Genomic DNA, 49,191 nt, shown 5'->3' with positions numbered 1-49,191 from the left:
GCGCCAGCGGCTTCGTTCAATCCCCAACCGCAATTTGCAAGAAAATCGGCACCCAGGTCCCAATTTCTGGCAAATCCAATTGCACGAATTCCAGCAATTTCTATTGCCAGCCAGTCGCTTCGGGATTTTTCACGGACGACTCAATAAACTCAAGCATTTTCGAGCCATCGCCACACGCTACGACAAGCTCGCCAAAATATTCTTGGCCGGAGTTCAACTCGCTTCTGCTATGATCTTGCTCAACTGAAGACAGGCCCTAGTCAGTCGCGTTCGAGAAAATTCGAGCCAATGCTCGCCTTCTTCTTGATCGGATCGAAATCGCAAAAAACGCCATCGGCAACTAGCGTATAGCTTGCGACAACGTTGTACTTGTCGAGTTTCACCGAGTTCAGACCGATCACGCGGGTGCTGGTGCCGCCGTTCCATTTGAACGGCGTGGAGCTGGACGCTCGCTCGCAAGCTGCGACCGCGTCCGCGAACACATAGCCCTCAACAAAGCTTCTCAGCGTTTGGAGCTGGGTGTTGATCTTCCAGTCGATGTACGAGGTGGTCGCAAGACCTGCGACGGTGAGCAACAACAATGCGACAACGGTTCGCTGAAACCACATCTTCGCCCCCCAATTAAAAAAGCTCGCCGCGTAAAAAACGTCAGAACGTCATGCCCATCAATTTCGACAATCGATCGATGTTGAGAAAACCCTCGTAGTAAGCCGCCATGCCCGCCGCATAGATCACTGCCGACAACACTGTGGTCCAGATCAGCTTGCTCCCCATGCGGGCGGCAATCGGCGCCCCCGGATCGGTGCCCGGACTTCCACCGCCGTCTTCGTGCAGGCTGCGAACGCCAAACGGCAGTGTGAGAAACAGCGTGACCCACCATACGACGAAGTAGATCGCGAAGGCGGTTGAGATGGTATAGGCCATGGCTAATGGTCCAATTCTAACATTCGCATCCCTTCTCAGCGGCCAACGAACTCGCGGCTAGGTGGCTGGCGAATGTCAAATCCACTCCACCAGGCTCAGGCCTGCTCGATTTCGACAAGCGCGCCCGAAAAATCCTTCGGGTGCAGGAAAAGCACCGGCTTGCCGTGGGCGCCAATCTTGGGAACGCCATCGCCAAGCACGCGAGCGCCCTCCTTGATCAGCCGGTCACGCGCGGCAATGATATCGGGTACGTCGTAACAGATGTGATGAATGCCGCCGTCCGCGTTCCGCTCCAGGAATTTGGCGATCGGCGACGTCTTGCCCAGCGGCTGAATGAACTCGATCTTGGTATTCGGCAAGGTGACAAACACGGTGATGACGCCGTGCTCCGGCAAGGGCACCGCCGCGGAAATCTCAGCACCGAGCGCGCCATAGATCCTGGCGGCCCTTTCGGCGTCGTAGACTGCAATTGCCACGTGATTGAGCCGGCCGAGCATTGGCACCTCCCTCACCCCTTATAGCTTGGAGAGTGCGCCGATTCCAGCATTCGCATCCCCTCTCAGCGGCCACTCTTGCGAATGTCAAATCCACTCCAATGGCTTCATCAGACCGTGAGCACATGAACGAAGCACAGCGGTTTCTTGCCCCAGTGCTCGTTCACGCTGGCGCGCACGGCGCGCCGCACCGATTCCGCCAGCGCGTCCGGATCGCGCCGCCGCGACCGCGGCAGGCCTTCCACGGTCGAGACGATGACATCGAACACGATTTCATCAATGACCTCGCCGGCCGCGTTTTTCTCGGGGACCCCGATCAGGTCGATCTCGGGATCGTCGGCAAGTTCGCCCTTTTCATCCATCGCCAGCGCCACGAAGGCACACCCGGCAAATGCCATCCGCCGCCGCTCGACGACGGCGCGTGATTTGGAATCCTCCAGAATGCTGCCGTCCTTGTAGAGCCGGCCGGATGGCACCTCATCAATGATGCCGGTCTCGCCGGGTCCAAGCTTCACCTGGTCGCCGTTGCGGCAGATCAGCACCTTCGGTACGCCGGCAGCGCGCGCCAGCTTGGCATGCTCGAACAGATGCAGCGCCTCGCCGTGAACGGGAATGAGCAGTTGCGGGCGCACCCAGCCGATCATGTCGCGCAATTCATCGCGGCGCGGGTGGCCCGAGACGTGAACGAGGTGAGTTCGATCGGTGATGACCTCGATGCCCTGCACGATCAGGCCGTTGATGATCGATCCCACCGCCTTCTCGTTGCCGGGAATGGTGCGGGAGGAAAAGATCACGCGGTCGCCCTTGTTGAGCGTCACCTGCGGATGATCGTCGTTCGCGATACGCGCGAGCGCCGCGCGCGGCTCGCCCTGGCTTCCCGTGCACAACGCCAGCACCTTGTCCGGCGGGAAATGACCATAGAGCTCGGCGCTGCGGAAATTCTGCACGCCCTCGAGATAGCCGGTTTCCCGCGCCACCTGGACGACGCGATCCATGGCGCGTCCGACCACCACCACCTCGCGCCCGGACAGACGCGCCGCATCCGCAACCGCCCGTATGCGGGCGACGTTGGAGGCAAACGTCGTCACGGCGACCCGGCCCCTGGATGCCTTTACAAGTTCGATGATGGTCTTGGCGACCTCGGTTTCCGACGGCGAGCGGCCATCGCGGACAGCGTTGGTGGAATCGCCGATCAGCGCCAACACGCCGGCATCGCCCAACTCGCGCAACCGCCGCTCGTCGGTCGGCGGACCTGCGACCGGGGTCGGATCGAGTTTCCAGTCGCCGGTATGCAATGCGGTTCCGACCGCCGTGTGAATGGCGAGCGCGTGCGATTCCGGAATCGAGTGCGCCACCGGAATGAACTCGACGCCGAACGGCCCGAGCTCGATCCGTCCGCCCGATGGCACGACGGTGACCGGAATCTTCGGCGGATTGCGCTCGGCGGCGCATTTGGCTTCGAACAGTGCGGCGCTGAACTTCGTCGCGTAGATCGGGCATTTCAGGCTAGGCCAGAGATCGATGATGGCGCCGAAATGATCCTCGTGGGCGTGGGTCAGCACGAGCCCAACCAGATTCTTCCGCTCCTTCACCAGAAAGCTGATATCGGGCATGATGGTGTCGATGCCCGGAAGGTGTTCTTCATCTCCGAACGAGACGCCGAGATCGATCGCCAGCCACGATCGCTGCCGACGGTTGCCGAACCCGTAGACCGACAGGTTCATGCCGATTTCGCCGACGCCGCCAAGCGGGGCAAAGGTGAACTCGTCGCCCTCCGCCATTAGCCGGCCCTCGCGGAAGCGGCGACGCCGAAATGCACGTCACCGGCCGAGATCGGCACCCGGTTCCCGGTGGAGGTTTGGACGATCATGCAGCCGGTGTCATCGATGGTGTCGAAGATGCCAGACACCGTGGCACTGCCGGTACGGACCGCGACAGGCTGTCCGAGTCCCGCCGCCAGTGCCAGCCAGCGCCGCCGGATTTCTCCAAAGCCCCGGCCCTGATCCCAGATGGCCTGGCATTCGGCCCAGCTGTCCGACAGCGCGGTAAACAGCTCCTCTGCGCTAATCTCCAGACCCAGCGCCTTGAGCGAGGTCGCAGGCGTCGGCGTCCCCTCCGGTGCGCCCACGATGTTGGTGCCCATGCCAACCACCACGGCAAGCCGCCCGTCCGGTTGCACCTCGGCCTCCAGCAGGATGCCACAGAGCTTGGCCGGCCCCGCCAGGACGTCGTTGGGCCATTTCAGCGAGAACGCGACCGATGCCGAGCCAGCTACGGCCCGAAGCGCGCTCGCCTGGGCCAGGCCTGCGGCAAAGCCGAGGGTCGCAGCCGTCGCGGGCGCCACATTGAGGGTTTCGAGCACGCTGGCGGCAAGGTTACCGCGCGGCGCAATCCACGCCCGCTGCCGCCGCCCGCGGCCGGCGATCTGCTCGGTCGTGACAAACCACATCGGCCCGCGCTCACCAGTGTGGGCCCGTGCCATCGCTTCCGAATTGGTCGAGCCGATCTGATCGAAGCTTGCGAGCCGGTAACCGGCCGATATGGCTCGTGGACCGAGCTTAAATGTCATCTAGAATAAGGATTTTGCCGCTGCTGAAGCCATGCTCACCAGCGGTCCGGGATAAACAAAGAAAAAGAGATTGAAGAGACCGGCAATCGCCAGCACCGCACGCAGCTCCACGCGGACGGGATCAAGCCGGGGCAACGGCTCCTCGAAATACATCACCTTGACGATCGAGAGATAGTAATAGGCGCCGATCACGCTGGTCACCACGCCGATGACAGCGAGCGTAAACAGGTTTGCCTTGATCGCCGCGACAAAGACGTAAAACTTGCCAAAAAAGCCCGCTAGCGGCGGAACGCCAGCCAGCGAGAACAACAGCATCGCAAAGATGAAGGCTACCATCGGGTTGGTGCGGGAGAGACCGGCGAAGTCGCTGATATTTTCGACGTGCTGACCATTGCGCTTCATCGCGAGGATCACGGTGAAAGCACCCAGCGTCATCGCGACGTAGATCGCGATATAGACCAATACGCCCTGCGCACCCTCGGCCGTGCCCGAGGCAAGGCCAACCAGCGCAAATCCCATATGGCCGATCGAGGAATATGCCATCAGGCGCTTGATGTTCGTCTGTCCGATCGCCGCGAACGAACCCAACGCCATCGAAGCGATCGCGACAAACACGACGATCTGCTGCCACTGCGGAACGATGCCGGGGAACGCCGTCAGCGTCACACGGGTGAAAACTGCAAGCGCCGCCACTTTCGGGGCCGACGCAAAGAAAGCCGTGACCGGGGTCGGCGCGCCCTCGTATACGTCGGGCGTCCACATGTGGAACGGCACCGCCGAGACCTTGAAGCAGAGCCCAGCCAGCAAGAACACGATGCCGAACACAATGCCGATCGAGCCGGACTTCACGGCCGCCGCGATGCCGGCAAAGCTGACCGTGCCGGTAAAGCCATAGATCAGCGAAGCGCCGTAGAGCAGCATGCCCGACGACAGCGCGCCCAGCACGAAATACTTCAGGCCGGCTTCGGTCGATTTGACGTCGTCGCGGTTGGAGGCCGCAACCACATAGAGCGCAAGGCTCATCAGTTCGAGACCGAGATAGAGCGCAATCAGATCGCCGGCCGAGATCAGCACCATCATGCCGAGCGTCGAAAGCAGGACCAGGATCGAGTATTCGAAGATGCGCCGCGACGTATCGGCCAGAAACTCCGCCGACAGGATCAGCGTGGCGCCCGAGCCGATCAGCGCCAGTATCTTCAGGAAGCGGGCGAAATCGTCGACGATGAAGCTGCCGTTGAAGGTTACCAGTTTCCCGGCAGGCAGGGTCAGCTCCAAAACGCCAACGATCACGAGAAGGACGACTGCAAGGGTGGTGATAAGGCCGGTGGTGCGGACGCCCTGAAAGGCTCCGACCATCAATAGCACCATGGCCCCGACCGCCAGAACGAGCTCCGGCAAGACGGGCAGCAATTGATAACCTGCGCTTTCAAAGCTCATGACAGTTCGTCCAGTACTATTGCATCAGCGCGGCCGCCTTAACGGCCGTCACCGCGGTATTGTAGTTATCGACCAGCTGCTGCACCGAGGCCGCCGACACATCGAGGATCGGCTTCGGGTAGACCCCGAAGAAGATCGTGAGGACCACCAGCGGCACCAGCGTCACGCTCTCGCGCCAGGTCAGATCCTTGATGGTGGCAAGCGACGGCTTGACCAGCGCACCGAAGACCACCTTGCGATAGAGCCACAGCGCATAGGCCGCCGAGAGGATCACGCCTGTGGTCGCGAATACCGTTGTCGGCAGCGAGACCTTAAAGGTGCCGATCAGGGTCATGAACTCGCCGACGAACCCTGATGTGCCGGGCAGACCGACATTGGCCATGGTGAAGACCAGGAACACCAGCGCATAGAGCGGCATGCGGTTGACCAGGCCGCCATAGGCGGCGATTTCGCGGGTGTGCATGCGGTCATAGACGATGCCGACGCAAAGGAACAGCGCGCCGGACACGATGCCGTGCGAGATCATCTGGAACACGCCGCCCGCCACGCCCTGGGTCGTGCCGGCGAAGATTCCCATAGTGACGAAGCCCATGTGCCCCACCGACGAATAGGCGATCAGCTTCTTCATGTCCTCCTGCATCAAGGCGACCAGCGAGGTGTAGATGATCGCAATCACCGAGAGCGAGAAGATCAGCGGCGCAAAGTATTGCGAGGCCAGCGGGAACATCGGCAGCGAAAACCGCAGGAATCCGTAGCCGCCCATCTTCAGTAGAATGGCGGCCAGGATCACCGAGCCCGCCGTCGGCGCCTCGACGTGGGCGTCCGGCAGCCAAGTATGCACCGGCCACATCGGCATCTTCACCGCAAAAGAAGCGAAGAAGGCGAGCCACGCCCAGATCTGCAACGATCGCGGCACCGCACTGTGCATCAGGGTCGGGATGTCGGTGGTGCCCGCGTTCCAGTACAGCGCCATGATCGCGAGCAGCATCAGGACGGAGCCCAGGAACGTGTAGAGGAAGAACTTGAAGGAGGCATAGACCCGCCGCGGTCCGCCCCAGATCCCGATGATCAGGAACATCGGGATCAGGCCGCCCTCGAAGAACAGGTAGAACAGCACGAGGTCGAGCGACGAGAAGGTGCCGACCATCAGCGTTTCCAGGATCAGAAACGCCATCATGTATTCGCCGACGCGAACCTTGACCGATTTCCAGCTCGCCAGGATGCAGAATGGCATCAAGGCGGTGGTCAGGATCACGAAGGGCAGCGAAATGCCGTCGACGCCCATGTGGTAGGTAATGGCGTTGGCAAGCCAGGGCGCCTTCTCGACGAACTGAAAGTCAGCCTGCGACGGATCGAAGCGCGCGACCAGGATCAGCGACACCGCAAACGTCACGAGCGTGGTCCAGAGCGCGATCCAGCGCACGTTGCGCTGGGCGGCCTGGTCCTCGCCCCTGACGAGATAGACCAGCAGCGCGCCGACCGTCGGCAGGAAGGTAACGACCGAAAGAATGGGCCAGGTCGTCATCGGCTAGCCTCCCACACCGAACATGAACCAGGTGATGAAGCCGGCAACCCCGATCAGCATCGCGAAAGCGTAATGGTAGAGATAGCCGGTCTGAAGCTTGACGGCGTTCCGCGTGACATCGAGCACCCGCGCCGACACCCCGTCCGGGCCGAGACCATCGATGATCATGCCGTCACCGACCTTCCACAGGAAGCGGCCGATCCATTTCGCCGGACGGACGAAGATCACGTCGTAAAGCTCGTCGAAGTACCACTTGTTGAGGAGGAACTTGTAAAGCAGCGGTTGCTGGTTGGCGAGTTCGACCGGCAGATACGGCCGGCGGATATAGAACAGCCAGGCGATCGCAAAGCCAACGATCATCATCAAGGTAGGCAACAGCCCCAACAGATGCGGCATCTGCTCCATGCCTTCCAGAATATGCGGATTCATCTTCACGGATGCGCGGAAGAATTCTTCGACCCCGTGCGGGCTGGTGAATATTTCCTTGAATGGGAAGCCGGCGAGAATTGAACCGACCGCGAGTACGCCGATTGGAATCAGCATCGTCAGCGGGGACTCGTGGGCAGCCTCATAGTGCTCCTGATCGTGCGGCTCGCCGAAAAATGTCTTGAAGATCAGGCGCCAGGAATAGAACGAGGTCAGGCCGGCGGCGACGACTGTCAATATATAGGCGTAAGTCGCAAACGTGTTGTGCGAGGCATAGGCGGATTCAATGATCGCGTCCTTGGAAAAATAGCCGGCAAACAACGGGAAGCCTGTGAGCGCCAGGGTGCCGATGCTCATCACGGCGAAGGTGTACGGGATCTTCCGCCACAGGCCGCCCATGTTGCGAATGTCCTGCTCGTGATGCATCGCATAGATCACCGAGCCTGAGCCCAGGAACAGCAGCGCCTTGAAGAAGGCGTGGGTGAACAGGTGGAACATGCCGACCGAGTACGCACCCGCCCCCATCGCCACGAACATGTAGCCGAGCTGCGAACAGGTCGAATAGGCGACGATGCGCTTGATGTCGTTCTGGACGAGGCCAATGGTCGCTGCAAAGAACGCGGTCGTGCCGCCGATGAACATCACGAAGGCCTGCGCGTCCGGCGCGAGCTCAAACAGCGGCGACAGCCGCGCCACCATGAACACGCCGGCGGTCACCATGGTCGCGGCGTGGATCAGCGCCGAGACGGGTGTCGGGCCTTCCATCGCGTCCGGCAACCAGGTGTGCAGCAGGAACTGCGCCGATTTGCCCATCGCTCCCATGAACAGCAGCAGGCAGGTCAACGTCAGCGCGTCCGGATGCCAGCCAAAGAGATCGATGGTCTTGCCGGCCAGCCCGGGCGCTGCGCCGAAGATAGTCTCGAAGTCGGTCGAGCCGATCAGCATGAACACTGCAAAGATGCCGAGCGCAAAGCCGAAATCGCCGACGCGGTTGACGATGAAGGCCTTGATGGCCGCCGCGTTCGCTGAAGGCTTATGGTACCAGAAGCCGATCAACAGATAGCTCGCGAGCCCCACGCCCTCCCAGCCGAAGAACAGCTGCACGAGGTTGTCCGCGGTCACCAGCATCAGCATCGCGAAGGTGAACAGCGAGAGGTAACCGAAGAACCGTGGCCGGTACGGGTCTTCGTCCATGTAGCCGATCGAATAGAGGTGCACGAGCGAGGACACCGTGTTGACCACCACCAGCATCACGGCGGTCAGCGCGTCGACCCTCAGCGTCCACGACACCTGAAGATTGCCGGACGTGATCCACGGGAACAGCGCCACCCTGACGTCATGGTGCGCAAAGCCCACGTCGTAGAGCATGAACCAGGACAGCGCCGCCCCTACCAGGAGAAAGCCGGTTGTGATCACTTCGGCGGCGCGCGATCCGGCCGCCGGCGGCTCCACGACATGATGATCATCGTGGCCATGGTCGTCATGGGCCGCCGCCGCATGGGCGTCCACGCCGTGAGCGTCATCGTGATGTTCGACTTCGTCGCCGCCCGGGTTGCGCGCATGCGCGCCGACGATCGAGATCGCGCCAGCGATAATGGCGCCGATCAACGGCAGAAAGACAATTGCCTGGATCATGTCGCGCGCTAGCCCTTCATCAGATTGACGTCTTCAACCGCGATCGAGCCGCGGTTGCGAAAATAGACCACCAGCACGGCGAGGCCGATCGCGGCTTCTGCCGCCGCCACCGTCAGCACCAGAAGCGCGAACACCTGACCGACGATGACGCCGATGAACGTCGAAAACGCCACCAGGTTGACGTTGACGGCGAGCAGGATCAGCTCGATCGACATCAGGATGACGATGATGTTCTTGCGGTTGAGGAAAATGCCGAGAATCCCGAGCGTGAACAGGATGGCCCCGACCGCCAGATAGTGCCCCAGACCGATCGTCATTGCACCCACTCCGCGGCGTCCGCGTCCTGCAAGCCTTGCCCCGAGGCAACCTTGCGCACGGCCATCGCCATTTCCGGCGTCCGCGCATTCTGCACGTTGATATCCTGCCGCTTGACGCTCGCCTTGTGCCGCAACGTCAGCACGATCGCGCCGATCATCGCAACCAGCAGCACCATGCCCGCGATCTGGAAGTAGTAGATATATTTCGTATAGAGCACGAGGCCCAAGGCCTCCGTATTGCTGACATTGGCCGGTATCGCCGCCGTGATCGACTTCGCGACGTTGGGGTTGATCACCCAGCCGCCGCCGACCAGAAGCAATTCGACCAGGAAGATGCCGCCGATCACGAGCCCGACCGGCAGGTATTCGATGAAGCCCTCGCGCAGCTCGGCGAAATCGACGTCGAGCATCATGATCACAAACAGGAACAGCACCGCGACCGCGCCGACATAGACGACGACCAAAATCATCGCCAGGAACTCGGCCCCCATCAGCACGAACAGGCCGGAGGCGTTCACGAAGGCGAGAATCAGGAACAGCACGGAGTGCACGGGATTGCGCGAGACAATCACCATGACGGCGGAAGCCACGCACACGCCGGCAAAAAGATAAAAGAACAGGGCCGGAAGGATCATCTTTTGTCCCTCGTCATTCCGGGATGGTCCGAAGGACCAGACCCGGAATCTCGAGATTCCGGGCTCGCGCTCTGCGCGCCCCGGAATGACGTGATGTAGCGCACGATCATCCCCTCACCTCACCGGTATGGCGCATCTAGAGCGATCGACTTGGCGATCTCACGCTCCCAGCGGTCGCCGTTCGCGAGCAGCTTCGCCTTGTCGTAGTAGAGTTCCTCGCGCGTTTCGGTCGCGAATTCGAAGTTTGGTCCCTCGACGATGGCATCGACCGGGCAGGCTTCCTGGCACAGCCCGCAATAGATGCACTTCACCATGTCGATGTCGTAGCGCACGGTGCGGCGCGTGCCGTCGTTGCGCCGCGGGCCTGCTTCGATCGTGATGGCCTGCGCCGGACAGATCGCTTCGCACAGCTTGCAGGCGATGCAGCGTTCTTCGCCGTTGGGATAACGGCGCAGCGCGTGCTCGCCGCGGAAGCGCGGCGAAATCGGGTTCTTCTCGAACGGGTAATTGATGGTCGGCTTCGGCTTGAAGAAATAGCGCATGGCGAGAAAGAACGCCGAAACGAATTCCGTCAGCAGAAGCGAGCGGGTGGTGGCGTTGACGTTGATATTCATAGCGACCTCATTTCGGCGCAATTCCCGCAAGTTGCAGCACGCCCGCAACGATGACCACCATGGCAAGCGACAGCGGCAGGAACACCTTCCAGCCCAGTCTCATCAACTGGTCGTAGCGGTAGCGCGGGACGATGGCCTTGGCCATCGCGAACAGGAAGAACATGAAGAATACCTTGAGCGCGAACCAGATCACCCCTGGCACCCAGGTGAAGGGCGGCAGCGCGATCGGCGCCGTCCAGCCGCCGAGGAACAAGATTGTCGCCAGCGCGCACATCGTGGTGATCGCGACGTATTCGCCGAGCATGAACAGCAAATAAGGCGTCGAGCCGTATTCGACCATGAAGCCGGCGACCAGTTCGGACTCCGCTTCCACCAGATCGAATGGCGGACGATTGGTCTCCGCCAGCGACGAGACGTAGAACACGACGAACATCGGAAACAGCGGCCACACATACCAGTTGAGGATGGTGAGCCAGGGCAGGCCGATCAGGCTGGCAAAACCGCGCGTTTGCTGCGCCTCGACCACGCCCGACAGGTTGAGCGTGCCGGCGCACAGCAGAACGGTGATGATGACAAAGCCGATCGAGACTTCGTAGCTCACCATCTGGGCCGCCGAGCGGAGTGCCGCCAGGAACGGATATTTCGAGTTCGACGACCAGCCAGCCATGATGATGCCGTAGATCGACAACGACGAAATCGCAAAGATGTAGAGAACGCCGACATTGATGTCGGAGATCACCCAGCCGAGATTGGTCGGGATCACCGCCCAGGCCGCCAGCGCAAGCACGCAGGAGACCAGCGGCGCCAGCAGGAACACGCCCTTGTTGGCGCCGGCGGGAATGATCGGCTCCTTCAGCACGAACTTCAGAAGGTCGGCGAAGGACTGAAAGAGACCCCACGGCCCGACCACGTTCGGGCCGCGCCGGATCTGCACCGCCGCCCAGATCTTGCGGTCGGCGAGCAGGATGTAGGCGATCGCGATCAGGAGAATGACGAGCAGCAAGAGGCTCTCGGCCACCATGACGATCAGCGGCCACAGGAAACCGGTCCAGAATGCGCTTGCGAAAAATTCAGTCATCTCGTCACGCTCACTCCGCTGCCGTCAGCATGTGCCCGGAGGCGAGACGCGAGCACTCCGCCATCACCGCAGACGCCCGCGCGATCGGGTTGGTCAGATAGAAGTCCTCAACGGAGGCCTTGAACGGTACCTTTTCGGCCTGGCCGGCGCGACCGGCAAGCGTCTTGACGGACGCTGCATCGCCAGCGGCGATCTGGTCGAGCCGCATGAGATGCGGCACCGCCTTGAAGATCGCCTGCCGCAGCGCCGCCAGCGAATCGTAGGGCAGCTTCTTAGCCAGCACTTCCGACAGGGCACGGATAATCGCCCAGTCTTCGCGCGCCTCACCGGGCGGAAAGCCCGCGCGGTTCGCCATCTGCGCCCTGCCTTCGGTATTGACGAAGATGCCGGACTTTTCGGTGTAGGCCGCGCCCGGCAGGATGACATCGGCGCGATGCGCGCCGGCATCGCCATGGGTTCCGATATAAACCACGAACGTTCCGTCCGGCACCTTCACCTCGTCAGCCCCGAGCAGGAACAGCACATCCAGCGTTCCGAACGTCGTCATCTGTGCCGCGTTCAATCCGCCCGCGCCCGCCGCAAAGCCGATATCGAGCGCGCCGGCGCGCGAAGCCGTATTCTGCAAGACGGCAAAGCCGTTCCAGCCGTCCTTGACCGCGCCGATATCCAGCGCGAATTTCGCGGCCCGTGCCAGCACCGCCGCGCCATCGTGGCGTCCGAACGCGTCGACGCCAACCAGCACGACCGGATTCTTGGCATTCTTCAGGACGTCGGCAAAGGAATGCTTGCCGGCGGCGAGATCAGCAAGGGACTCTACGCCTGCACCGATATAATCATGGGTGTAGACCAGATCGGCTTTCGCGCCGATCACGCCGACCTTGAGCTGTCCTGAGCGCCAGCGCTTGCGGATGCGCGCATTGAGGACGGCGGCTTCCTTGCGCGGGTTCGAGCCCACGATCAGAAGCGCATCCACCTGGTCGATGCCGGCGATCGTCGGATTGAAGATGTACGAAGCGCGTCCCGCCTTCGGGTCGAAGGCATCGCCGCCCTGCACGGCGAGATTGACCGAGCCGAACCTGGCCAGAAGCTCCTTCAGCGCGAACATCTCTTCCACGGCGGCGAGATCGCCGGCGATGGCGCCGATGCGCTTGCCGTCGGTGCGCGCAACCCTGGCTGCGATGGCGGCAAAGACCTGCTGCCACGAGGCCGCCTTGAGCTTGCCGTCCTCGCGGATGTAGGGGCGGTCAAGCCGCTGCGTGCGCAGGCCGTCGACGACGTGGCGGGTCTTGTCGGAAATCCATTCCTCGTTCACCGCCTCGTTCACGCGCGGCAGGATTCGCATCACCTCGCGGCCACGGGTATCGACGCGGATCGCCGAGCCCACGCCATCCATCACGTCGACCGACTGCGTCTTGCCCAGTTCCCACGGCCGCGCCGCAAAGGCGTAAGGCTTCGACGTCAGCGCACCGACGGGGCAGATATCGACGAGATTGCCCTGCAATTCCGAGGTCAGCGCGCGCTCGAGATAGGTCGTGATCTCCATGTCCTCGCCACGACCCGTCGCGCCCATTTCCGGCGCACCGCAAATTTCAGCCGAGAAGCGGACGCAGCGCGTGCACTGGATGCAGCGATTCATCGAGGTCTTCACCAGCGCGCCGAGATATTTGTCCTCGACCGCGCGCTTGTTCTCGGCGAAGCGCGAGGTGTCGACGCCGTAACCCATCGCCTGGTCCTGCAGATCGCATTCCCCGCCCTGGTCGCAGATCGGGCAATCGAGGGGATGGTTGATCAGCAGGAACTCCATCACGCCTTCGCGCGCCTTCTTCACCATCGGCGAGCGGGTGGAGATTTCTGGCGGCTCACCCTTCGGACCCGGACGGCAATCGCGCACGCCCCAGGCGCAGCTGGCGACCGGCTTCGGGCCGCCCTTTACTTCAACCAGGCACATCCGGCAATTGCCGGCGATCGAAAGCCGCTCGTGGTAGCAGAAGCGCGGAATTTCGGCGCCGGCCGCCTCGCACGCCTGCAACAGCGTGTATTCGGCGGGAACATCGATTTCTTTGCCATCGACAATGAGTTTGGTCATGCTGTCTCAGGTCTTTCCCAGCTTGCAGTCCGGCGGCGTAACGCTGGCGGTTTTCAAGGATGTCCTCACCCAGTCCTGGGTGATGGTGCCGTAGGTCGCGAGATAGCCCGGCTCAGAGTGATTCTTCTCGCAGAGAAACGGCAGATGCGGCTTCAAATCATAATCGCAGGAGGCGAGCCACTCACGCCGGTCAGAAAAAGCGCCGAACGCTTCCTCACACGCAAACAGGAAATACGAGACGAAGCTTTCGTATTGAACCTGTTGCTCGTGGCTGCCGGCCTTGATCGCAGCGTAGTCGGGCTCGGCGAATTTCGGATTCCTGAACGCCAGATCGGTGTAGGCGAGGAACGCCTGCCGCGCGGCGACGGCGCGGTTGTTGGAGCGAATTTCGCTGACCTGGAACAGGATCGCCACAAAGCCGAGCAGCGCCACGGACGCTTGCGCCATTTGCGCCAGCGTCCCGAATTTCTGCCAGAATGATGCGGGAAGTGCCATAAATCCTACTCCGCCGCCACCATATGCTCGGGGTCGAGCACGCCCTGATCGTCGAGGTCGGCCTTGTGCGAATATTGATCGATGCGTTCTTCGATCTCATGACGGAAATGCGCGATCAGGCCCTGAATCGGCCAGGCGGCGGCATCGCCGAGCGCGCAGATCGTGTGGCCCTCGACCTGCTTGGTGACTTCCAGCAGCATGTCGATTTCGCGCTTGTGGGCGCGGCCTTCCGCCATACGGGTCAATACCCGCCACATCCACCCCGTTCCTTCGCGGCACGGCGTACACTGGCCGCAGCTCTCATGCTTGTAGAAATAGGAGATGCGGGCGATGGCGCGGATCAGGTCGGTCGACTTGTCCATCACGATCACGGCCGCGGTGCCGAGACCGGAGCGCAGCTTGCCGAGGCTGTCGAAATCCATCGGCGTGTCGATGATCTGCTCGGCCGGCACCATGCGTACCGACGAACCGCCCGGGATCACCGCTTTCAGGTTGTCCCAGCCGCCGCGAATGCCGCCGCAATGCTTTTCGATCAGTTCGCGGAACGGAATGCCCATCGCCTCTTCGACGTTACAGGGCCGCTCGACGTGACCTGAGATGCAGAACAGCTTGGTGCCGACATTGTTCGGCCGGCCGATGGCGGCAAACCACGCAGCGCCGCGCCGAAGGATGTCCGGGGCGACCGCGATCGACTCGACGTTGTTCACGGTTGTCGGGCAGCCGAACAGGCCGACATTGGCCGGGAACGGCGGCTTCAGCCGCGGCTGGCCCTTCTTGCCTTCAAGGCTTTCCAGAAGTGCGGTCTCTTCGCCGCAGATATAGGCGCCGGCGCCATGGGCGACGTAGAGGTCGAACGGCCAGCCGTTGACATTGTCCTTGCCGATCAGCTTGGCCTCGTAGGCCTGATCGACCGCGGCCTGCAGATGCTCGCGCTCGCGGATGAACTCGCCGCGCACATAGATGTAACAGGCATGCGCGCCCATCGCGAAGCTTGCGAGCAGGCAGCCCTCGACCAGCAGGTGCGGATCGTGCCGCATGATCTCGCGGTCCTTGCAGGTGCCGGGCTCGGACTCGTCGGCGTTCACGACGAGGTAGCTTGGCCGCCCGTCCTTCGATTCCTTCGGCATGAAGGACCACTTCATGCCAGTCGGGAACCCGGCCCCGCCGCGGCCACGAAGACCTGAGGCCTTCATCTCGTTGATGATCCAGTCGCGGCCCTTGTCGACGATCGCCTTCGTGCCATCCCAGGCGCCACGACGGCGCGCGCCCTCGAGGCCCCAGTCGTGCAGGCCGTAGAGGTTCTTGAAGATGCGATCCTTATCGTCGAGCATCAGGTGGTTTCCTTCAGCGTAGTCGGTCCGCCGACAGGCGCGGAGAACTGGCGATCGATTTGCGGCCCGGGCTTCGGCGGCTTGCCGGAGGCAAAGCCATCCAGCACCTTGCCGAAACTTTCCTTCGTCAGATCCTCATACGTGTCCTTCCAGATCAGGACCATCGGCGCGTTCACACACGCGCCAAGGCACTCGACCTCTTCCCAGCTGAAATTGCCGTCCTTGGACAGTTCGAAGGGATCGTGATGGATCCGGCTCTGGCAGACATCGATGAGGTCGGCGGCGCCGCGCAGGCGGCACGGCGTCGTGCCGCAAACCTGCACATGCGCCTTCTTGCCGACCGGCTGGAGCTGGAACATCGTGTAGAAGGTCGCGACTTCCAGCACGCGGATGTAGGGCATATCGAGCAGGTCGGCGACCGCTCGGATCGCCGCTTCCGAGACCCAGCCCTCGTGCTGCTCCTGAACCCGCCACATGATCGCGATCACGGCCGAGGCCTGACGTCCTGCCGGATATTTGGCGATTTCCTTCTTTGCCCACTCCAGATTTTCCGGCGTGAACGTGAAGTTCGCAGGCTGGACTTCCCTGGGTGCAAGGCGGCGAACGGACATCGTATTCAGTCTCTCATTGCAAACGGCGGCCGGCGCCGGCGTTCAGCGCAGCAATACGCTCCTGCCAGAACGCACTTGACGTGCCGAACACGTTGTAGCCGATGTGGGACGAAACCTTGATGCGGTCGAGGATCGAAAGCTCGGTCACGGTCTCAAGGCGGTTGGAACGGGGATCGCAGACAATCAGCTTGAGCGGCGTCTGATCGAGGATATAGCGCGACACGGTGTGGTCGGGGTCGTTGCCGTGCTCTTCGCACATGATCACGCTGTCGCAGGCAAGCAATTTCGCGCCGCCTTTGATGGCATCGATCTCGACGCCCTCGACGTCGAGCTTGATGAGATATTTGCCATCAGGCGCGATCTTGCCGTCGTCAAGGAGATCATCGAGCGCCATGACGGGCACTTCTTCGCCACCGCTATTCGTGTCGCCGGCGATACTGAAGGCTTCGTGCTTGGTGCCCGACAGCCGCGCGGTGCCCCTGGCGGCGCCGATTGCGCATTTCAGCATCTCGAAGCGGTTGCCGTTGACCCTGGCGTTGTTGGCGAGCTTGGCAAAATTATCGGACGAGGGCTCGATCGCGATTGCCTTGTGCGCACCGAACGGCTGGCTCGTCACCAGCACCGACCAGTAGCCGAAATTGGCGCCGCAATCGAGCAGCGTGTAATCGACGTCGCGCGAGTGGCGGAACAGCAGTTCGAGTTCGTCTTCGTAACTGTAGGAACGGTCGAGCAGCTTGCTCCAGTAGCCCTCGCCATACGGAAACTCGAACGTCGCATCCTCGTTGAGCTTGATGGCGATGTTACGCTCCGGCAGCGTCTTGCGCAGCAGGTTGGCGCAGCCGATGTAGCCGCGATGCGAAAAATGCGACGATATTTTCGACCCTGTCGCCAGCGCCAAGGCAGCCGTCCGCTCCCACAGGTTGGCCCCTTCCAGGGCTCCCGAGGCGCGGTCGAACTGGATGGGCGGCGTGGAAATCACCGATCGACCTCTCCGAACACGATGTCGAGCGAGCCGAGGATGGCCGAGACGTCGGCGAGCAGATGGCCGCGGCAGATGAAGTCCATCGCTTGCAGATGGGCAAAGCCGGGCGCGCGGATCTTGCACTTGTACGGCTTGTTGGAGCCGTCGGAGACGAGATAGACGCCGAACTCGCCCTTGGGCGCTTCGACCGCGGCATAGACTTCGCCGGCGGGGACGTGAAAACCTTCGGTATAGAGCTTGAAGTGATGGATGAGGGCTTCCATCGAACGCTTCATCTCGCCACGGCGTGGCGGGAAGATCTTGTGGTCCTGGACCGCGACGGGACCCTGCCCTTCAGGCGCGCGCAACTTGGCGATGCACTGCTTCATGATCTTGACCGATTGCCGCATCTCTTCCATGCGGATGCAGTAACGGTCGTAGCAGTCGCCGTTCTTGCCGATCGGAATATCGAAATCCATCTCGGCGTAGCATTCGTAAGGCTGGGCCTTGCGAAGATCCCAGGCCGCGCCCGAGCCGCGCACCATCACGCCCGAAAAACCCCACTCCCAGGCCTGCTGCAGCGTCACGACGCCGATGTCGACGTTGCGCTGCTTGAAGATGCGATTTCCCGTGAGCAGCGTTTCGAGGTCGTCGACCACCGTCGGGAACGCGTCGCACCAGGTGTCGATATCGTCGATCAGCTTGGGCGGCAGATCCTGATGCACGCCGCCGATGCGGAAGTAAGCCGCATGCATGCGCGAGCCCGAGGCACGCTCATAGAACACCATCAGCTTCTCGCGCTCCTCAAAGCCCCACAGCGGCGGGGTGAGCGCGCCGACGTCCATCGCCTGCGTGGTGACGTTGAGAAGATGCGAGAGAATGCGTCCGATCTCGCAATAGAGCACACGGATCAGCTGGGCGCGGCGTGGCACCTCGATGCCGAGCAGCTTTTCCGCCGCCATGCAAAACGCGTGCTCCTGATTCATCGGCGCGACATAGTCGAGCCGGTCGAAATACGGGATCGCCTGAAGATAGGTCTTGTGCTCGATCAGCTTTTCGGTGCCGCGGTGAAGCAGTCCGATATGCGGGTCGACACGGGCGACGACTTCGCCGTCCAGCTCCAGCACCAGACGCAACACGCCGTGCGCCGCCGGATGCTGCGGGCCGAAATTGATGGTGAAGTTGCGGAGGGCTGCTTCGGTCATGGGGCTTACCAATCAAGGCATCGCGAATAGCGAATAGCGAATAGCGAATAGTAGTAAGGGCATCTAATCATGGTCTTGCCTGCGCTGTATGGAACGGATCAGCGATCGTAACATCCTGCCGAGTTCATCACATTGCGCGAGAACCGGCTTAGCCTCGTCCGAGGCCACCAAATCTACCCGCAACGCCAGCAAGAGGTGCGTCTCCAGTTCCTTCAAGGAGCCTTGGGCCATTCGAAGAAACTGTATGAAGGAGCCTCCACTCTCACGGCCATGACCTTCGGCAATATTTGCTGCCACCGACGTAGCCGCGCGACGAATCTGGCTTGTCATCCCATAGACCTCTTCCTTGGGTAAGCGCGCCGTCAAACGGTAAGCCCGTTCGGCGATCGACATCGCCTCCTGCCAGACCTTTAGGTCTCGGTATGAACTGATCTCTATCGCATACCCTCCTTCTTCTATTCGCTATTCGCTACTCACTATTCGCTTCTTTTCTCGTCACCGCGCAGCGGATAGTCCGCTCCTTCCCATGGCGACATGAAATCGAATTTCCGGAATTCCTGGTTGAGCCGGACCGGCTCGTACAGCACCCGCTTCTCCTGGTCGTCGTAGCGCACCTCGACGAAGCCGGTGAGCGGGAAATCCTTGCGCAGCGGGTGGCCGTCGAAGCCGTAGTCCGTCAAGAGCCGCCGCATGTCGGGATGTCCGACGAAGATCACCCCGTAGAGATCGTAGGTTTCGCGCTCGAACCAGTCGGCGCCGGGGAACACGCCGATGATCGAGGGCACTTGCGTGGTTTCGTCGGCCTCGGCGCGCAGACGGATGCGGCTATTCAGCGTCGGCGACAGCAGGTGGTAGACCACGTCGAAGCGCTTCTCGCGGCCGGGATAGTCGACCGCCGTGACGTCGGTCAGATTGACGAAGCGGCAGGCCGGATCGTCCCGGAGATAGCGAATGACATCGACGATGCGTTCGACCTTTACGTCCACCGTGAGCTGGTTGAACGCCACCGAATGGCCCGTCGCCGCGCCCGAAAGCGCGCCAACGATCGTCTGCCCCAAAGCGTCAAGCTTGCCGTCGTCCATCCCAAAACCCTAGCGTTCGATGGTTCCCGTGCGCCGGATCTTCTTCTGCAACAAGAGGACGCCGTAGAGCAGCGCCTCTGCCGTGGGCGGGCAGCCGGGCACGTAAATGTCGATGGGCACGATGCGGTCGCAGCCGCGCACCACCGAGTACGAATAATGATAATAACCGCCGCCGTTGGCGCAGGATCCCATTGAGATCACGTAACGCGGTTCCGGCATCTGGTCGTAAACCTTGCGCAGCGCGGGCGCCATCTTGTTGGTCAGCGTGCCGGCCACGATCATCACATCGGACTGGCGCGGCGAGGCGCGCGGCGCGAAGCCGAAGCGCTCGACGTCATAACGCGGCATCGACACCTGCATCATCTCGACCGCGCAGCAGGCAAGACCGAAGGTCATCCACATCAACGAGCCGGTGCGCGCCCAGGTGATCAGGTCATCGGCGGCCGCGACGAAGAAGCCCTTGTCGGAAAGCTCGTGATTGACCTCAAGGAAATAGGGATCGCGCGCGCCAACCGGCCTTCCGGTCGAAGGATCGATGATGCCGGTCGCGGCGGGAGCAACCGCCGGCGCGGACCCTGGCTTCGTGGGAGCTGGGCTCAATCCCATTCGAGCGCGCCTTTCTTCCATTCATAGGCAAAGCCGACCGTGAGCACGGCCAGGAACACGAACATGGACCAGAACCCGGTCGCCCCCAGCTTTCCGTAGGCAACCGCCCACGGGAACAGGAAGGCCACTTCGAGGTCGAAGATGATGAAGAGAATCGCAACCAGGTAGAAGCGGACGTCGAACTTCATGCGAGCATCGTCAAAGGCGTTGAAGCCGCATTCATAGGCCGACAGTTTTTCCGGATCGGGCTGCTGGAAAGCCACCACGAAGGGCGCAATCAGGAGCACCAGACCGATCAGGCCGGCGACACCGATAAACACCACGAGGGGAAGATAATTCTGAAGGATGCCGGTCATCGGCGGGGCCTTATTTTTGCTGCGGTCATCGGGGTCCGCAGATTCGCTCATTAGAATTGTTCCGAGGCTTAGCGCAGCGCACCAAGGGGCGCAAGACAAGCTATCTTGACGCCCTTTCCGGCCCGGCGCCGCGTGGAAAATTCTGCTCGGCCCATCGGCCCAGCGTTCAACTTCGCGGCTTGGGATTCGAAGGTCGCGGCCCGGCGCGCCGGCCGGGAAATGAAACCATTTTTGCGAACCGACGAAACCAGCTGGAAACAATTGGCCGGTACACAGGGAACCAACAGACGGCGCAATAGACGCCGGGGAGGCTTCCATGAACCACTCCATTCATTCCGCGGACCGTGCGACCCACCTGAAGATCGTGGTGATGGCGCTTGTCGCGGGAATCGCGGTCGCCGGCCTTGGCATCTCCGCCCGCACCAACTCCGATGGCAGCCAGACCGCCCGGGTTCAGAAGGCCGGCAAGGCGATCGTCCTGACCAGCTCGGACATATCAATGGTTCGCTAACCCTCGTCCCCCCGAGGGACCTCGTCCCCCAACGAGGCTGTGAAAGGGCCGCTTTCCCCAGCGGCTCTTTTGCTTTTTTGGCCTGACGGACGCGTCAAGGAGGGCCGACGGGCGCCCGCCTGATGTTCCGATATCGCTGTAAGGAGGGGCGCCCGGAAAAATATGGCGCGAGAGACGGGACTCGAACCCGCGGCCTCCGCCGTGACAGGGCGGCGCTCTAACCAACTGAGCTACTCCCGCGGATGCTTCAATCCAAAGGACCGGTCCGCAACGGAAGCAGGGATTAAAGGTGTGCCCCTCTTTAGTCAAGGTTGTTGCGGATCCCCTTGTTTCGCAGGGCTTTCTGCAATGTCGATGCAAAAAAGGCGCTATTTGCAGGGAAAACAGCGTAGGCAGCGAAACCACGAACCGCTTAGGCCTGCGGCTTCCTGGTTTCCAGGACCGCCAGCAACGAGGAGAGGCCGAAAATGGCGAAGACAGCGACCCCCACCACGATCACGCTCAAGCACCTAGCGGCCGCGATCGCCGAGGAGCAGGAACTGTCCAAAAAGCAAGCCGAGACCATCCTGACCGGCCTTGTCGACCGGATCACCAAGCATCTGAAGAAAGGCGAGCGGGTCCGCATCGTCGGCCTTGGCATCCTCCAGGTCCGCAAGCGCGCCGCCCGTGTGGGCCGTAACCCGGCCACCGGCGAGGAGATCCAGATCAAGGCAAGCAAGAAAGTGGCTTTCCGCGCAGCCAAGGAACTGAAGGAAGCGGTCTGACAGAAACTGGCCTAACCTGCTGGTTTTTCAGCATATTGACTTCGGTCCGGGTGGGGCCTCGGCTCCTCCTGGAGTGACGCTACCGGAAAGCGCGATTTTCTGTTACTCGCGGGCCATGGCCACGAATTCCCCCCTCGCCTTCACCTATACCGTGACCGAGCGCCTCCTGCGCTATGTGGTGATCGATACCCAGTCCGATCCGGCATCGCTAAGCTGTCCCTCGACCGAAAAGCAGAAGGATCTGGGCCGCCTGCTCGCCGCCGAACTCCGCGAGATCGGCCTGTCCGACGCCCATCTCGACGACAACGGCTACGTCTATGCGACCCTGCCGGCCAATACCGGCAAGAAGGTGCCGGTGATCTGCTTCTGCTCGCACATGGACACCTCGCCCGATTGCTCAGGCGCCAATGTCAGGCCCCAGGTCGTAAAGAACTACCGGGGCGGTGACATCGTGCTGCCAGCCGATCCCTCGCAAGTGATCCGCTTTGCCGAACACCCCGCGCTCGCCAGTCAGATCGGCCACGACATCATTACGACCGACGGCACGACGCTTCTCGGCGCCGACAACAAGGCCGGCGTTGCCGAGATCGTGGACGCGGTGCATTTCCTGTTGAAGAACCCGCAGATCAAGCACGGCACGATCAAGGTCCTGTTCACGCCGGACGAGGAGATCGGGCGCGGCGTCGATAAGGCCGACCTGAAGAAACTCGGCGCGGACTTTGCCTATACGATCGATGGCGAAAGCGCGGGCCAGATCGAGGACGAGACCTTCTCGGCGGATGGGGCCACCATCACCATTCAGGGCGTTTCCACCCACCCCGGCTTTGCCAAGGGCAAGATGGAGCACGCGATCAAGATCGCAGCCGCCATCGTCGATGGCCTGCCGAAAGAGACCTGCTCGCCCGAGACCACCGAGGGCCGGGACGGATTTCTACATCCGACCGGCCTATCCGGCACGCTGGAAGTGGCGACGCTGGGCTTCATCGTGCGCGACTTCACCGAGCAAGGCCTGCGCGACAAGGAAGCGCTGCTGGAGCGCATCGTCAAAGAGGTGATGAGGAACTTTCCGCGATCGAGCTACCAGATCGACATCAAGCAGCAATACCGCAACATGAAAGAGGTGATCGACCGTCATCCGCAGATCGTCGAATACGCGGTCGAGGCGATCCAGCGCGCCGGCCTGAAGCCATTGAGGACCGCGATCCGCGGCGGCACCGACGGCTCACGGCTCTCGTTCATGGGACTGCCCTGCCCCAATATTTTCGCGGGTGAGCACGCCTTCCACTCTCGGCTCGAATGGGTCAGCCGACAGGACATGGAAAAGGCCGTGCAGACCATCGTCCATCTCGCGATGATCTGGGAAGAACGGGCTTAGACTCGGATCAGGCCTTCGCCGTCACGATCCAGATCGAGCCGTCGAGCGGGACGGTTTGTCCCTTCACATAAGGTGTGAGCGCCTCGCGGATCGAATTGGTCGCGGCAGCGACAACCTCCGGCGGGTGTTCGGCCAGCGCGCGCGCCGCCGGGCCGATCTGCAGGCATCCCTGGACGGCGGCATCAAGGCCCCGCCCCACCGCGACATCGAGCGCAACCTTGCACGGTTCCATTGCGATGTCCGAAAAGCCTGCCGCCATCAGGATGCGCGTCACGCGCTCCTGTGAGGCGAAGGCAAACGGGCCGGGATCTTCCGGCCCCACGGGCGGCATTTTCGGAACATGCTTGTAGACGGCCTGCAGCGACACCATGAAGAAGGGATTTTCGCGCGCCTCGCGCCAGCAGACAAAGGCGAGCCGGCCTGGCCGCTTCAGGGCGCGATGCAGGTTGGTGAAGGAAAGCACCGGGTCGGCAAAAAACATCACGCCAAAGCGCGAGGCAAGCAGGTCGAAACTGCCGGAAGCAAAGGGATGGATCGTCGCATCCGCGAGAAAGAATTCCACCGGCGCGCCGGCTGGCGTCACCTCGCGCGCACGCGATAGCATCGGGGCCGAGATGTCGACGCCCGTGACATGCCCGCCCGGACTAACGGCTCTCGCAAATGCAAAGGTGGTCGATCCGCTGCCGCAGCCGACATCGAGAATGCGCTCGCCCGGCTTGGTCCTGGCACGGTCGATCAGGAGATCGGCGACCGGCTGAAGCATGATGTCCTGCACCGGTTGCCGCGCGGCCCAGCGCTGGCCGCCGGCGCCGTTCCAGTAAGCAATCTGATCGGTGTTGTTCTCGTGGCCTTGGGGTGCGTCCATTTTTTAACCTGCTCTCGATTGGCCCAGCCGCTTTGTCCCTTGCATTAGTATCACATAATCTGACTTCTGATGACCGGCGCCGAGTGGAGTGGATCTGACATTCGCTACCCCCCAACCGCGCTTACGAAAAGCGAATGTCAGATCCAAAACTCCACTAGAACCTAATATTTGCTAGTGGTCCTGAGATTCTAACATTCGCAAAACGCGCCGCTGCGAAGGGATGCGAATGTTAGAATCGGACCACTAGTTGCGGAAGGAAACCTGCAATGAAGATCATGCGTTGCGTGCTGCTGGCAGTCTTGCTGGCCGGCGCCGCCCAGGCCGAATGGGCGAAAAAGGACTATTCCGCCGAATACGACGTCTGCCTTCCGCCCTGCGACCACAATCACCCGAAGGAACACGACAAGTGCGTCAGCTATTGCGCTTGTGTCACGGACGGCATGCAGACCCATTTTACCAATCACGATCAGATGACGCGCGAAGTGGTTCAGCGAAAAATACGTGACCAGATCGCGAGCCTGCAGAAGATCGCCAACTCCTGCAATCTGAAGCATTGGGGGAGTGCGGCGCACAGATTGAGGTTCTAGAGCTCCGATTCCGAAGTTCGCGAGAGATCACGGATCAAAGCCAGGGGCGCTCTGCGGCCTTCGCGCGCTCGTAGGCCTGGATACGATCGCTTTTCAGGAGCGTCAGTTCGATCTCGTCAAGCCCGTTCAATAGACACTCTCTCGAAAACTCCGGTATCTCGAAACGATCGGACTGTTCGTCGGGGCCGGTGACGGTCTGTTCTCGAAGATCAACCGTGATCTCCGCACCCGGAAGCTCGGTGAGAAACTGCAATAGTTCGTGGACCCGCTTCGTGCCAAGCCGGATGGGCAACATTCCGTTCTTGAACATGTTGTTATAGAAAATGTCCGCGAAGGACGGAGCGATCACGCAACGGATTCCGAAATCCAGCAGCGCCCACGGCGCGTGCTCCCGGCTCGATCCGCAACCGAAATTTTCTCCGGCAACCAATATCCTGGCATTTCGATAGGCCGGCTGGTTCAAAACGAAATCGGACCGCTCCTGACCGTTGTCGTCGTAGCGGCGTTCGTAGAAGAGCGCCTTGCCCAGGCCGGCACGTTTGATGGTCTTCAGAAACTGCTTGGGAATGATCATGTCCGTATCGACGTTGGGCATTCCGAACGGCACGGCAACGCCGGTCAATTTCTCAAACTTCTCCATCGCCTCTCTTCTCCTTGTCAGAACTAGCAGCCGGCCGTGCGAAACCGATCAATATCACCGGCGCACCGCCCGAAACGTCGGCGAACTCACTGTCCACGACCTTCACGGCGTTCGATAGCGAGCCGACGCCGGAAAGATCGACCAGATGTTCTCCATAGAGCAAGACCGCGCCGAAGAAGGCGTCGTCGCCATCGTCCGGCCCGAACAGCTCCATCGAGCGGAATGCGTCCTGCCATCCCTCGACCGTCGTCTCGCGTACCAACGCGTTGCTGCGTTGCAGGCGCATCGTGCCATGTCGATCGATGATACGCAACGAATGCCGAGATGCCGATTCCGACGTGAATACGAACGCTCCGGCCGTCGCCGCCATCAGGTCGACCTCGTTCTCCGGCTGCTGGAGCGACCTGGCGGCAATACGCCGTGCCAGCGACTCATCGATGGATCGGCGCTTGTCCGGCCGGCGGAGCGCCGCCGCACCGCTCGCGATCGCGCGGATCCTTCCGGTCTGCCGATCGATTTCCACCGTGATATCGACCGTCTTCGGGTCCGCGCCCAGGCGGCCGATCGCTTGCACTGCTTCCGCGCGAAGTTCGGCAATTTCCTCAGACGAAGGATCGGGGTTCGCCCGCTCGATCACTTCGCGAACCATTGCCATGGCGGCTCCGATCGACGATATGATCTCTGCATCCCTGGCCAACTCGAAGCGCAGGCCAAGCCGTTCGGCAACGCTCGGCAACAGAGCCCCGATACCGCCCCCCATGCCGACCAACAGTTGCTGATCCGCATCGAGCTGCTGCTCCTTGATAAGACGTTCGATGACGGGCCTCACCTTTCCGGCTGCCGCTTCGATGACCTGACGCGCCAAGGTCTGGACATCGGTCCCAAGCAGTTTCGCGAGCGGCGCAAAGGCGGCACAAGCAGCCTCAGGAGGAGCGTAGCAGTGCATCTCCCCGTTCGTCAGGCCCGCGGCATTCGCGGCGCAAGTAACCGTCAAGGCAAACCGGCCGTCGCGTTCCGTCTCGATCGCCACGAAGTCGCCGCCGTCCCCCGGTTTCGGCTCGAACAAGACGACCTTACAATTCCGAAATTGCTCGGGCGAAGCAAAGCAGGCATATCGCAGACCGGCTATGTGAGCGCTTCGCGGCCCGACATCGCGAACCGCGCCTTCGCCGATCCTGATCAGACTTCCGCCGCCGATGCCGAGCACGTGGACGTCCAGAGAACTCACATAGGTTTCGTGGCCACCGACCTTGGCGTAGGTGACGATCGGGTGCCCGCCGCGGACGACACCGAGATTGGTCGACGTACCGCCGACCTCGAAATAGATGCCGTCCGATATGCCGACGTGCATCAAAGCGCCGGCGACGCTCGCCGCAGGACCCGAAAGCATGGTCATGGCGGGGCGGTGCCGCATTTCATCGATACCCATCACTCCGCCATCGCCCCGCATGATCATCAGCGGCGCATCGATTCCCGCGCCCTTCATGCTCGCTTCGGTCAAGTCCGCGGTCGCGATCATTCTCGGCAGGATCGACGCGTTGATGACGGCGGTGCGGGTTCTTACCGTCAGGCCGTAGAGCCGCGTGATCTCGTGGCCGCATGTGGTCGGCAAATCGAATTTCTCGCCGACGTCCCGCACGAGTTCTTCGGCCGAGGTGTCGTCGACCCCGAACGCAGACGATGCGACCAGAACCTGCGCACCCTCCGCCAGAAGTGCTTCAACCGCACGCTCGACTTCCGGCCTGCCAAGCCCATCGCTGAGAAGGAATTGATTGGCGGTCTGAAGAGTTCGCCCCGGACCGAGCTCGATCGGCGAGATGTGGACCTGCGGCTTCGCCAGCTTCGCGGCTTTTCTCGCCGACAAGCCCACCACGCCGACGCGCGCCACATCTCCTTCCAGCAGGGCATTCGTCGCCTGGGTCGTACTGTGCGCGAGAAGGACGACGTCCTCCGCCGACACGCCGGCTTCGCGAAGCACCCTTTCGAACACTTCGATCACGCCCCCGGCTACGCCGTGTGGATGATCATGTGTTGTATGAACCGACGAGCGACCGATAATCGTACCGCTTGCGTCGTCGATCAGGGCCGCCTTCGTAAAGGTGCCGCCTACATCGATGCCGATCCTGTACGTATCGTCCTTCAAGAACCCGTCCACCTAGCGCACGAAAGCCATTTCGGCTACGGATCTATCTATCCCGAGCTGTGGTCTTTAAATCCCTTGCTCCACCGCAGAGCGATCCGCGCACCGCGTCCATCGAACAGAGCTTCGCCGAACGGAAAGGTGGTGGGCGGCTACGGATTCGAACCGCAGACCCTCTCGGTGTAAACGAGATGCTCTAACCAGCTGAGCTAGCCGCCCGTGGATGCAGTGTTTAGCCTCGCCGGGGCTCTCCAGCAAGGTCCGATGCGACCGCCTAACTCGCAACAAGGCGCAAAAAAACGGCGCCCGAGGGCGCCGTTTTCGTTCATCGTTCAAAGACGTTAATGAGCCGTCAGGCCGCCGGAAGCTTCGTCCCCGGCCTCCGGCGTCACCGGCACCTTGGCGGAGTCTTCTTCCCAGACGATCGGCACGGGAGGCCGCACCAACGCCCTGGAGACGACTTCGTCGAGCCGGGCCACCGGAATGACATTCATCCCGCCCTTGATCGCGTCGGAAATCTCCGTGAGATCCTTGGCGTTCTCGTCCGGGATCAGCACCGTCTTGATGCCACCGCGTGCGGCAGCGAGCAGCTTCTCCTTCAGACCACCGATCGGAAGCACGCGTCCGCGCAGCGTGATTTCGCCGGTCATGGCGACGTCGTGCCGAACCGGAATGCCGGTCATCACCGAGATGATCGCGGTCGCCATTGCAACGCCGGCCGACGGTCCATCTTTCGGGGTTGCCCCTTCCGGTACGTGGACGTGGATGTCCCGCCTGTCGAACAGCGGGGGCTCGATGCCGAAGCCGACCGCGCGCGAGCGGACGAAAGACGCCGCCGCCGAAATCGACTCCTTCATCACGTCACGCAGGTTGCCCGTGACGGTCATCTTGCCCTTGCCGGGCATCATGACGCCTTCGATCGTCAGCAACTCGCCGCCGACGTCGGTCCAGGCAAGACCTGTGACAATGCCGACCTGGTCGTCCGTCTCGATCTCGCCGTAGCGGAACTTCGGCACGCCGAGGAAGTCCTCGAGCGTCTTCTCGTTGACCTTGACCGACTTCTTCTTGGAGATCATCAGCTCCTTCACCGCCTTGCGGGCGAGTGTCGAAAGCTCTCGCTCCAAATTCCGAACGCCCGCTTCGCGGGTGTAGCGGCGGATCATCAGAAGCAGCGCGTCATCGTCGATCGACCAGTCCTTGGTGTCCAGACCGTGCTTGGAGATCGCGGTCGGGATCAGGTGCTTGCGCGCGATCTCGACCTTCTCGTTCTCGGTGTAGCCGGCGATCCGGATGATCTCCATGCGGTCCATCAGGGCCCCGGGAATATTCAGCGTATTCGCGGTCGTGATGAACATCACGTTGGAGAGGTCGTAATCGACCTCGAGGTAGTGGTCGTTGAAGGTCGAGTTCTGCTCGGGGTCGAGAACCTCGAGCAAAGCCGACGACGGATCGCCGCGGAAATCGGCGCCCATCTTGTCGATCTCGTCCAGCAGGAACAGCGGATTCGAGGTCTTCGCCTTGCGCATCGACTGGATGATCTTGCCCGGCATCGACCCGATATAGGTCCGCCGGTGGCCGCGGATTTCGGCCTCATCCCGCACGCCGCCCAGCGACACGCGCACGAACTCTCGGCCGGTCGCCCTCGCGATCGACTTGCCAAGCGACGTCTTGCCAACGCCAGGAGGCCCGACAAGGCACAGGATCGGCCCGGTCAGCTTGTTGGCGCGCGACTGCACGGCCAGATACTCGACGATCCGGTCCTTGACCTTCTCAAGCCCATAGTGATCGCCGTCGAGCACTTCCTGTGCGGCAACGAGGTCCTTCTTGACCTTGGACTTCTTGTTCCACGGTATCGACAGCAGCCAGTCGAGATAGTTGCGCACCACCGTCGCTTCCGCGGACATCGGCGACATCTGGCGCAGCTTCTTCAGCTCGTGTTGCGCCTTCTCGCGGGCTTCCTTGGAAAGCTTGGTCTTGGCGATCTTCTCTTCGAGATCGGCGAGTTCGTCACGGCCCTCGTCATCGCCGAGTTCCTTCTGAATCGCCTTCATCTGCTCGTTGAGATAGTACTCGCGCTGCGTCTTCTCCATCTGGCGCTTGACGCGCGAGCGGATGCGCTTCTCGACCTGAAGCACGGAGATTTCGCTCTCCATCAGGCCGAGCACCTTCTCCAGCCGCGCGGTGACCGACAGCGTCTCCAGGATCGCCTGGCGATCGGCGATCTTCACCGCCAGATGCGAAGCGACGGTGTCGCCGAGCTTGGCGAAATCCGTGATCGCCTGCACGACGCCGACAACCTCGGCGGAAATCTTCTTGTTGAGCTTCACATAACTCTCGAAATCCGACACGACCGAACGCGCCAGCGCTTCGGCTTCGACGGAGGTCGCATCGGTATCGGCGAGCGCCGCCGCGGTCGCTTCATAATATTCGGTGCGTTCGGTATACTTTTCCACGCGCGCGCGCTCGAGCCCTTCCACCAGCACCTTGACGGTGCCGTCGGGCAACTTCAGGAGCTGCAAAACGCTTGCAAGCGTACCCGTCTCATAAATTGCATCGGCCGCAGGATCATCGTCAGACGCGTTCTTCTGCGTCGCCAGCATGATCAGCGCATCATTCTTCATCACCTCTTCGAGCGCGCGGATCGACTTCTCGCGGCCGACAAACAGCGGCACGATCATGTGCGGGAAAACGACGATGTCACGCAGCGGCAGGACGGGATAAGCATGGCTTTCGCCATGAACGATTGATGGCCGGGGTTTTGGGGTGGTCATGGCCTTTTCCTTTTGTTGTGCCCCCTTGCAACGCCATCCGCATCATGCGCAACGGCCACAAGGTGCCGAATACACCAGAAAACTAAGGCCCCATCAGGCCGCGTTTTCCGGCTTTTGCCAGCGCGAATCTTTCAGCAGATATCACGCCGCCAATGACATTAGGTGGCTATCGGCGGTGGGGGTGTCAAGTCGCTGAAAATGCCTGTGGGACAGGGCGAAATACAGCTTGCATGCTAGGCCGAGACGGCCGCCGAGAGCCTCGGCAGCCGCAGCAAAAATACGCCAATTCGAATTTGGAGTTCCTATGGCGAACTTCAAATTCGCCGCACTAGGCGCTGGCGCTGGTCTCGACGGCGCGGTCGGAACGATCAGCGTAGATGTAGAGCGGACGCGCTGTTCCTTCCACAACTTCGCGCGAGATCACGACTTCTTCCACACCTTCCAGGCCCGGAAGGTCGAACATGGTCTCAAGCAGAATGCTTTCGAGGATCGATCGCAGCCCACGCGCGCCGGTCTTGCGCTCGATCGCCTTGCGGGCGACCGCGCCAAGCGCCTCGTCGGCGAAGGTGAGCTCGATGTTCTCCATCTCGAACAGCCGCTGATACTGCTTCACCAGCGCGTTCTTCGGATCGGTGAGGATCTTCTTCAGCGAAGCCTCGTCGAGGTCTTCGAGCGTCGCCACGACGGGCAGACGGCCGACGAATTCCGGGATCAGGCCGTACTTCAGGAGATCTTCCGGCTCGACGTGACGGAAGATTTCGCCGGTGCGGCGATCTTCCGGCGCCAGCACCTGCGCGCCGAAGCCGATCGAGGTCGACCGTCCGCGTGCGGAGATGATCTTCTCGAGGCCAGAAAACGCACCGCCGCAGATGAACAGGATGTTGGTAGTGTCGACCTGCAGGAATTCCTGCTGCGGATGCTTGCGGCCGCCCTGTGGAGGCACCGAAGCAACGGTGCCTTCCATGATCTTCAGCAAGGCCTGCTGCACGCCCTCGCCCGACACATCGCGGGTGATCGACGGATTGTCGGACTTGCGGCTGATCTTGTCGATTTCGTCGATATAGACGATGCCGCGCTGGGCGCGCTCGACGTTGTAGTCGGCCGACTGCAACAGCTTCAGGATGATGTTCTCGACGTCCTCGCCGACGTAACCGGCTTCGGTCAGCGTCGTTGCGTCGGCCATCGTGAAGGGAACGTCCAGGATGCGTGCCAGCGTCTGCGCGAGCAGCGTCTTGCCCGAACCGGTCGGGCCGATCAGCAGGATGTTCGACTTCGCAAGCTCAACGTCGTTGTGCTTGGTCTGGTGATTGAGCCGCTTGTAGTGGTTGTGGACGGCGACCGACAGCACCTTCTTGGCATGGCTCTGGCCGATAACGTAATCGTCCAGCACCTTGCAGATTTCCTTCGGCGTCGGAATCCCGTCGCGCGACTTCACCAGCGAGGACTTGTTCTCCTCACGGATGATGTCCATGCAGAGCTCGACGCATTCGTCGCAGATGAAGACGGTCGGACCCGCGATCAGCTTGCGAACTTCGTGCTGGCTCTTGCCGCAGAACGAGCAATACAGCGTGTTCTTGGAGTCGCTGGCGCCAACCTTACTCATTCATCTCTCCGTCCGCAGTTCGATCAAGCACGCTTGCTCTGATCCAGTCGCCGGCCCCGATCTTTGTTCAAGTCGTTGTAGATAGAGCAAAATCGGCACCAGAAAAGACCTTTTATCTTATGGAGCCGCGAGAATCGCAGCCAATTCGTATCCGATGCAAGCATACCCTAAGCGATCTAGCCAACCATGCTCGCACCCGACTATCAAGAATTCGCTAATTGGCCGGGACGCGCTATCCGTGACAATACCGTGATTTGCGCCGCCATACGTCAATTACCGGTCGAAATCAGCCAGGCGTTGCGCGATTGCCACGCCAAACCGGGGCGAAAGCGGAACTTTCGGCTGGATAGGGCGGAAAGGGGCGCTTTCGGCGCCATTTTGGCCGGCAAGCAACCGTTAACGCCAGTTTTAGCCAACTCGGCCGGCCGCTGTTAGTGCCGCCCGGCTTCAAGTTCCTGCGCGGCAGCGCTAAGCCTGCTCATAAACGAGACAACTGGGAGGACGGCCCTACCGCCATTTTTTTTTGCGAATGTCCGTATCTTTCCGAAGTTCGTCAGCTCGCCTTTGCGATCGCCGCAGGATCTTCCGGCCGCTTGTCGATCACCTTGTCCACGAGACCGAAAGCCTGAGCGTCGGCCGCGGTAAGGAACTTGTCGCGTTCCAGCGCGTCCTCGATGGCCTTGTAGGTCTGCCCGGTGTGCTTGACATAGATCTCGTTGAGCCGCTTCTTCAGGTTCAGGATTTCCTGCGCGTGCAGCATGATGTCGGTAGCCTGGCCCTGGAAGCCGCCGGAGGGCTGGTGCACCATGATGCGTGAATTCGGCAGCGAGAAGCGCATGTCCTTTTCGCCGGCGGCGAGCAACAGCGAGCCCATCGAGGCCGCCTGCCCCGTGCACAGCGTTGACACCGGCGGGCGGACGAATTGCATGGTGTCGTAGATCGCAAGACCCGACGTCACCACGCCGCCGGGCGAGTTGATGTACATCGAGATTTCCTTCTTCGGATTCTCCGCCTCGAGAAACAGAAGCTGCGCCACGACCAGCGTCGACATGCCGTCTTCGACCGGCCCGGTGACGAAGATGATCCGCTCCTTGAGCAGGCGCGAGAAGATGTCGTAGGCCCGTTCGCCACGGTTGGTCTGCTCGACCACCATTGGCACGAGGTTCATGTAGGTTTCAACGGGATCGCGCATTAGTCACCCAAGGGTTGGCAGGAACAAACATCCAGCGGCGGACGATTTAGAAACTGGAACCGAGACCGGCAAAGCTGACGTTCCGTGATGCAGAACTTGAAAAGACAGGCTCACAGATAGTCTTGGCTTTTCCGGTCACAAGACCAGCTTTCTAGCCCCGGCCACACGGCCGGGCCAGAACGGAAGGTACCAGGCAGTTGAAGCTGATTCTGACAGCCACGCCTAGCCAAGGGCGGCGCCCGCGCCGCCCCTTTGCGCTTCAACCTTAACGCTGGACTTACAGGCGCTTACGCCGCGCTCTTCTCCGCTTCATCCTCCTTGTAGAGATCTTCACGCGAAACCTTCTTTTCGGTCACGGTGGCGAGCTCAAGAATGAAGTCGACGACCTTGTCTTCATAGATGGGTGCACGAAGCTGGGCCAGCGCATTGGCGTTATTGCGATAAAAGTCCCAGACTTCCTTTTCGCGGCCCGGCATCTGGCGGGCGCGCTCGATCACCGCACGGCCGACTTCGTCGTCGGTGACCGTGATCTTGTTCTTCTCGCCGATTTCGGAGAGCACAAGGCCGAGCCGGACACGGCGGTCGGCGATCTTGCGGTATTCCTCTTTAGCCGCTTCCTCCGTGGTGTTTTCATCGGCGAAGGTTTTGCCGGCGGACTCCATTTCCGACCTGACCGAGTCCCACATCAGATTGAACTCTTCGTCGACCAGCGTCGGCGGCGCCTCGAAGCGATGGGCCTCGTCAAGGCGATCGAGCAGGACGCGCTTGACGCGCTGACGCGTCGTCCCGGCAAACTCCGCAGCGATCCGCTCGCGCGCCGCCTGCTTCAACTTGTCGAGGGATTCCAGACCCAGCGTCTTGGCGAACTCGTCATCGATGGCGAGTTCCTGCGGCGCCTCGATCTTGGAAGCGGTGGTCTCGAATTCGGCCGCCTTGCCCGCCAGTTCCTTGTTGCCGTAGTTCTCGGGGAACGTGACCTTCAGCGTTCGGGTCTCGCCGCTCGCGATGCCGGTCAGCTGATCCTCGAAGCCCGGGATGAAAGTGTTCGAGCCGATGGTCACCAGTATATTTTCCCCGGATCCACCCTCGAATGCCGTGCCGTCGATCATGCCCTTGAACGAGACGGTGATGCGATCGCCGTTGGCGGCCTTGGCGCCCTCGCCCGTCTCGGCGAAGCTGCGATTCTGTTCGGCGATGCGCTTGACCGCATCGTCGACCTCGGCGTCGGTGACGTCAGCGACCGGCTTCTCGACCTTGAAGGTCTTGAAATCCGCGAGCGCGATCGTTGGCACCACTTCGATCGCCACGGTGTAGGTGAGATCCGACTTGCCGGCGAGAAGCTCTTCGACTTCCTTCTTTTCGGTCGGCATGGTGATCTTGGGCTCCGTCGCGAGGCGGAAGCCGCGCTCGGTGAAGAGCTTGGAGTTGGTGTCGCGGATGGTCTGGTCGATCGCCTCAGCCATCACCGAGCGGCCATAGACCTTCTTCAGATGGGTGACCGGCACCTTGCCCGGGCGGAAGCCGTTGAGGCGGACCTTGTCCTTCATCTCGACCAGGCGCGCATCGGCCTTGGCGTCGAGATCAGCGGAGGGAATGCTGACCTGAAACTCGTGCTTCAATCCCTCGGCAACCGTTTCTTTTACCTGCATGGCTTCAATCTTCTCGATTAGTCCGGCACCAACCGGACGGCTTGTTGTTGATGGCGCACGACATCGCGCCTTGCGCTGCTGGTTTCGGCAGTCTCCAAAACCCTTTGAAATTCTTGCCTTATTCCGGTGACCCAGCAATCGGGGTCTCAAGAGCGCCGTGTAACCGGCGGCCATAGGCAACAGGCTGACGCTCGTAACCCAATGAGGGAACGAGATCAACTGTTCCCGAACGGGATTGCGCCCGAAAACCAGTCAAATCGGACGGGACTCCTGAGGCGTCGGCACGGCGAGACGCATCCCCATATGTCGGAAGCGTTGGTGCGGGCGGAGGGACTCGAACCCCCACAACTTTCGTCACTGGAACCTAAATCCAGCGCGTCTACCAATTCCGCCACGCCCGCAAGAAGAGCACCATGTCCGGCCGCGATGCCGCGGGCTGCGATTTATAACATGCGCCGCCGCTTCGCAGCAATTCTTCGATTTGCACAGTCGCTTGCCATATCACGCGGAAAGTGATCCGCATCAACGACTATGTCCGATCACGATTCAGATCACATCCGCCGGCCGAACCGGCGCGCGGTAATGGCTGGCCTCGCGGCCCTGCCCGCGTCAAATCGCGCCGTCCGAGCGGAGGCGGCATCGCCACTCGCACTTCGATGCAAGGCAGATGCGCTCGGGTTGCGCGACAAGGCACCGGCCACAGACGTGTGGTCGCTCGGCGATCAGCCGCCTCGGTTCAAGCGCGGCGAACGCGCCACCGTCACACTGGCCAACGACCTCACCGCGCCTGTCGCGCTCAACTGGCGTGGCGTCGACGGCGCAGCCACGATCGAGCCACTGCTCGGGCGTGCTCCGCTCGCGCCATCTGCGAGCGAGACGTTCCGGCTGCCGCTCCGGCACGCCGGGACATTCCTTTGCGATGCTGCCCTGCTCGGCGACGGCGCATCGCGGCCTTTTCGGGCGTTGCCGTTGATCGTGCGCGAAAGCGAACCAATCCAGATCGATCGCGACGAAGTGTTCTTGATTGAGGGCTGGCGCGTGAGGCCGGATGGCGCAGCGATCGCGCCAGGCGCCGACGCCACGGGCACCGAAGCCATCTACACCGTGAACGGACAACTCTCGCGGGAAATCAGCCTTCGCGGAGGCGAGCGCGTCAGGATGCGCTTCATCAATGCCCTCCCGCGCCAGGTGATCGCACTGAAAATCGAGCACCACGACATCACGATGATGGCGCTGGATGGCCAGCCGGCCGAGCCATTTCTGGCGCGCAATGGCGCCTTTGCGCTGGCGCCGGGCGGTCGGGCTGACGTCTTTATCGACGCAACACCCGGCGTCGGCAACACGCCGATCCTGATGCATGATGGCGAGGCGGCTCACCCGATCGGCCGCCTGATCCTGTCAGATGAAGCACCAGTCCGTTCTCAAACCCTGCCAGCTGCGTCTGCGCTACCCTCGAACGGTTTGCCCGCGCATCTCGACCTCAAGAACGCGCTGCGGATCGATCTTCCCTTCGGTGGCGACCAGAAAGATTGGATTCGGCCGGCAGCGTTTGCGGCCACCGCGCAGCCTGTGTTTCGCGCCAAGGCCAGCCGCGTTGTCGTGCTATCGCTTACCAATCGCGCGCAAGTCACATCCGTCTTTCATCTGCACGGACATCACTTTCGGCTGCTCGATCGGCTCGACGATGGTTGGAAGCCGTTCTGGCTCGACACGATCGCAATCGATGCCGGGCAAACCCAACGCATCGCTTTCGCGGCGGAATATGCCGGGCATTGGCTGATCGAAGCAGCCGAGACGAACTGGAGTGCGCCGAAACTCCTGCGCTGGTTCAGTGTCGAGTAGGCGCCTTATCATTTCATTGGCGCATGATCTCCGCGCAAACGCGTTCCGCGTTTGTCGCGAGGGAAAACCGCTGCACACTTCTGCGGATCATGCGCTAATATTCGATGCCGAATTCGTCATAGAGACGACGCGTCACCGCCGGCAGCGTTTCAGGCAGATCTTCCGCGATCAGTCCCGGTCCCGCCTCTCGCGCTGCCTCGCCGTGCATCCAGACCCCGATCGAAGCGGCCTCGAACGCCGGCACCCCCTGCGCCATTAATCCCGCGATCATGCCGGACAGCACATCGCCGGCGCCGGCAGTCGCAAGCCAGGGCCGCGCATTGGCCGCGATCGTCGCGCGGCCATCGGGAGATGCGACCGTCGTGTCCGGTCCTTTCAGCAGCACGACCGAGCCGGCGCGCTCGGCCGCAGCCCTCACCCGCTCGAGCTTGGAGCGACCGGGATGCTTGTTGCTGATGTCGCTGAACAGCCGCGGGAACTCGCCCTCATGCGGGGTCAGGACCACTTGCGGATCGGCAGACTGCCGGATCGCTTCGAACAGGCGTTCAGGCGCGTCGGCAAAGCTCGTCAGCGCGTCGGCATCGAGCACCACCGCACGCTTCGCTGTCAGTGCCGCGAGCACGAAATCCTGCGACCGCTCGCCAATGCCTGCGCCGGGCCCGATGACATAGGCATTGAGGCGCTTGTCGCTCAAGAGCTCGCCGAATTCGGTCACCGTATCGATCGGGCGAACCATCACCGCAGTCAGCGCCGCGGCGTTGACGGCAAGCGCGTCGCGCGGCGAGGCCAGCGTGACGAGACCTGCCCCCACCCGCAAGGCGCCGCGCGCGGAAAGTCGCGCCGCGCCGGTTGCGGCAACGCCGCCGGAGACGGCGACGACATGGCCGCGGTCGTATTTGTGCCCGTCGATGGTCGGGACCGGAAACGAGCGCGCCCATGATGACGGGACATTCTCGAAGGTCCTGGGCGCGATTTCCGCAAGCACGTTCGCATCGATGCCGATGTCGGCGACGCGGACGCGGCCGCAATGAACGCGGCCCGGCAAAAGCAGGTGCGCAGGCTTGCGGCGAAAGAACGTGACCGTCTCAAAGGCACGCACGGCCGTGCCCATGATCGCGCCCGACGTGCCGTTGATGCCGCTTGGCAGATCGACGGCCAGAACCGGCGCGCCATTGGTATTGATCGCCTCGATCACGTCGAACGGCTCGCCCTTGACCGGGCGATCGAGCCCGGCGCCGAACAGCGCATCAATGATCAAAGCCGGCTTGCCGATCGCCTGCGGGTTGAACGGCAGCACCGGATATTTCCAGCCGCGCGCGGCCGAAGCCGCATCGCCCTGCAAGTTCTCGCGCTCGCAGAGCAGGATGACGGAGACCTCCCGGCCGCGCGCTGCGAGTTCAGCGGCGGCCACAAAGCCGTCGCCGCCATTGTTGCCGGGACCGGCGATCACCAGGATCGGCCCTTCCTCGACGAGGTCCATGGCGGCGGCGGCAACCGCCTGCCCCGCGCTCAGCATCAAGGCGAAGCCGGGCGTCCCCGCGGCGATCGCGAGCCGGTCGACCCGCGCCATCTCGGCCGTCGTGAGAACTTCCATCGCCAATCCTCTGATCGAAACGCCTGTTCCGAAGGCAATTTTGGCGGCTTAGCCGAAAGCTTGGCCCGGAGGGGCGCACACAATTTGATCTATTTGCCTAATTTCAGTGCTGCACTATGATTGGTCGATTCCTATCAAGGAGCCTTCGGGACCATCTAAGAGGCTGATACAATTCAAGAATATAACATCTTAACGGCTTGGCATAGACCCTGCTTCCGAGGAAGCCAGTTTCGGGTCTGTGACCTGGCAGGCAAATATCGAGCCTGCGCGCCGCTACCGGATCCGCATCATTCGCGCTATCCGCGACAATTACCTCAACGTCTTTGAGTCCCTGAAAGTGCCGGGAGGCAACCTGTGAAGAAGATCGAAGCCATCATCAAGCCGTTCAAGCTCGACGAGGTTAAGGAAGCGCTCCAGGAAGTCGGACTTCAGGGCATCACCGTTACCGAGGCCAAGGGTTTCGGGCGCCAAAAGGGCCATGCCGAGCTTTACCGGGGCGCGGAATACATCGTTGATTTCCTGCCCAAGGTGAAGATCGAGATCGTCATTTCCGATGAACTGGTCGAGCGCGCGATCGACGCGATCCGCCGCGCCGCGCAGACCGGTCGGATCGGCGACGGCAAGATTTTCGTGTCCAATATCGAGGAGGCCATCCGCATCCGGACCGGCGAATCCGGGCTCGACGCGATCTAAAGCGCGGTTAACGCGCCGATTTACTGCCGGCGGATCAAATCCGCCCGGAGAGGAGGTTGTTGCGTTACTCGGATATTGTCTTGGCCATCCCCCAATTGTATTGACGACTATCCAATTGCCGCCGCCCGCGGCCCAGCCCAAGACAGCCCATCACGACAGCCATTCCCAAAACAACCTCAAGGGGGAACCATGAAGACCGCCAAGGACGTCCTCAAGTCGATCAAGGACAACGACGTCAAATACGTCGATCTGCGCTTTACCGACCCGCGCGGCAAGTGGCAGCACGTTACCTTCGATGTCACCATGATCGAAGAGGAAACCTTCGCCGAGGGCCAGATGTTCGACGGTTCGTCGATCGCGGGATGGAAGGCGATCAACGAGTCCGACATGTGCCTGATGCCCGATCCGGTTACGGCCACGATCGATCCATTCTTTGCCGAGACCACCATGGTCATCACCTGCGACGTGCTGGAACCGACCACGGGCGAACCCTACAACCGCGACCCCCGCGGCATGGCCAAGAAGGCCGAGGCCATGGTCAAGTCGATGGGCGTGGGCGACACCATCTTCTTCGGCCCCGAGGCCGAGTTCTTCGTGTTCGACGATGTCCGCTTCTCGGCCCTCCCCTACAACACCGGCTTCAAGCTCGACTCCGCCGAGTTTCCGACCAACTCCGACACCGAATATGAAGGCGGCAACCTCGGTCACCGCATCCGCACCAAGGCAGGCTACTTCCCGGTGCCGCCGCAGGACTCGGTGCAGGACATGCGCTCCGAAATGCTCGGCGCCATGGCCAAGATGGGCGTCAAGGTCGAGAAGCATCACCACGAGGTGGCGTCCGCTCAGCACGAACTCGGCATGAAGTTCGACACCATGACGCTGATGGCCGACCAGATGCAGATCTACAAGTACTGCATCCATCAGGTCGCGCACATCTACGGCAAGACCGCCACCTTCATGCCGAAGCCTATCTTCGGCGACAACGGCTCGGGCATGCACTGCCACCAGTCGATCTGGAAAGGCGGCAAGCCGGTGTTCGCCGGCAACAAGTACGCCGACCTGTCCGAGACCTGCCTCCACTACATCGGCGGCATCATCAAGCACGCCAAGGCGATCAACGCCTTCACCAACCCCTCCACCAACTCCTACAAGCGCCTGGTGCCGGGCTATGAGGCTCCCGTGCTGCTCGCCTATTCCGCGCGCAACCGCTCGGCGTCCTGCCGCATCCCCTACACGTCGAATCCGAAGGCCAAGCGCGTCGAAGTGCGTTTCCCCGACCCGATGGCCAATCCCTATCTCGGCTTCGCCGCGATGCTGATGGCGGGCCTCGACGGTATCAAGAACAAGATCGATCCGGGTCCGGCGATGGACAAGGACCTCTACGATCTGCCGAAGGAAGAACTGAAGGCGATCCCGACGGTGTGCGGCTCGCTTCGCGAGGCGCTGGAAAACCTCGACAAGGACCGCGCGTTCCTCAAGAACGGCGGCGTGTTCGACGACGACTTCATCGATGCCTACATCGATCTCAAGATGCAGGAAGTGGAGCGTTTCGAAATGACGCCGCACCCGGTCGAGTTCGACATGTATTACTCACAGTAAAGTGGACGAACTTTGCGAAACAAAAGGGGCGCCTCAAGCGCTCCTTTTTTTATGCCGGGTGAGGGCGCACCAGCGGCCTGTCAATTGGCCCGTTTTGTCTCCGCCACGACCGTCCCTGAAAAATGCCGCCAACGCTGATAATTGATCACGATCCCCACGGCCAGCGCCGGCGCGAGCGCCGCGGCGATCATGTAAAGCGATAGCGGCTCCGGCGAGATCATTTCGAGCACCATCCCCGACACCATCCAGAGCACCGAGAAGCACACCGCAAAATCGATCCGCGGCACGCCCAACCAGTAGAGCAATGCCGATATCACCGTCGCAGGCGCCAGTGCTGCTCCGATGGCATAGACGGTCAGCTGCTTCGGCGTGAGAACGTCGACCACCATGGAGGCGAGCAGCCAGAGGCTGACGAACATCACGAGCGCGTCGAAACGTTTCATGCCAGCCTCAACATTTCATGCCAGCCTTTGGGCGGCAGTCCTGAACCCCGCCAATTCTTCACGCCGTCAAGTTTCCGGTCAAGAACTAACGCTTTACTTGCGATGCGCCGCGCTGCGCCGTGAAAAACGAAGGGCGCGCCAAGCGCTCCCTTTTTTTGCTGGCCGCAAATTGACCGTGCATCAAGGGAGCCCGCGGCCCACCGGATTTTGCTTTTTTAGCGCTGCGGGCTCTCGCTCCACGGTGATGGACGCGTTGGAGCTGCGGCGGCGCCGACGAGCGGACGCCGATTCCAGTCCATCACGGAATCGTTGTGGACGAGCTTGACGACCCACAGGAAATAGATCGAGGCGGGAATGCCGATCAGGTCAAAGATAAGCAACAGACCGTCGTCATGGGTCGTGGCGTCGATGAGATGCATCTGGGCGCAGGTGAAGAACACGCCCGCCAGCGCCACACCCGACAGCGACCAGAAGCCGTTGGCGAGATAACGGCGCACCTGGCAATCCGCCAGATACCAGCCGACCATGCCGTAGGCGATCGTCACGAACAGGTTCGCGACGAAGGTGACCGACATGAAGTCGACCGCCGCATCGATGGGTTTCGCGACGAGACCGGCCGACGTGCAGAGGACCTGGAACAGGTCGGCGGCCGGCTGCGCCAGCACTCCCGCGGCCAGCAAACCGGTCACCAATGTCATGGCGGTCGCCAGCATCGCCGCCCGGTCCGCCGAGGCCGCGACCACGCGCTCGCCCTGCCCGCCCACCATCCGTTCCAAGCGCAGCCCGACGAAGATCAGTCCGGCCGGCAGCCCGATCACGGTCACGGCCAGCATCTGCCAGGAAACGGTCTCGCCCTGAAGCACGTGCCAGCCATGCACCAAATGATGCGGACCGCAGCTTGCAGCCATCAATACGAAGCCGATGCCAAAGCGGGACCAGCCGCGGTAACGATGCAGGCTGATGGTTTCCCACGCGCCGATCACACCAAGGCCAGCATAGGCCAGCCCGATCGCCAGATTGCTGATGCCGATGAAGAGGGAGATCATAACGGACCCGCGACCTTGCTCCCCATGGGGGCGCCGATGTGCTCGAGGAACTCGTCGATGAAGTAACGATGGCCGCGCCGTACCGGCCCCTCGGTGAGATGCGTGCCGTGCAGCTCCAGCGCGGAACGCGGTTGCCAGAGTGACCGCGTCAGCATCGGCGCGATCTGTTCGGCCGCCACGGGTCGCGAGAAGAAGTAGCCCTGCGCGACTTCGCAACCCATGCGCAGCAGCATCGCCGCCTGCTCGCGCTTTTCGACGCCTTCCGCAATCGTATGCTTGCCCATGGCGTAGGCCAGGCTGAGGATCGAGGACACGATCGCGGTATCGCCGGGTTCGCTGGAGAGGCCGTCGATGAAGCTGCGGTCGATCTTCAGCACCTCCGCCGGCATGTCGCGCAGCCGCGACAACGACGAGTGTTCGGTGCCGAAATCGTCGATCGCGATGAAGACTCCGAGCTGCCTGATTTCGTCAAGCTGCCCCATTACCTCCTGCCTTGCGCTCATCATCACGCTTTCGGTGACCTCGAGGCACAGCGAAGCTGGATCGATACCGGTTTCTGCCAGCACCTCGCGGATTTCGGCGATGAAGCCGGGTTCCGCGACCTGGCGCGGCGAAACGTTGACGGTCATTGCCAATGGCCTTCCCGGTACCAGCTTCGTCCACTCGGCAAGCTGGCGGCAGGAATTCCACAGCACCTCTCGCCCAATTCTGACGATCAGCCCACAGTCTTCAGCGACCGGAATGAAGTCGCCGGGCGGAATGATGCCGCGCTCCGGATGGCGCCAGCGGACCAGCGCTTCGACGCCGACCACGCAGCCGTCCTTCAGGCGAACCTGCGGCTGATATTCCACAAACAGTTGCGATTGGCGAAGCGCCGCGCGCAAATCGGACTCGATCTGCATGCGCTTCTCGGCGCGTGCGTGCAGTTCGTCGTTGAACTGCTCCAGCCGCGCCCGGCCGCGGTCCTTCGCCGCATAGAGTGCGGTGTCCGCCTCGCGCAATAATTGCTCGGCGGATTTCGTGCCGGGCTTGCATCGTGCAACGCCGACGCTCGCCGACACCACCACTTCCTTGCCGGAAACGACAATCGGATCGACGAACGCCGCAAGGATGCGATTACCCAAAGCGACGCCGGAATGCTCGCTGGCATGCGAATGCAGGATCACCATCTCATCGCCGCCGAACCGGCTTGCGATATCTTCCGATCCCATGCAGTCAATGATGCGGCTCGCCATTTCGCACAGCACGGCATCGCCGCTGCCGTGGCCGAGCGAGTCATTCACGAGTTTGAAATTGTCGAGGTCGACGAACAGGACCGCGATTTCGGCGCCGTCGGAAGCGTCACGCTTGAGTTCCTGCTCGAGCTGCTCGAGCAACGCGCTGCGGGTCGGAAGCCCGGTCAGCGGGTCGTGGGCGGTCGTGTGCATCAACCGCGCAATGACGCCGCGCAGGTGCTCTATTTCCGAACCGATTCCCGAAAGCGCGGAAGCTTCGCCGCTGGCGCCGGCATTCGGTTCCCTGGCGATGACCTCGAAGGCCATCGGCGCATTCGGCCGCAGTCTGGGCATATCCCGCTCTTCATCTCCTTCTTGATTTGCCGAGCGTAAGCGGTGCCGTGTTTGCGAATAGTTGCCGGGCCTCCCGGCGCGAAGCCGCTATTGCGCCGGATGGTTAGCAAATTGCGCTCGGACAGATGACGATTGCAATTACTGGATCCGGCGCTTCGCAGCGATCCTCCGTAGTCTCCCGGATAGGCGGTTGGGCGGCAGGCACGGCGCCGAGGAGGTCCTCGACCGGGCCATTCGGGCACGCACGTCTTGCCGGTCGCGCTGCCATCAGCGACGGCGCGGGCCGCTCTAAACCCTGAACACTTTCGCGTAATGCGCCTTCAGTTCTTCGCTCTCCGCCTGCACCCGGGCGGGATCGGATTTGAGCATCTTGATTTCCGACATCGGCTTCTGCCCCGCTCGCGGCTTCACTTCGGCATGGAAAGAGCGATGGGCGAACTCGTTGACCAGCATTTGCTGGGCTTCCGCGCTGAAGAAGAAGCTCTGGAACAGCCGCGCTGCATTCGGATTGGGCGCGGCCTTGAACACGCCGCTCGGCACGATGATCAGCGGCGAGCCTTCCGTCGCATAGACCGCCTCGACCGGCTTGCCCTGGCTCTTGAACACGGCGAGATTGTAGTCGTTACCGTCAGCCATCACAGCACGTTCACCAAGCATTATCTTCTTCGGCGGATCGCCGGCCGATTGCACCTGCATCACCTTCTGCTGCGCCAGCTTTTCCAGATACGACCAGCCAAGCGCGTGCGAGAGCACGAACGTCGTTGTCAGAATCGCGCCGCTGTAGCTTGGGTGGCCCTTGACGAGCTTGCCCTGCCATTTCGGATCGAGCAGATCGGCATAGCTCTTCGGCGCATCTTCCGGCTTGACCAGGTTGGTGTTGTAACCAATCACCTCGAACCACGCGCATGAAGTGGCCCACAGGCCTTCCGGATTGTACTGGTCGGCGGGGTAATGTTTCACCACATCTTCCGGCAGGTATGGCGTGAGCCAGCCGTTCTTGTTCCAGTCGAGATAGTGCGAGACGTCGGTGGAGTTGGCGACATCGACCGCATGGATGCCGCTGTCGTTTTCCTGCGCGATGCGCTGATAGATGCGCTCGGCGCCGGAGCGCTCGACGTGGACGGAGATGCCCGGATATTTCGCCTCGAACAGTTTGCCGAGCCGCTCGGCCACGCCAAGCTCGATCGCCGCATAATAGGAGACCTTGCCCTCCTTGCGCGCAGCCTCGATCAGTTCGGGGGTCACGGCGGAAGGCGCAATAGCAGCCGCGGCTTTCAGGGGCTCGGCGAACAGCATTCCCGCCATCGACCCCGCGGAGGCGCCAAGCACCGCGCGACGCGACCAATTCCGCTTACCCATCCGACTCTCTCCCCGCGGCGAACCGCTGTTTTTGTTGATTGGAAGGCCATGTTAGCGGACATCATATGCCGCGGCACTCATCAATTGGTGGCGGACGCCAAAGCTCTTTCGGCATGCTGCGGCTGCCATGCCAAGCGATCAACCCAAGAAATGATCAACTCGAAATGAGGTGAGACAAGAACGCGCCGCAGGCCGTATGCCGGCCTGCTCATCCCGGCCGCCGTCCGACGACGTCCGATTAGGCCGCGCGTACGGCCTCCAGGAAGCCCTCGACCTGGGTTTTCAGGCGAACGCTTTCGCTGGCGACCGACTTCGCCGCAGACAGGACCTGCGAGGAGGCAGCGCCGGTTTCACTGGCCCCGCGCTGCACGTCGGTCACATGCGAAGAGACCTCGTGCGTACCGCGGGCGGCCTGCTGCACGTTGCGGGAGATCTCCTGCGTCGCAGCGCCCTGCTCTTCCACGGCGGCCGCGATGGCGGAGGATATTTCCGACAGCTTCTCGATCGTTCCGCTGATCCCCCTGATCGCGCTGACCGAGTCCTGCGTTGCCGACTGGATGCCGACGATCTGCTGACCGATCTCGCTGGTGGCCTTCGCGGTCTGCCCCGCCAGCGCCTTGACCTCGGAAGCAACGACGGCAAAGCCGCGCCCTGCTTCGCCGGCTCGCGCCGCTTCGATGGTGGCGTTCAGGGCCAGCAGGTTGGTCTGGCCTGCAATGGCATTGATCAATTCGACCACGTCGCCGATGCGGGATGCCGCCTTCGCCAATTCCTCGACGCGGTCGTTGGTCTTGTTCGCCTCATCGACGGCGGCCATCGCCATCCTGGCGGACTCCTGAACCTGTCGGCTGATTTCATTGACGGACGAGCTCAGTTCTTCGGTTGCCGAGGCGACCGACTGCACATTGGTCGAGGCCTCTTCCGATGCGCCCGCCACCTTCGTCGCGAGTTCCTGCGCATGGTCCGCGGTCGAGGTAAGCGTCGTGGCGGAGGCTTCGAGCGCCGTCGACGACGATGCCAGCGAACCTGCCATTTCGCCGATCATCGCCTCGAAATTCACCGTGGCGGTGCTGATGCGCTGAGCGCGCGACAGATTGACAGTCTTCTCCGCATTGGCTGCCTCGTCCGAGGCCTTCTTGGCGATGAGCGCTTCCTTGAAAGCCTGCAACGCGGTCGCGATGCGGCCGACTTCGGTCGTTTCTCCCTGATGGGGAATCTCGACCGCCAACTCGCCGTCGACCAGCCGGCTCATTGGGTTCAAGATCGAGTTGATACCGCGGCGAATATCCTGCGACATGAAGACCGCAGCACCAATGCCCAGGACCAGGGCGCCGAACAGGATGACGCTCATCAGGTAGATGGCGTGCAAATAAGTCGCCTCCGCGCTCTGACCGGCCGCCTTGGCACCCTTGTCGTTGAAGTCCACAAGGCCGGCGAGCGTCTTGTCCATCGCGCGGCCGACCGGGACCACCTTCTTGGCATTGATCTGCTTGGCGGTAGCAAGGTCGCCCTTCATGGCGTCCGATCGCACCTCTTCGGACGCCGCGATGAATTCCTTCCAGTTCCCATCGAGCTGCTCGGCGAGCTCGCGCTCGGTGGGGGACGCGATCAGCTGGCGATAGGCCTTCGCAGCCTTTTCAAAATCGGCCTTGCGGGCATAAAGATTTTTGTCGACATCGGCGCGCTCTGCATCGGTAACGGTAAGGTGGTCGCGCAGCACGCCGCGAAACCGCGCCGACTGTACCCGCATCTCGCTGATCCAGCGGACGCTCGGCAGCCAATGCGCCTGGATCTCCTGAGCGGAGGCGTCGATCGCACGCATCTGCAGGAAGGCAAAGCCGCCGACGGCGGTAATCACCAGGGACAGAAAGACGACAATCGCAAAAAGTTTGGCGCTGATTGAAAATCGGGCAAGCACGAAAGTATCCCCCAGTAATCTTCCGGATCGTGATCAAAAGTTTCTTAACCACTGCCGTCCTAAGATTTCGCTAAGATGCTGATCCAGATACCGCAGCGGACATGCCTAGTACCGCCGATCTGAAGTCCCTGCACCACAAGCGGCGAATTCGATCAGGGACTTCAGATCGATAAAGCGGTACTAGAATCAATAAGTTGGCTAGTGCCCATGACTTTCCGAAGTTCGTGAAGGTGGGTGCTGCGATGGAGCACGAACTTCGGAAAGTGGGCACTAGTGGTCCGATTCTAACATTCGCATCCCTTCGCAGCGGGCATATTTGCGAATGTTAGAATCAAAGGACCGCTAGCAAATTCAATCTCCTAGTGGAGTTTTGGATTTGACATTCGCTTTCGGAATTTGCGGCTCGAAGGGTAGCGAATGTCAAATCCACTCCACTAGCGCCGGTGGCGTTGCGCATTGGGGCAATTTTTCCGAATTGATAACGATGGAACCAAAATGGCGGTATCAGGCGATTGCCGACAATCGCCTGTAAACATTGTCCCGCTACGGTCGCCCCATTCGAAAACAAAAAATCAGGGGTGGCTATCATGACTAATCTTGCTATCGCATCCGTTATCCGCGTTGAATCCGTCAAACAGGCCGGCGAGCGGTCGGCGAAGACGATCGCTCTCTTTACCTGCTTTGGATTGATGGCGTCGCTTTGCGTGATGACGCTCGGCGTCGATCTCAGCGCCGGCTGGGGCTTGATGTAACCGTCACGCGGCATCTGCGCCGAAGGTGAATTGGCAAGGGCCGCCTTCTTGGTGGCCCTTGTTTATTTTCGGGTGCCCGCCCTGGCTGCGCCGAGATGACGGTCACTGACAATTCCGAATGCAATTCCGCTCGCGATCAAGGCGAGCGCGGCCACAAGCGAGGGATCTAGCCACATTTGCAAAAACGGGCGCACATGGCGCCCATTTGTCTAATCCAAAGCGGCCTTACGCTAAGCCGCAGCCTTTTTTCTGTTGGCCTCAAGACGCTGATCGACGAGCGCGACCTGCGCATCGATCGCCGGATGCCGCAAGCCCTTCTGAAGCGCGATGAGCTGCACCAGCTTGTCGGCGCGTTCGATGTTCGGCGCGCCGTTCTGCAACGCGCGCGCGGCAGAGGCCGGACGCGACAGGCTCTGCGCCGCAGCCGCGTACTTTTCGAACGGGACAAGGTCGGCCGGATTGGCCCCTAATTTCACGCAGAGGTCGAACACGAAATTGTAGACCGATCGCGATTCCTCGATGTTCGAATGCACCGCTTCCTGCGCCGTCCGCATGCCATCTTTGGTGATGCAGCGGTAGTTGCCCGCGAGCAGCATCGACCATTTCGCGAGCGGTACCCAGATCGAATCGTAGGCCTTCAGCTTGACCGGCAGTTCGATCTCCTCGCCCGATACCTTCACGCGCGCCGCGGCGACATCCTTTTCGAGGTTGCGGATGATCTGCGTGTCCTTGTCGTCCTCGAACCTCGCGCATTTGAAATTCGTCGGCAGCGTCACCAACAACTCGTTGGCCTTGCCGTCCGGCGGACGGATGGCCTGCGGATCGGGGCTGTTCAACGTGATCTTGTGCGGGCTGACGGAATCCCAAACGCGCGGATCGGTATAGGCCGGCTCCAGCGCCTTGTAGTCCAGGCCGGGAATTCGCCTGATATAGGCGAGCGGCGGCATGTTCATGATCGACATGCAGGGCACGCCCGATTTTCCGACCGCATCCAGCAGCTGGCGCACGCCGTCGGAGCGATATTGCGGCTCCTGCATGCATAGTCCGACCAGATCGTACTTTGACGGATCGACACCGGCCGCAGGGCCAGCCGTCACCTTGCCCGGCAGCTTGCGCGATTCCAGCAGCACGGGATCCTTGCGGCCGCGGATCGGCAGCGTCACCTTGAAACCTTCGGCATTGATCAGATCGGCTTCTGCCGGCAGGCAGACGAGATGAATGGAATGGCCGCCGAACAACAGCTTGGATGCGAGCAGCGATCCATAGGACGCGCCCATGAGGAGGATATGGTAGGAAGGCATTTATTTTTTCCTTTGCGTTTCCCTCGGCGGGCCGCTGGCAGTTCTACGAGCAGCAAATGGCTGCCTTCACGGACCGCACCTTCTGATAGCGCGGTATTCGCCGAGTTCAAGCAAAAGGCGTTGCGCAAGCGGTCAAGCTCAATTGATCAGTCGATCAGCGCCGCGATGCACAACAGATGACGCCGACATGACCCCGCGGCGCACAAAAGATGTGGCGAGATTTTTTTCAAAGCGTGAAAACTTCTTCTCGGATTCTGAAAATCTTCGCGCTGCCCGGCTTCGGACGCTGGCTCGCTGCAAGGCGCGATCAAGCGCGCGTCGTAAGGTGGGGTTCAGAATCGACTGCGAAGGGCTCGGCCAAAATTCCACTTGTGCCGTCGGGCAAATCACTGGCACCAGTTCGCCCCGGCCCGCGCTCCTCCAGGAGGGGCGCTTCGCGATCGTCACGAACGTTGGGTGCGGGCTGCGATGGACGCGGACATGCGCAAGGACGAAGCGCGTGGGACGCGGACGGCGAAGCCGCGTGGTTCTGATATCTCGACGCTGATATCAACTCGGCGACAACGCTGATGCGTTGCGCCGGGGATGGTGG

At 61.6% G+C, this 49,191-nt stretch carries 44 protein-coding genes, 3 tRNA genes and 1 pseudogene; 9 read left to right on the top strand and 39 right to left on the bottom strand.

Translation table 11 applies throughout. From position 1 onward, the window contains the following. A pseudogene (locus tag M6D32_RS12370) lies at positions 1–247 on the top strand (hypothetical protein); the annotation flags it as partial. 13 nt (positions 248–260) lie between these two features. On the opposite strand, the gene M6D32_RS12365 reads toward M6D32_RS12370, so the two are convergent. From M6D32_RS12365 to M6D32_RS12260, 22 genes are all read right to left on the bottom strand, one after another. Next, entirely contained in the window at positions 261–608 is a 348-nt protein-coding gene (locus tag M6D32_RS12365; protein WP_298256442.1) for a hypothetical protein, read from the bottom strand. Between the two features lie 40 nt (positions 609–648). Next, positions 649–924 carry a DUF1467 family protein gene (locus M6D32_RS12360; protein WP_298256440.1) on the bottom strand — a complete coding sequence of 92 codons (276 nt, stop codon included), beginning with the start codon at positions 922–924 and terminating at the stop codon, positions 649–651. A 95-nt stretch (positions 925–1,019) separates the two neighbouring features. Then, positions 1,020–1,421, bottom strand: a complete 402-nt coding sequence (gene mce / locus M6D32_RS12355) for a methylmalonyl-CoA epimerase (RefSeq protein WP_298256438.1) — start codon at positions 1,419–1,421, stop codon at positions 1,020–1,022. A gap of 107 nt (positions 1,422–1,528) precedes the next feature. After that, a complete protein-coding gene (locus M6D32_RS12350) occupies positions 1,529–3,199 on the bottom strand; it encodes a ribonuclease J (protein ID WP_298256436.1) in 1,671 nt (556 codons plus the stop codon). Continuing rightward, positions 3,199–3,987 carry a biotin--[acetyl-CoA-carboxylase] ligase gene (locus M6D32_RS12345; RefSeq protein ID WP_298256434.1) on the bottom strand — a complete coding sequence of 263 codons (789 nt, stop codon included), beginning with the start codon at positions 3,985–3,987 and terminating at the stop codon, positions 3,199–3,201. The genes M6D32_RS12350 and M6D32_RS12345 overlap by 1 nt, the downstream gene beginning before the upstream one ends. Next, positions 3,988–5,424: an NADH-quinone oxidoreductase subunit NuoN gene (nuoN, locus tag M6D32_RS12340; RefSeq protein ID WP_298256432.1), complete on the bottom strand. Its 1,437-nt coding sequence runs from the start codon at positions 5,422–5,424 to the stop codon at positions 3,988–3,990. A gap of 16 nt (positions 5,425–5,440) precedes the next feature. Continuing rightward, the gene (locus M6D32_RS12335) at positions 5,441–6,949 is read right to left on the bottom strand and encodes an NADH-quinone oxidoreductase subunit M (RefSeq protein WP_298256430.1); all 1,509 of its coding nucleotides are present in this window, start codon (positions 6,947–6,949) and stop codon (positions 5,441–5,443) included. A 3-nt stretch (positions 6,950–6,952) separates the two neighbouring features. Further along, positions 6,953–9,010, bottom strand: a complete 2,058-nt coding sequence (nuoL, locus tag M6D32_RS12330; RefSeq protein ID WP_298256428.1) for an NADH-quinone oxidoreductase subunit L — start codon at positions 9,008–9,010, stop codon at positions 6,953–6,955. An 8-nt stretch (positions 9,011–9,018) separates the two neighbouring features. Next, a complete protein-coding gene (gene nuoK, locus M6D32_RS12325) occupies positions 9,019–9,327 on the bottom strand; it encodes an NADH-quinone oxidoreductase subunit NuoK (protein WP_298256426.1) in 309 nt (102 codons plus the stop codon). Next, the gene (locus tag M6D32_RS12320; RefSeq protein ID WP_298256424.1) at positions 9,324–9,962 is read right to left on the bottom strand and encodes an NADH-quinone oxidoreductase subunit J; all 639 of its coding nucleotides are present in this window, start codon (positions 9,960–9,962) and stop codon (positions 9,324–9,326) included. The genes nuoK and M6D32_RS12320 overlap by 4 nt, the downstream gene beginning before the upstream one ends. Before the next feature lie 119 nt (positions 9,963–10,081). After that, positions 10,082–10,576 carry an NADH-quinone oxidoreductase subunit NuoI gene (gene nuoI, locus M6D32_RS12315; RefSeq protein ID WP_298256421.1) on the bottom strand — a complete coding sequence of 165 codons (495 nt, stop codon included), beginning with the start codon at positions 10,574–10,576 and terminating at the stop codon, positions 10,082–10,084. A 7-nt stretch (positions 10,577–10,583) separates the two neighbouring features. Further along, a complete protein-coding gene (gene nuoH / locus M6D32_RS12310; RefSeq protein WP_298256419.1) occupies positions 10,584–11,654 on the bottom strand; it encodes an NADH-quinone oxidoreductase subunit NuoH in 1,071 nt (356 codons plus the stop codon). A gap of 10 nt (positions 11,655–11,664) precedes the next feature. After that, complete coding sequence (nuoG, locus tag M6D32_RS12305; protein ID WP_298256417.1) at positions 11,665–13,740, bottom strand: NADH-quinone oxidoreductase subunit NuoG; 2,076 nt, start codon at positions 13,738–13,740, stop codon at positions 11,665–11,667. A 6-nt stretch (positions 13,741–13,746) separates the two neighbouring features. Beyond that, on the bottom strand, positions 13,747–14,235 hold the full coding sequence (locus tag M6D32_RS12300; RefSeq protein WP_298256415.1) for a hypothetical protein: 489 nt from the start codon (positions 14,233–14,235) through the stop codon (positions 13,747–13,749). A 5-nt stretch (positions 14,236–14,240) separates the two neighbouring features. After that, positions 14,241–15,566, bottom strand: coding sequence for an NADH-quinone oxidoreductase subunit NuoF (gene nuoF, locus M6D32_RS12295; protein WP_298256413.1), 1,326 nt, complete (start codon positions 15,564–15,566; stop codon positions 14,241–14,243). Next, positions 15,566–16,177, bottom strand: coding sequence for an NADH-quinone oxidoreductase subunit NuoE (nuoE, locus tag M6D32_RS12290; RefSeq protein WP_298256411.1), 612 nt, complete (start codon positions 16,175–16,177; stop codon positions 15,566–15,568). The genes nuoF and nuoE overlap by 1 nt, the downstream gene beginning before the upstream one ends. A 13-nt stretch (positions 16,178–16,190) precedes the next feature. After that, the gene (locus tag M6D32_RS12285; protein ID WP_298256452.1) at positions 16,191–17,153 is read right to left on the bottom strand and encodes an FkbM family methyltransferase; all 963 of its coding nucleotides are present in this window, start codon (positions 17,151–17,153) and stop codon (positions 16,191–16,193) included. Further along, positions 17,153–18,343: an NADH-quinone oxidoreductase subunit D gene (locus M6D32_RS12280; RefSeq protein WP_298256409.1), complete on the bottom strand. Its 1,191-nt coding sequence runs from the start codon at positions 18,341–18,343 to the stop codon at positions 17,153–17,155. The genes M6D32_RS12285 and M6D32_RS12280 overlap by 1 nt, the downstream gene beginning before the upstream one ends. Before the next feature lie 63 nt (positions 18,344–18,406). Beyond that, positions 18,407–18,781 carry a four helix bundle protein gene (locus tag M6D32_RS12275; protein WP_298256450.1) on the bottom strand — a complete coding sequence of 125 codons (375 nt, stop codon included), beginning with the start codon at positions 18,779–18,781 and terminating at the stop codon, positions 18,407–18,409. A gap of 38 nt (positions 18,782–18,819) precedes the next feature. Then, on the bottom strand, positions 18,820–19,425 hold the full coding sequence (locus M6D32_RS12270; RefSeq protein ID WP_298256407.1) for an NADH-quinone oxidoreductase subunit C: 606 nt from the start codon (positions 19,423–19,425) through the stop codon (positions 18,820–18,822). Positions 19,426–19,434: 9 nt separating this feature from the next. After that, positions 19,435–20,025: an NADH-quinone oxidoreductase subunit B gene (locus M6D32_RS12265; RefSeq protein WP_298256448.1), complete on the bottom strand. Its 591-nt coding sequence runs from the start codon at positions 20,023–20,025 to the stop codon at positions 19,435–19,437. Continuing rightward, positions 20,022–20,387 carry an NADH-quinone oxidoreductase subunit A gene (locus M6D32_RS12260; protein ID WP_298256446.1) on the bottom strand — a complete coding sequence of 122 codons (366 nt, stop codon included), beginning with the start codon at positions 20,385–20,387 and terminating at the stop codon, positions 20,022–20,024. Before M6D32_RS12260 ends, M6D32_RS12265 begins: the two co-directional genes overlap by 4 nt. 316 nt (positions 20,388–20,703) lie before the next feature. Between M6D32_RS12260 and M6D32_RS12255 the strand changes: the two genes are divergently transcribed. Continuing rightward, on the top strand, positions 20,704–20,898 hold the full coding sequence (locus tag M6D32_RS12255) for a hypothetical protein (RefSeq protein WP_298256405.1): 195 nt from the start codon (positions 20,704–20,706) through the stop codon (positions 20,896–20,898). A gap of 163 nt (positions 20,899–21,061) precedes the next feature. Here M6D32_RS12255 and M6D32_RS12250 read toward each other — a convergent pair. Further along, positions 21,062–21,138: transfer RNA gene (locus M6D32_RS12250), tRNA-Asp, on the bottom strand. 188 nt (positions 21,139–21,326) lie between these two features. On the opposite strand from M6D32_RS12250, the gene M6D32_RS12245 reads away from it, so the two are divergent. After that, a complete protein-coding gene (locus M6D32_RS12245) occupies positions 21,327–21,662 on the top strand; it encodes an HU family DNA-binding protein (RefSeq protein WP_298256444.1) in 336 nt (111 codons plus the stop codon). 115 nt (positions 21,663–21,777) lie between these two features. After that, positions 21,778–23,037 (top strand): peptidase T, encoded by a 1,260-nt coding sequence (pepT, locus tag M6D32_RS12240; protein WP_298256403.1) that lies wholly within the window; start codon positions 21,778–21,780, stop codon positions 23,035–23,037. Positions 23,038–23,044: 7 nt separating this feature from the next. Here the strand turns inward: pepT and M6D32_RS12235 are convergent, their stop codons facing one another. After that, entirely contained in the window at positions 23,045–23,902 is an 858-nt protein-coding gene (locus M6D32_RS12235; protein ID WP_298256400.1) for a class I SAM-dependent methyltransferase, read from the bottom strand. Positions 23,903–24,168: 266 nt separating this feature from the next. On the opposite strand from M6D32_RS12235, the gene M6D32_RS12230 reads away from it, so the two are divergent. Continuing rightward, positions 24,169–24,489: a hypothetical protein gene (locus M6D32_RS12230; RefSeq protein WP_298256397.1), complete on the top strand. Its 321-nt coding sequence runs from the start codon at positions 24,169–24,171 to the stop codon at positions 24,487–24,489. A 34-nt stretch (positions 24,490–24,523) separates the two neighbouring features. On the opposite strand, the gene leuD is transcribed toward M6D32_RS12230, so the two are convergent. The 8 genes from leuD to M6D32_RS12190 all read right to left on the bottom strand — a co-directional run bounded on the left by leuD (position 24,524) and on the right by M6D32_RS12190 (position 34,885). Further along, positions 24,524–25,129, bottom strand: coding sequence for a 3-isopropylmalate dehydratase small subunit (leuD, locus tag M6D32_RS12225; protein ID WP_298256396.1), 606 nt, complete (start codon positions 25,127–25,129; stop codon positions 24,524–24,526). Then, complete coding sequence (locus tag M6D32_RS12220) at positions 25,116–27,272, bottom strand: hydantoinase/oxoprolinase family protein (RefSeq protein ID WP_298256394.1); 2,157 nt, start codon at positions 27,270–27,272, stop codon at positions 25,116–25,118. The genes leuD and M6D32_RS12220 overlap by 14 nt, the downstream gene beginning before the upstream one ends. Before the next feature lie 139 nt (positions 27,273–27,411). Continuing rightward, a tRNA-Val gene (locus tag M6D32_RS12215) sits at positions 27,412–27,488 on the bottom strand. 122 nt (positions 27,489–27,610) lie between these two features. Further along, the gene (gene lon / locus M6D32_RS12210; RefSeq protein ID WP_298256392.1) at positions 27,611–30,040 is read right to left on the bottom strand and encodes an endopeptidase La; all 2,430 of its coding nucleotides are present in this window, start codon (positions 30,038–30,040) and stop codon (positions 27,611–27,613) included. A 328-nt stretch (positions 30,041–30,368) separates the two neighbouring features. Continuing rightward, positions 30,369–31,643, bottom strand: a complete 1,275-nt coding sequence (gene clpX, locus M6D32_RS12205; RefSeq protein ID WP_298256390.1) for an ATP-dependent Clp protease ATP-binding subunit ClpX — start codon at positions 31,641–31,643, stop codon at positions 30,369–30,371. Between the two features lie 553 nt (positions 31,644–32,196). Continuing rightward, positions 32,197–32,835 (bottom strand): ATP-dependent Clp protease proteolytic subunit, encoded by a 639-nt coding sequence (locus tag M6D32_RS12200; RefSeq protein WP_298256388.1) that lies wholly within the window; start codon positions 32,833–32,835, stop codon positions 32,197–32,199. Between the two features lie 287 nt (positions 32,836–33,122). Beyond that, positions 33,123–34,484, bottom strand: coding sequence for a trigger factor (gene tig, locus M6D32_RS12195; RefSeq protein ID WP_298256385.1), 1,362 nt, complete (start codon positions 34,482–34,484; stop codon positions 33,123–33,125). A gap of 316 nt (positions 34,485–34,800) precedes the next feature. After that, positions 34,801–34,885 (bottom strand) — tRNA-Leu (locus M6D32_RS12190). 181 nt (positions 34,886–35,066) lie between these two features. Between M6D32_RS12190 and M6D32_RS12185 the strand changes: the two genes are divergently transcribed. Beyond that, positions 35,067–36,326 carry a multicopper oxidase domain-containing protein gene (locus M6D32_RS12185; RefSeq protein ID WP_298256382.1) on the top strand — a complete coding sequence of 420 codons (1,260 nt, stop codon included), beginning with the start codon at positions 35,067–35,069 and terminating at the stop codon, positions 36,324–36,326. A 94-nt stretch (positions 36,327–36,420) separates the two neighbouring features. Here the strand turns inward: M6D32_RS12185 and M6D32_RS12180 are convergent, their stop codons facing one another. Next, positions 36,421–37,920, bottom strand: coding sequence for an NAD(P)H-hydrate dehydratase (locus tag M6D32_RS12180; protein WP_298256380.1), 1,500 nt, complete (start codon positions 37,918–37,920; stop codon positions 36,421–36,423). Positions 37,921–38,274: 354 nt separating this feature from the next. On the opposite strand from M6D32_RS12180, the gene M6D32_RS12175 reads away from it, so the two are divergent. Beyond that, positions 38,275–38,613, top strand: a complete 339-nt coding sequence (locus M6D32_RS12175) for a P-II family nitrogen regulator (RefSeq protein WP_072824146.1) — start codon at positions 38,275–38,277, stop codon at positions 38,611–38,613. Between the two features lie 189 nt (positions 38,614–38,802). Then, complete coding sequence (glnA, locus tag M6D32_RS12170; RefSeq protein WP_298256377.1) at positions 38,803–40,212, top strand: type I glutamate--ammonia ligase; 1,410 nt, start codon at positions 38,803–38,805, stop codon at positions 40,210–40,212. Positions 40,213–40,292: 80 nt separating this feature from the next. Here the strand turns inward: glnA and M6D32_RS12165 are convergent, their stop codons facing one another. The 5 genes from M6D32_RS12165 to M6D32_RS12145 all read right to left on the bottom strand — a co-directional run bounded on the left by M6D32_RS12165 (position 40,293) and on the right by M6D32_RS12145 (position 46,546). Further along, complete coding sequence (locus M6D32_RS12165) at positions 40,293–40,655, bottom strand: hypothetical protein (protein WP_298256375.1); 363 nt, start codon at positions 40,653–40,655, stop codon at positions 40,293–40,295. A 215-nt stretch (positions 40,656–40,870) separates the two neighbouring features. Next, a complete protein-coding gene (locus M6D32_RS12160) occupies positions 40,871–41,701 on the bottom strand; it encodes a hypothetical protein (RefSeq protein WP_298256373.1) in 831 nt (276 codons plus the stop codon). After that, positions 41,698–43,269 (bottom strand): bifunctional diguanylate cyclase/phosphodiesterase, encoded by a 1,572-nt coding sequence (locus tag M6D32_RS12155; RefSeq protein ID WP_298256371.1) that lies wholly within the window; start codon positions 43,267–43,269, stop codon positions 41,698–41,700. Before M6D32_RS12155 ends, M6D32_RS12160 begins: the two co-directional genes overlap by 4 nt. A 288-nt stretch (positions 43,270–43,557) precedes the next feature. Next, positions 43,558–44,628 (bottom strand): extracellular solute-binding protein, encoded by a 1,071-nt coding sequence (locus M6D32_RS12150; protein WP_298256368.1) that lies wholly within the window; start codon positions 44,626–44,628, stop codon positions 43,558–43,560. Between the two features lie 238 nt (positions 44,629–44,866). Then, on the bottom strand, positions 44,867–46,546 hold the full coding sequence (locus M6D32_RS12145) for a methyl-accepting chemotaxis protein (RefSeq protein ID WP_298256366.1): 1,680 nt from the start codon (positions 46,544–46,546) through the stop codon (positions 44,867–44,869). A gap of 587 nt (positions 46,547–47,133) precedes the next feature. Here M6D32_RS12145 and M6D32_RS12140 point away from each other — a divergent pair. Then, the gene (locus M6D32_RS12140; protein WP_298256364.1) at positions 47,134–47,298 is read left to right on the top strand and encodes a hypothetical protein; all 165 of its coding nucleotides are present in this window, start codon (positions 47,134–47,136) and stop codon (positions 47,296–47,298) included. Between the two features lie 230 nt (positions 47,299–47,528). Here M6D32_RS12140 and M6D32_RS12135 read toward each other — a convergent pair whose 3' ends face one another. Then, positions 47,529–48,599, bottom strand: coding sequence for a hypothetical protein (locus M6D32_RS12135; RefSeq protein ID WP_298256362.1), 1,071 nt, complete (start codon positions 48,597–48,599; stop codon positions 47,529–47,531). Positions 48,600–49,191 lie beyond the last annotated feature (592 nt).

This window comes from Bradyrhizobium sp. (assembly GCF_027307225.1).
Classification (GTDB): Bacteria; Pseudomonadota; Alphaproteobacteria; order Rhizobiales; family Xanthobacteraceae; genus Bradyrhizobium.
The sequence above is the reverse complement of the archived record's forward strand: the minus strand, read 5'-3'. Positions and strand labels throughout refer to the sequence as shown.

Coding starts and splice junctions, on each gene's coding strand:
- nuoI (WP_298256421.1), bottom strand. CDS start 10,576: ATGAATATCAACGTCAACGCCACCACCCGCTCGCTTCTGCTGACGGAA.
- M6D32_RS12185 (WP_298256382.1), top strand. CDS start 35,067: ATGGCTGGCCTCGCGGCCCTGCCCGCGTCAAATCGCGCCGTCCGAGCG.
- M6D32_RS12180 (WP_298256380.1), bottom strand. CDS start 37,920: ATGGAAGTTCTCACGACGGCCGAGATGGCGCGGGTCGACCGGCTCGCG.
- M6D32_RS12300 (WP_298256415.1), bottom strand. CDS start 14,235: ATGGCACTTCCCGCATCATTCTGGCAGAAATTCGGGACGCTGGCGCAA.
- M6D32_RS12350 (WP_298256436.1), bottom strand. CDS start 3,199: ATGGCGGAGGGCGACGAGTTCACCTTTGCCCCGCTTGGCGGCGTCGGC.
- nuoN (WP_298256432.1), bottom strand. CDS start 5,424: ATGAGCTTTGAAAGCGCAGGTTATCAATTGCTGCCCGTCTTGCCGGAG.
- lon (WP_298256392.1), bottom strand. CDS start 30,040: ATGACCACCCCAAAACCCCGGCCATCAATCGTTCATGGCGAAAGCCAT.
- M6D32_RS12235 (WP_298256400.1), bottom strand. CDS start 23,902: ATGGACGCACCCCAAGGCCACGAGAACAACACCGATCAGATTGCTTAC.
- M6D32_RS12320 (WP_298256424.1), bottom strand. CDS start 9,962: ATGATCCTTCCGGCCCTGTTCTTTTATCTTTTTGCCGGCGTGTGCGTG.
- nuoL (WP_298256428.1), bottom strand. CDS start 9,010: ATGATCCAGGCAATTGTCTTTCTGCCGTTGATCGGCGCCATTATCGCT.
- nuoH (WP_298256419.1), bottom strand. CDS start 11,654: ATGACTGAATTTTTCGCAAGCGCATTCTGGACCGGTTTCCTGTGGCCG.
- M6D32_RS12270 (WP_298256407.1), bottom strand. CDS start 19,425: ATGGACGACGGCAAGCTTGACGCTTTGGGGCAGACGATCGTTGGCGCG.
- mce (WP_298256438.1), bottom strand. CDS start 1,421: ATGCTCGGCCGGCTCAATCACGTGGCAATTGCAGTCTACGACGCCGAA.
- nuoG (WP_298256417.1), bottom strand. CDS start 13,740: ATGACCAAACTCATTGTCGATGGCAAAGAAATCGATGTTCCCGCCGAA.
- M6D32_RS12255 (WP_298256405.1), top strand. CDS start 20,704: ATGAACCACTCCATTCATTCCGCGGACCGTGCGACCCACCTGAAGATC.
- glnA (WP_298256377.1), top strand. CDS start 38,803: ATGAAGACCGCCAAGGACGTCCTCAAGTCGATCAAGGACAACGACGTC.
- nuoK (WP_298256426.1), bottom strand. CDS start 9,327: ATGACGATCGGTCTGGGGCACTATCTGGCGGTCGGGGCCATCCTGTTC.
- M6D32_RS12360 (WP_298256440.1), bottom strand. CDS start 924: ATGGCCTATACCATCTCAACCGCCTTCGCGATCTACTTCGTCGTATGG.
- nuoE (WP_298256411.1), bottom strand. CDS start 16,177: ATGTCCGTTCGCCGCCTTGCACCCAGGGAAGTCCAGCCTGCGAACTTC.
- clpX (WP_298256390.1), bottom strand. CDS start 31,643: ATGAGTAAGGTTGGCGCCAGCGACTCCAAGAACACGCTGTATTGCTCG.
- M6D32_RS12345 (WP_298256434.1), bottom strand. CDS start 3,987: ATGACATTTAAGCTCGGTCCACGAGCCATATCGGCCGGTTACCGGCTC.
- pepT (WP_298256403.1), top strand. CDS start 21,778: ATGGCCACGAATTCCCCCCTCGCCTTCACCTATACCGTGACCGAGCGC.
- M6D32_RS12335 (WP_298256430.1), bottom strand. CDS start 6,949: ATGACGACCTGGCCCATTCTTTCGGTCGTTACCTTCCTGCCGACGGTC.
- M6D32_RS12155 (WP_298256371.1), bottom strand. CDS start 43,269: ATGCCCAGACTGCGGCCGAATGCGCCGATGGCCTTCGAGGTCATCGCC.
- M6D32_RS12150 (WP_298256368.1), bottom strand. CDS start 44,628: ATGGGTAAGCGGAATTGGTCGCGTCGCGCGGTGCTTGGCGCCTCCGCG.
- leuD (WP_298256396.1), bottom strand. CDS start 25,129: ATGGAGAAGTTTGAGAAATTGACCGGCGTTGCCGTGCCGTTCGGAATG.
- M6D32_RS12260 (WP_298256446.1), bottom strand. CDS start 20,387: ATGACCGGCATCCTTCAGAATTATCTTCCCCTCGTGGTGTTTATCGGT.
- M6D32_RS12140 (WP_298256364.1), top strand. CDS start 47,134: ATGACTAATCTTGCTATCGCATCCGTTATCCGCGTTGAATCCGTCAAA.
- M6D32_RS12165 (WP_298256375.1), bottom strand. CDS start 40,655: ATGAAACGTTTCGACGCGCTCGTGATGTTCGTCAGCCTCTGGCTGCTC.
- nuoF (WP_298256413.1), bottom strand. CDS start 15,566: ATGCTCGACGATAAGGATCGCATCTTCAAGAACCTCTACGGCCTGCAC.
- M6D32_RS12280 (WP_298256409.1), bottom strand. CDS start 18,343: ATGACCGAAGCAGCCCTCCGCAACTTCACCATCAATTTCGGCCCGCAG.
- M6D32_RS12365 (WP_298256442.1), bottom strand. CDS start 608: ATGTGGTTTCAGCGAACCGTTGTCGCATTGTTGTTGCTCACCGTCGCA.
- M6D32_RS12160 (WP_298256373.1), bottom strand. CDS start 41,701: ATGATCTCCCTCTTCATCGGCATCAGCAATCTGGCGATCGGGCTGGCC.
- M6D32_RS12230 (WP_298256397.1), top strand. CDS start 24,169: ATGAAGATCATGCGTTGCGTGCTGCTGGCAGTCTTGCTGGCCGGCGCC.
- tig (WP_298256385.1), bottom strand. CDS start 34,484: ATGCAGGTAAAAGAAACGGTTGCCGAGGGATTGAAGCACGAGTTTCAG.
- M6D32_RS12200 (WP_298256388.1), bottom strand. CDS start 32,835: ATGCGCGATCCCGTTGAAACCTACATGAACCTCGTGCCAATGGTGGTC.
- M6D32_RS12135 (WP_298256362.1), bottom strand. CDS start 48,599: ATGCCTTCCTACCATATCCTCCTCATGGGCGCGTCCTATGGATCGCTG.